This is a genomic window from Streptomyces bobili (assembly GCF_002154575.1).
GTDB classification, from domain to species: Bacteria; Actinomycetota; Actinomycetes; order Streptomycetales; family Streptomycetaceae; genus Streptomyces; species Streptomyces bobili.
On sequence record NZ_MUBA01000109.1, the window covers coordinates 1 to 52741 of the forward strand.

The 52741-nt window shown below is 71.2% G+C and carries 52 protein-coding genes and 2 riboswitches; of the genes, 36 read left to right on the forward strand and 16 right to left on the reverse strand.

The genetic code is table 11. The features are described from left to right. The first annotated feature begins 160 nt into the window (after positions 1-160). The 4 genes from ctaC to BZL64_RS09930 all read left to right on the forward strand — a co-directional run bounded on the left by ctaC (position 161) and on the right by BZL64_RS09930 (position 4638). Positions 161-1120 (forward strand): aa3-type cytochrome oxidase subunit II, encoded by a 960-nt coding sequence (gene ctaC / locus BZL64_RS09915; RefSeq protein WP_086768169.1) that lies wholly within the window; start codon positions 161-163, stop codon positions 1118-1120. Then, positions 1117-2853 carry an aa3-type cytochrome oxidase subunit I gene (gene ctaD / locus BZL64_RS09920; protein WP_086768171.1) on the forward strand — a complete coding sequence of 579 codons (1737 nt, stop codon included), beginning with the start codon at positions 1117-1119 and terminating at the stop codon, positions 2851-2853. The genes ctaC and ctaD overlap by 4 nt, the downstream gene beginning before the upstream one ends. Then, on the forward strand, positions 2850-3248 hold the full coding sequence (locus BZL64_RS09925; RefSeq protein ID WP_086768173.1) for a cytochrome c oxidase subunit 4: 399 nt from the start codon (positions 2850-2852) through the stop codon (positions 3246-3248). Before ctaD ends, BZL64_RS09925 begins: the two co-directional genes overlap by 4 nt. 130 nt (positions 3249-3378) lie before the next feature. Continuing rightward, positions 3379-4638 (forward strand): L,D-transpeptidase, encoded by a 1260-nt coding sequence (locus BZL64_RS09930; RefSeq protein WP_086768176.1) that lies wholly within the window; start codon positions 3379-3381, stop codon positions 4636-4638. 79 nt (positions 4639-4717) lie between these two features. Here the strand turns inward: BZL64_RS09930 and BZL64_RS09935 are convergent, their stop codons facing one another. Next, the gene (locus BZL64_RS09935; protein WP_086768178.1) at positions 4718-5119 is read right to left on the reverse strand and encodes a response regulator; all 402 of its coding nucleotides are present in this window, start codon (positions 5117-5119) and stop codon (positions 4718-4720) included. A 180-nt stretch (positions 5120-5299) separates the two neighbouring features. Here BZL64_RS09935 and ctaE point away from each other — a divergent pair, with 180 nt between their 5' ends. The 6 genes from ctaE (at position 5300) to BZL64_RS09965 (ending at position 12452) form a co-directional block, all read left to right on the forward strand. Then, on the forward strand, positions 5300-5920 hold the full coding sequence (gene ctaE / locus BZL64_RS09940; protein ID WP_073491889.1) for an aa3-type cytochrome oxidase subunit III: 621 nt from the start codon (positions 5300-5302) through the stop codon (positions 5918-5920). A gap of 65 nt (positions 5921-5985) precedes the next feature. Beyond that, the gene (qcrC, locus tag BZL64_RS09945; protein ID WP_086768180.1) at positions 5986-6798 is read left to right on the forward strand and encodes a cytochrome bc1 complex diheme cytochrome c subunit; all 813 of its coding nucleotides are present in this window, start codon (positions 5986-5988) and stop codon (positions 6796-6798) included. Then, positions 6795-7853 carry a cytochrome bc1 complex Rieske iron-sulfur subunit gene (gene qcrA, locus BZL64_RS09950; RefSeq protein ID WP_086768182.1) on the forward strand — a complete coding sequence of 353 codons (1059 nt, stop codon included), beginning with the start codon at positions 6795-6797 and terminating at the stop codon, positions 7851-7853. The genes qcrC and qcrA overlap by 4 nt, the downstream gene beginning before the upstream one ends. Continuing rightward, positions 7850-9472, forward strand: a complete 1623-nt coding sequence (gene qcrB, locus BZL64_RS09955) for a cytochrome bc1 complex cytochrome b subunit (protein ID WP_086768184.1) — start codon at positions 7850-7852, stop codon at positions 9470-9472. Before qcrA ends, qcrB begins: the two co-directional genes overlap by 4 nt. A 140-nt stretch (positions 9473-9612) precedes the next feature. Further along, the gene (trpD, locus tag BZL64_RS09960; RefSeq protein ID WP_086768186.1) at positions 9613-10677 is read left to right on the forward strand and encodes an anthranilate phosphoribosyltransferase; all 1065 of its coding nucleotides are present in this window, start codon (positions 9613-9615) and stop codon (positions 10675-10677) included. Between the two features lie 86 nt (positions 10678-10763). Continuing rightward, a riboswitch (SAM riboswitch) is annotated at positions 10764-10880 on the forward strand. A 210-nt stretch (positions 10881-11090) separates the two neighbouring features. Then, positions 11091-12452 (forward strand): aminotransferase class V-fold PLP-dependent enzyme, encoded by a 1362-nt coding sequence (locus tag BZL64_RS09965; RefSeq protein ID WP_086768188.1) that lies wholly within the window; start codon positions 11091-11093, stop codon positions 12450-12452. 36 nt (positions 12453-12488) lie between these two features. Here BZL64_RS09965 and BZL64_RS09970 read toward each other — a convergent pair whose 3' ends face one another. Together BZL64_RS09970 and BZL64_RS09975 are read right to left on the reverse strand one after the other, a co-directional pair. Further along, positions 12489-12770 (reverse strand): Lrp/AsnC family transcriptional regulator, encoded by a 282-nt coding sequence (locus tag BZL64_RS09970; RefSeq protein ID WP_086768190.1) that lies wholly within the window; start codon positions 12768-12770, stop codon positions 12489-12491. Further along, entirely contained in the window at positions 12767-13501 is a 735-nt protein-coding gene (locus tag BZL64_RS09975; RefSeq protein ID WP_086768192.1) for a rhomboid family intramembrane serine protease, read from the reverse strand. Before BZL64_RS09975 ends, BZL64_RS09970 begins: the two co-directional genes overlap by 4 nt. A 170-nt stretch (positions 13502-13671) precedes the next feature. Between BZL64_RS09975 and BZL64_RS09980 the strand changes: the two genes are divergently transcribed. The 5 genes from BZL64_RS09980 (at position 13672) to BZL64_RS10000 (ending at position 19037) form a co-directional block, all read left to right on the forward strand. Beyond that, entirely contained in the window at positions 13672-13911 is a 240-nt protein-coding gene (locus BZL64_RS09980; RefSeq protein ID WP_086768194.1) for a hypothetical protein, read from the forward strand. A 36-nt stretch (positions 13912-13947) separates the two neighbouring features. Further along, the gene (locus BZL64_RS09985; protein WP_086768196.1) at positions 13948-15294 is read left to right on the forward strand and encodes an NYN domain-containing protein; all 1347 of its coding nucleotides are present in this window, start codon (positions 13948-13950) and stop codon (positions 15292-15294) included. A 211-nt stretch (positions 15295-15505) separates the two neighbouring features. After that, positions 15506-16540 (forward strand): C40 family peptidase, encoded by a 1035-nt coding sequence (locus tag BZL64_RS09990; RefSeq protein WP_086768198.1) that lies wholly within the window; start codon positions 15506-15508, stop codon positions 16538-16540. A gap of 217 nt (positions 16541-16757) precedes the next feature. Further along, positions 16758-17774: a C40 family peptidase gene (locus BZL64_RS09995; RefSeq protein ID WP_086768200.1), complete on the forward strand. Its 1017-nt coding sequence runs from the start codon at positions 16758-16760 to the stop codon at positions 17772-17774. Between the two features lie 63 nt (positions 17775-17837). Then, complete coding sequence (locus BZL64_RS10000; RefSeq protein ID WP_086768201.1) at positions 17838-19037, forward strand: hypothetical protein; 1200 nt, start codon at positions 17838-17840, stop codon at positions 19035-19037. 16 nt (positions 19038-19053) lie between these two features. Here BZL64_RS10000 and BZL64_RS10005 read toward each other — a convergent pair whose 3' ends face one another. Further along, a complete protein-coding gene (locus BZL64_RS10005; RefSeq protein ID WP_086768203.1) occupies positions 19054-19578 on the reverse strand; it encodes a PadR family transcriptional regulator in 525 nt (174 codons plus the stop codon). 122 nt (positions 19579-19700) lie between these two features. Between BZL64_RS10005 and BZL64_RS10010 the strand changes: the two genes are divergently transcribed. Continuing rightward, a complete protein-coding gene (locus tag BZL64_RS10010; RefSeq protein WP_086768205.1) occupies positions 19701-21026 on the forward strand; it encodes an MATE family efflux transporter in 1326 nt (441 codons plus the stop codon). Here the strand turns inward: BZL64_RS10010 and BZL64_RS10015 are convergent. Beyond that, positions 20987-22240 (reverse strand): glycosyltransferase 87 family protein, encoded by a 1254-nt coding sequence (locus tag BZL64_RS10015; protein ID WP_086768262.1) that lies wholly within the window; start codon positions 22238-22240, stop codon positions 20987-20989. The two genes, BZL64_RS10010 and BZL64_RS10015, sit on opposite strands and share 40 nt — an antisense overlap. 144 nt (positions 22241-22384) lie before the next feature. Here BZL64_RS10015 and BZL64_RS10020 point away from each other — a divergent pair, with 144 nt between their 5' ends. After that, positions 22385-23527, forward strand: a complete 1143-nt coding sequence (locus BZL64_RS10020) for a glycosyltransferase family 4 protein (RefSeq protein ID WP_086768207.1) — start codon at positions 22385-22387, stop codon at positions 23525-23527. Positions 23528-23790: 263 nt separating this feature from the next. Continuing rightward, a complete protein-coding gene (locus BZL64_RS10025; RefSeq protein ID WP_483025096.1) occupies positions 23791-25428 on the forward strand; it encodes a GMC oxidoreductase in 1638 nt (545 codons plus the stop codon). 13 nt (positions 25429-25441) lie between these two features. On the opposite strand, the gene BZL64_RS10030 is transcribed toward BZL64_RS10025, so the two are convergent. Beyond that, the gene (locus tag BZL64_RS10030; RefSeq protein WP_086768210.1) at positions 25442-27238 is read right to left on the reverse strand and encodes an AMP-dependent synthetase/ligase; all 1797 of its coding nucleotides are present in this window, start codon (positions 27236-27238) and stop codon (positions 25442-25444) included. Positions 27239-27575: 337 nt separating this feature from the next. Here BZL64_RS10030 and BZL64_RS10035 point away from each other — a divergent pair, with 337 nt between their 5' ends. The 6 genes from BZL64_RS10035 (at position 27576) to BZL64_RS10060 (ending at position 32600) form a co-directional block, all read left to right on the forward strand. Further along, entirely contained in the window at positions 27576-28331 is a 756-nt protein-coding gene (locus tag BZL64_RS10035) for a metallophosphoesterase family protein (RefSeq protein WP_086768212.1), read from the forward strand. 118 nt (positions 28332-28449) lie between these two features. After that, positions 28450-28890: an SRPBCC family protein gene (locus BZL64_RS10040; protein WP_086768214.1), complete on the forward strand. Its 441-nt coding sequence runs from the start codon at positions 28450-28452 to the stop codon at positions 28888-28890. Positions 28891-28968: 78 nt separating this feature from the next. Next, complete coding sequence (locus BZL64_RS10045; RefSeq protein ID WP_086768216.1) at positions 28969-30129, forward strand: ArsA family ATPase; 1161 nt, start codon at positions 28969-28971, stop codon at positions 30127-30129. A 57-nt stretch (positions 30130-30186) separates the two neighbouring features. Then, positions 30187-30687 carry a DUF5304 domain-containing protein gene (locus BZL64_RS10050; protein ID WP_086768218.1) on the forward strand — a complete coding sequence of 167 codons (501 nt, stop codon included), beginning with the start codon at positions 30187-30189 and terminating at the stop codon, positions 30685-30687. 101 nt (positions 30688-30788) lie between these two features. Next, positions 30789-31742, forward strand: a complete 954-nt coding sequence (locus tag BZL64_RS10055) for an ROK family glucokinase (protein ID WP_086768220.1) — start codon at positions 30789-30791, stop codon at positions 31740-31742. A gap of 102 nt (positions 31743-31844) precedes the next feature. After that, positions 31845-32600 (forward strand): endonuclease/exonuclease/phosphatase family protein, encoded by a 756-nt coding sequence (locus tag BZL64_RS10060; protein ID WP_086768222.1) that lies wholly within the window; start codon positions 31845-31847, stop codon positions 32598-32600. A 53-nt stretch (positions 32601-32653) separates the two neighbouring features. Here BZL64_RS10060 and BZL64_RS10065 read toward each other — a convergent pair whose 3' ends face one another. Beyond that, positions 32654-33289, reverse strand: a complete 636-nt coding sequence (locus BZL64_RS10065; RefSeq protein WP_086768224.1) for a hypothetical protein — start codon at positions 33287-33289, stop codon at positions 32654-32656. Further along, entirely contained in the window at positions 33282-34061 is a 780-nt protein-coding gene (locus BZL64_RS10070; RefSeq protein ID WP_086768226.1) for an alpha/beta hydrolase, read from the reverse strand. The genes BZL64_RS10065 and BZL64_RS10070 overlap by 8 nt, the downstream gene beginning before the upstream one ends. A 202-nt stretch (positions 34062-34263) precedes the next feature. Here BZL64_RS10070 and BZL64_RS10075 point away from each other — a divergent pair, with 202 nt between their 5' ends. The 5 genes from BZL64_RS10075 (at position 34264) to BZL64_RS10095 (ending at position 39179) form a co-directional block, all read left to right on the forward strand. Beyond that, positions 34264-35034 carry a lysophospholipid acyltransferase family protein gene (locus tag BZL64_RS10075; protein WP_086768228.1) on the forward strand — a complete coding sequence of 257 codons (771 nt, stop codon included), beginning with the start codon at positions 34264-34266 and terminating at the stop codon, positions 35032-35034. A 34-nt stretch (positions 35035-35068) separates the two neighbouring features. Then, the gene (gene macS, locus BZL64_RS10080; RefSeq protein WP_279634596.1) at positions 35069-36292 is read left to right on the forward strand and encodes a MacS family sensor histidine kinase; all 1224 of its coding nucleotides are present in this window, start codon (positions 35069-35071) and stop codon (positions 36290-36292) included. Next, entirely contained in the window at positions 36289-36966 is a 678-nt protein-coding gene (locus BZL64_RS10085) for a response regulator (RefSeq protein WP_086768232.1), read from the forward strand. Before macS ends, BZL64_RS10085 begins: the two co-directional genes overlap by 4 nt. Before the next feature lie 105 nt (positions 36967-37071). Beyond that, positions 37072-38100 carry a 6-phosphofructokinase gene (locus BZL64_RS10090; RefSeq protein WP_086768234.1) on the forward strand — a complete coding sequence of 343 codons (1029 nt, stop codon included), beginning with the start codon at positions 37072-37074 and terminating at the stop codon, positions 38098-38100. A gap of 83 nt (positions 38101-38183) precedes the next feature. Next, on the forward strand, positions 38184-39179 hold the full coding sequence (locus BZL64_RS10095) for a 2-hydroxyacid dehydrogenase (RefSeq protein ID WP_086768236.1): 996 nt from the start codon (positions 38184-38186) through the stop codon (positions 39177-39179). On the opposite strand, the gene BZL64_RS10100 is transcribed toward BZL64_RS10095, so the two are convergent. Next, on the reverse strand, positions 39131-41020 hold the full coding sequence (locus BZL64_RS10100) for an anthranilate synthase family protein (RefSeq protein ID WP_086768238.1): 1890 nt from the start codon (positions 41018-41020) through the stop codon (positions 39131-39133). The genes BZL64_RS10095 and BZL64_RS10100 overlap by 49 nt on opposite strands. A 115-nt stretch (positions 41021-41135) precedes the next feature. Beyond that, a complete protein-coding gene (locus BZL64_RS42150) occupies positions 41136-41192 on the reverse strand; it encodes a trp operon leader peptide (protein WP_078912442.1) in 57 nt (18 codons plus the stop codon). Between the two features lie 96 nt (positions 41193-41288). Between BZL64_RS42150 and BZL64_RS10110 the strand changes: the two genes are divergently transcribed. Next, the gene (locus BZL64_RS10110) at positions 41289-42641 is read left to right on the forward strand and encodes a class II 3-deoxy-7-phosphoheptulonate synthase (protein WP_086768240.1); all 1353 of its coding nucleotides are present in this window, start codon (positions 41289-41291) and stop codon (positions 42639-42641) included. Positions 42642-42786: 145 nt separating this feature from the next. After that, on the forward strand, positions 42787-43011 hold the full coding sequence (locus BZL64_RS10115; RefSeq protein ID WP_086768242.1) for a (2Fe-2S)-binding protein: 225 nt from the start codon (positions 42787-42789) through the stop codon (positions 43009-43011). A gap of 52 nt (positions 43012-43063) precedes the next feature. Here BZL64_RS10115 and bfr read toward each other — a convergent pair whose 3' ends face one another. After that, complete coding sequence (gene bfr / locus BZL64_RS10120) at positions 43064-43543, reverse strand: bacterioferritin (RefSeq protein WP_086768244.1); 480 nt, start codon at positions 43541-43543, stop codon at positions 43064-43066. A gap of 174 nt (positions 43544-43717) precedes the next feature. On the opposite strand from bfr, the gene BZL64_RS10125 reads away from it, so the two are divergent. Next, positions 43718-44350 (forward strand): sulfite oxidase-like oxidoreductase, encoded by a 633-nt coding sequence (locus BZL64_RS10125; RefSeq protein WP_086768246.1) that lies wholly within the window; start codon positions 43718-43720, stop codon positions 44348-44350. A gap of 83 nt (positions 44351-44433) precedes the next feature. On the opposite strand, the gene BZL64_RS10130 is transcribed toward BZL64_RS10125, so the two are convergent. The 5 genes from BZL64_RS10130 to thiO form a co-directional block, all read right to left on the reverse strand. Then, entirely contained in the window at positions 44434-45312 is an 879-nt protein-coding gene (locus tag BZL64_RS10130; protein ID WP_086768248.1) for a deoxyribonuclease IV, read from the reverse strand. A gap of 34 nt (positions 45313-45346) precedes the next feature. After that, on the reverse strand, positions 45347-47296 hold the full coding sequence (pknB, locus tag BZL64_RS10135) for a Stk1 family PASTA domain-containing Ser/Thr kinase (protein WP_167396115.1): 1950 nt from the start codon (positions 47294-47296) through the stop codon (positions 45347-45349). 173 nt (positions 47297-47469) lie between these two features. Next, positions 47470-48264 (reverse strand): thiazole synthase, encoded by a 795-nt coding sequence (locus BZL64_RS10140; RefSeq protein ID WP_086768251.1) that lies wholly within the window; start codon positions 48262-48264, stop codon positions 47470-47472. 3 nt (positions 48265-48267) lie between these two features. Beyond that, positions 48268-48468: a sulfur carrier protein ThiS gene (thiS, locus tag BZL64_RS10145; protein ID WP_086768253.1), complete on the reverse strand. Its 201-nt coding sequence runs from the start codon at positions 48466-48468 to the stop codon at positions 48268-48270. Next, entirely contained in the window at positions 48465-49628 is a 1164-nt protein-coding gene (gene thiO, locus BZL64_RS10150; RefSeq protein ID WP_086768264.1) for a glycine oxidase ThiO, read from the reverse strand. Before thiO ends, thiS begins: the two co-directional genes overlap by 4 nt. Further along, positions 49626-49737: riboswitch (TPP riboswitch) on the reverse strand. It overlaps the preceding gene by 3 nt. 52 nt (positions 49738-49789) lie before the next feature. On the opposite strand from thiO, the gene BZL64_RS10155 reads away from it, so the two are divergent. The 4 genes from BZL64_RS10155 to thiE all read left to right on the forward strand — a co-directional run bounded on the left by BZL64_RS10155 (position 49790) and on the right by thiE (position 52721). Continuing rightward, positions 49790-50176 (forward strand): avidin-fold protein, encoded by a 387-nt coding sequence (locus BZL64_RS10155; RefSeq protein ID WP_086768255.1) that lies wholly within the window; start codon positions 49790-49792, stop codon positions 50174-50176. A 9-nt stretch (positions 50177-50185) separates the two neighbouring features. Then, positions 50186-51427, forward strand: coding sequence for an NAD(P)/FAD-dependent oxidoreductase (locus BZL64_RS10160; protein ID WP_425276031.1), 1242 nt, complete (start codon positions 50186-50188; stop codon positions 51425-51427). A gap of 110 nt (positions 51428-51537) precedes the next feature. Then, positions 51538-51903, forward strand: coding sequence for an Rv2175c family DNA-binding protein (locus tag BZL64_RS10165; protein ID WP_086768259.1), 366 nt, complete (start codon positions 51538-51540; stop codon positions 51901-51903). A 170-nt stretch (positions 51904-52073) separates the two neighbouring features. Next, positions 52074-52721, forward strand: a complete 648-nt coding sequence (gene thiE, locus BZL64_RS10170) for a thiamine phosphate synthase (protein WP_086768261.1) — start codon at positions 52074-52076, stop codon at positions 52719-52721. The last annotated feature ends 20 nt before the right edge of the window (positions 52722-52741 follow it).

Genomic DNA, 52741 nt, shown 5'->3' on the forward strand with positions numbered 1-52741 from the left:
CGTAGCGCCTTCCCGAGAGTCTTCCCCGCGCGACCCCAAAACGCGTCCAGTAGGGTTTGGTCCGCATAAACATCCAAACCCCTGCCCGACGCAGGGCGGCGACCTACCAGCGAGAAGGCCGCAGCCGACCGCGCGGGCGAGACTCTCGGGAAGGCGCTACGTGAGTCCCAACGGCTCCGACCGCTCGCCGCGGCGCCCGATGCGGCGGAAGCTGCTGCAGGCACTGACCGCGGGCCTGGTCCTTGCGACCGCAACCGGTTGCACATACGAGGACTTCCCCCGCCTTGGTATGCCCACCCCCACCACGGAAGAGGCTCCGCGGATCCTCTCCTTGTGGCAGGGCTCGTGGGCTGCCGCGCTGGCCACCGGCGTGCTGGTGTGGGGCCTGATCCTGTGGAGTGCTTTCTTCCACCGGCGCAGCCGCACCAAGGTCGAGGTACCTCCGCAGACCCGGTACAACATGCCCATCGAGGCCTTGTACACGGTGGTACCGATCATCATCGTCTCGGTCCTCTTCTACTTCACGGCCCGCGACGAATCGAAGCTGCTCAGCCTCGACAAGAAGCCCGACGTCACGGTCAACGTGGTCGGCTTCCAGTGGAGCTGGTGCTTCAACTACATCGAGGGCGTCGACGGTTCCACCGGTGACGCGAAGTCCGACAAGAACCTGGCCGCCATCCCGGACCGGTACAAGAAGGACTTCCCGGCCGACGCGGGCGGTGTCTACACCTGCGGCACTCCCGGTGAGGAGAACCCGCAGACCCACAACCCCGGTCCGACCCTCTGGCTCCCCGAGGGCAAGACGGTCCGCTTCGTCCTCACCTCGCGGGATGTCATCCACTCCTTCTGGGTGGTGCCGTTCCTGATGAAGCAGGACGTCATCCCGGGCCACACCAATGCCTTCCAGGTGACCCCCAACAAGCAGGGCACCTTCCTGGGCAAGTGCGCCGAGCTCTGCGGCGTCGACCACTCGCGGATGCTGTTCAACGTGAAGGTCGTCTCCCCCGAGCGTTACGAGCAGCACCTCAAGGACCTCGCGAAGAAGGGGCAGACCGGTTACGTTCCCGCGGGCATCGAGCAGACGGCCCACGAGAAGAACCGGGAGACGACAAACCTGTGAGCATCCTCAACGAACCCCAGGGTGCCGCCGCAGCAGGGTCCCACTATGAGGACGAGCTGCCGGTCCGGGCCCAGCGCCGCGGCGAACTCGTCGTCAAGTGGCTCACCACGACGGACCACAAGACGATCGGCACGATGTACCTCGTGACGTCGTTCGCGTTCTTCTGCATCGGTGGCGTGATGGCGCTCTTCATGCGCGCCGAGCTGGCCCGTCCGGGCCTGCAGATCATGTCGAACGAGCAGTTCAACCAGGCGTTCACGATGCACGGCACGATCATGCTGCTGATGTTCGCGACCCCGCTCTTCGCGGGCTTCGCGAACTGGATCATGCCGCTCCAGATCGGCGCGCCGGACGTCGCGTTCCCGCGGCTGAACATGTTCGCCTACTGGCTGTACCTGTTCGGCTCGCTCATCGCCGTCGGTGGCTTCCTCACCCCGGACGGCGCGGCCGACTTCGGCTGGTTCGCCTACTCCCCGCTGTCGGACGCGGTCCGCAGCCCGGGTATCGGCGCCGACATGTGGATCATGGGTCTGGCCTTCTCCGGCTTCGGCACCATCCTCGGCTCGGTCAACTTCATCACCACGATCATCTGCATGCGCGCACCGGGCATGACGATGTTCCGCATGCCGATCTTCGTGTGGAACGTGCTGCTGACCGCCGTCCTGGTCCTGCTGGCCTTCCCGGTCCTCGCGGCCGCGCTGTTCGCCCTGGAGGCGGACCGCAAGTTCGGCGCCCACATCTTCGACGCCTCCAACGGCGGCGCGTTGCTGTGGCAACACCTCTTCTGGTTCTTCGGCCATCCAGAGGTGTACATCATCGCCTTGCCCTTCTTCGGCATCATCAGCGAGATCATCCCGGTCTTCTCCCGCAAGCCGATGTTCGGCTACATGGGCCTGATCGCCGCGACGATCTCGATCGCCGGCCTGTCCGTGACGGTGTGGGCGCACCACATGTACGTCACCGGCGGTGTGCTGCTGCCGTTCTTCTCCTTCATGACGTTCCTCATCGCCGTCCCGACGGGCGTGAAGTTCTTCAACTGGATCGGAACGATGTGGAAGGGGTCACTGAGTTTCGAGACCCCGATGCTCTGGGCGACCGGCTTCCTGGTCACCTTCACCTTCGGTGGTCTGACCGGCGTCATCCTGGCCTCGCCGCCGATGGACTTCCACGTGTCGGACTCGTACTTCGTGGTGGCGCACTTCCACTACGTCGTCTTCGGCACCGTCGTCTTCGCGATGTTCGCCGGCTTCCACTTCTGGTGGCCGAAGATGACCGGCAAGATGCTCGACGAGCGCCTCGGCAAGATCACCTTCTGGACGCTGTTCGCCGGCTTCCACGGCACGTTCCTGGTCCAGCACTGGCTGGGTGCCGAGGGCATGCCGCGCCGCTACGCGGACTACCTGGCCGCCGACGGCTTCACCGCCCTGAACACGATCTCGACGATCAGCTCGTTCGTGCTCGGCCTGTCCGTCCTGCCGTTCTTCTACAACGTGTGGAAGACCGCCAAGTACGGCAAGCCGGTCGCCGTCGACGACCCGTGGGGCTACGGCCGCTCCCTGGAGTGGGCGACCTCCTGCCCGCCGCCGCGGCACAACTTCCTCACCCTGCCGCGGATCCGCAGTGAATCCCCGGCGTTCGACCTGCACCACCCCGAGATCGCAGCACTCGAGCAGCTGGAGCACGCCGGTTCCGGCGCCGGCGCCATCGCGGGCGGCAAGGAGGCCGGCAAGTGAAGATCCAGGGCACGATGTTCATCTGGCTCGCTGTCTTCCTGCTCGCCATGGCGACCGTCTATGGCGTGTGGTCGAAGGAGCCGGTCGGTACGACAGCGCTCTTCCTGTCCTTCGCCCTGGCCATCATGGTCGGCTTCTACCTGGGCTTCACCGCCCGGCGGGTCGACACCGGTGCCCAGGACAACAAGGAGGCGGATGTCGCGGACGACGCCGGCGAGCTGGGCTTCTTCAGCCCGCACAGCTGGCAGCCGCTCTCCCTGGCCGTCGGCGGTGCCCTCGCCTTCCTGGGGGTCGCGGTCGGCTGGTGGCTGCTCTACTTCTCCGCCCCGCTGATCCTCATCGGCCTGTGGGGCTGGGTCTTCGAGTACTACCGCGGTGAGAACCGCACCCAGTAGCACGCGACGCGCGCGGCAGAGCCCGGACACTCCGTCAGGAGCGTCCGGGCTCCTGCTTTTGCCGTAATCGGGTTCGCCCGTACGTGTCACCCAGCGCGCCACGATTGACGCGGCTGCCTAGCGTGAGGTCATGAGCCACGAACCCCGCCCCGGCACCGTCGTCAGCTGCACGCTGCTGGTGACCGCCCTGGTCGCGGGCGCAACCGCCTGCGGCTCGGACGGCAACCCGCTCTCCTCACGTCCGTACGACGCGACGGACCAGATCTCCTTCAACGTCCCCGGCGGCGACGCCAGGAAGGCCGACCCGGACAAGCCCCTGGAGGTCAGGGCCGAGGACGACGACGAACGGATCACCGACGTCACCGCCCTGGACGCCACAGGCCGCTACCTGGCGGGCGAACTCTCCGCCGACGGCAGCCGCTGGCACAGCACCGAACCGCTGGCCGCCGACGCCCACTACACGGTCCGGGTGAGCACCGAGGACGAGGACGGCGCCCCCGGTCGCCGGGTCCTCACCTTCGACACCGGCAAGCCCACCGCCAAGAAGCGGCTGACCGTCACCTTCGGCCCCGGCGCGGGCACCTACGGCGTCGGCCGGCCCGTCACCGCCGAACTCAGCCGGCCGGTCAAGGACCCCGCCCAACGGGCCGTCGTCGAACGCGCCCTGAAGGTCGACGCCAAGCCCGCCGTGCAGGGCGGCTGGCACTGGGTGGACGACAAGACGCTGCACTACCGCCCGAAGGACTACTGGCCCGCCCACGCCACCATCCGCGTCCACAGCAACCTGGACGGCATAAAGGTCGGCGACCGCATCTGGGGCGGGAAGTCGAAGGACGTCAGACTCACCATCGGTGACCGCGTCATCGCCGTCACCGACGCCTCCTCGCACTCCCTCACGCTGTACCGCAACGGCGAAGAGGTGAAGCAGATCCCCGTCACCACGGGCAAGCCCGGCTTCGAGACCCGCAACGGGGTCAAGGTGATCCTGGGCAAGGAGTACTTCGTACAGATGCGCGGCACCAGCGTCGGCATCGCCGAGGGCTCCTCGGAGTCGTACGACCTGCCCGTCTACTACGCCACCCGCGTCACCTGGAGCGGCGAGTACGTGCACGCCGCCCCCTGGTCCGTCGGCTCCCAGGGCTACGCCAACGTCAGCCACGGCTGCGTCGGCATGAGCACCTCGAACGCCGAGTGGTTCTTCGACAACGTCCGCGAGGGCGACATCGTCCAGGTCGTCAACAGCGACGGCGACACGATGGAGACCTTCGGCAACGGCTTCGGCGACTGGAACCTGGACTGGAGGAAGTGGCGCGAGGGCAGCGCCCTGACCGGCGGCAAGCAGAAGACCCAGGAGGAGGACCCCTCAAGGCTGCGACCGGCGGCCGTGTAGCGCCCCCGTGAGCGCGGGGAGCGGCGCACACGGTCCACGGAGGGCCCTCAGCCGCCGGAGAACCCCCGCACCCGGCCTCTCAGGTGCCGACCAGGTTCTTGCGCCGCAGAATCGCCGCCAGGGCCGCCGCGAACTCCACGGGGTCCACCGGCAGGGTCACCGCCGCCTCCGCCCGGCTCCACGTGGCCAGCCACGCGTCCTGCGGCCGCCCGATGAGCAGCAGCACCGGCGGGCAGCGGAACACCTCGTCCTTGATCTGCCGGCACAGCCCCATGCCGCCCATGGGCGCGGCCTCGCCGTCCAGCACGCACACGTCGATCCCGCCCTTGTCCAGCTCCGTCAGCACGGCGGCGGACGTCGCGCACTCCAGGAACTCGACCAGGGGCGCGTCCGGGGCCGGCCGCCGGCCGACGGCCAGCCGCACCTGCTCCCGGGTGTTGGCGTCGTCGCTGTAGACCAGCACCGTGGCGGTCGCCTGCATGGTTCCTCCGCGTCATTGGAGTGGAACTTCCGGGGTACCGATGGGGCGGATGCTACTCCCCCGAACACCCCGTCAACACCTGTTGGAACATGCCCGCGATGGGCCATACGGGCAGTACACGACGTATGAACACTCCGAACGGCACCCCCCGGAGTGAGGGCGGGATAAGCGACCGACATAATGTCGGTCGTGGCGACAGCAACGACAGTAGATACCGGGCACGCGCACCCGTCGGTCAACCGGCCGAACCTCACCAGCGTCGGAACCATCATCTGGCTGAGTTCCGAGCTGATGTTCTTCGCGGCCCTCTTCGCGATGTACTTCACCCTGCGATCGGTGACGGGTCCGGACTTCTGGTCCGAGAAGGCCCACGCGTTGAACCTTCCGTTCTCCGCGACGAACACCACGATCCTGGTGCTCTCCTCCCTCACCTGCCAGCTCGGCGTCTTCGCCGCCGAGCGCGGTGACGTGAAGAAGCTCAGGATGTGGTTCATCGTCACCTTCGTGATGGGTGCGATCTTCATCGGCGGTCAGGTGTACGAGTACACCGAGCTGGTCAAGAAGGACGGGCTCTCGCTCTCCTCCGACCCGTACGGCTCGGCGTTCTACCTGACCACCGGGTTCCACGGCCTGCACGTGACGGGTGGCCTCATCGCCTTCCTGTTCGTCCTCGGCCGCACCTACGCGGCGAAGAGGTTCACACACGAGCAGGCGACGGCGGCCATCGTCGTGTCCTACTACTGGCACTTCGTCGATGTCGTCTGGATCGGCCTCTTCGCCACGATCTACCTGATCAAGTAGCCGGGCCCGATCCCGCACCCATCCCGCACGCATCGACGCAGAAGATCCTGACACCGGGGTAATCCGTGAAAAAGCTCTCCGCACGACGACGCCATCCGATGGCGGCGCTCGTCGTCCTACTCCTCGCGCTGGCATGCACCGGGGGGCTGTACGCCGCGTTCGCACCCGCGAGCAAGGCGCAGGCAGACGAAACCGCCCAGTCCCTCGCCATCGACGAGGGCAAGAAGCTCTACGCCGTCGGCTGCGCCAGCTGCCACGGCACCGGCGGTCAGGGCGGTTCCGACGGTCCTAGCCTGGTCGGCGTGGGCGCCGCGGCCGTCGACTTCCAGGTCTCCACGGGCCGGATGCCGGCCGCGACCTCCCAGGGCGTCCAGGTACCGACGAAGAAGAACATCTACACGCAGGCCGAGATCGACCAGCTCGCCGCGTACATCGCCTCGTTCGGCGCAGGCCCGAACGTCCCCACCGAGGCCCAGTACGGCCCCGAGGGCGCGGACATCGCCAAGGGCGGTGACCTGTTCCGCACGAACTGCGCCCAGTGCCACAACTTCACCGGTAAGGGCGGCGCCCTCACCCGCGGCAAGTACGCGCCCTCGCTGGAGGACGTGGACCCCAAGCACATCTACGAGGCCATGCAAACCGGCCCGCAGAACATGCCCTCCTTCCCCGACACGACGCTGTCGGAGCAGAACAAGAAGGACATCATCGCGTACCTGGACGCGGTCAACAGCTCCGACTCCGAGAGCCCCGGCGGCCTTGAGCTGGGCGGCCTCGGGCCGGTCAGCGAGGGCCTCTTCGGCTGGATCTTCGGTCTCGGCGGGCTGATCGCCGTAGCCGTGTGGGTCGCCGCCCGGACCGCAAAGGCCAAGAAGTCATGAGTAGCCAAGACATTCCAGAAGAGAACCTGCCCGCTGAGCAGGATCACGCCCATGGAGCCGTAGGCGTCGCGGACGAGAAGAACCCGTTCGCCGACCCCGGGCTGCCGCCGCACGAGCACCGGATCCAGGACATCGACGAGCGGGCCGCCAAGCGGTCCGAGCGCGCGGTCGCCTTCATGTTCACGCTGTCGATGCTGGCCACCGTCGGCTTCATCGTCTCGTACGTGACGATCCCGCACGACAAGTCGGTCTTCATCTTCCCGCTCGGCCACATCAGCGCGCTGAACTTCGCGCTCGGTATGACGCTGGGCGCGGCCCTGTTCTGCATCGGCGCGGGCGCGGTCCACTGGGCCCGCACCCTGATGTCCGACGTGGAAATCGCCGACGAGCGTCACGCGATCGCGGCCGAGCCCGAGGTCAAGGCCAAGGTCATGGCCGACTTCCGGGACGGCGCCAAGGAGTCCGCGCTGGGCCGCCGCAAGCTGATCCGCAACACGATGTTCGGCGCGCTGGCCCTGTTCCCGCTCTCCAGCGTGATGCTGCTGCGCGACCTCGGTCCGCTGCCCGGCGACAAGCTGCGCCACACCCTGTGGGCCAAGGGCAAGCTGCTCGTGAACATGAACACCAACGAGCCGCTGCGTCCCTCGGACGTCGCCGTCGGTTCCCTCACCTTCGCCAAGCCCGAAGGCCTGGAGGAGCACGACCACGACTTCCAGACCGAGATCGCCAAGGCCGCCCTGATGATCGTCCGCATCCAGCCGGACAACATCAAGGACAAGCGCGAGCTCGAGTGGTCGCACCAGGGCATCGTGGCGTACTCGAAGATCTGCACCCACGTCGGCTGCCCGATCTCGCTGTACGAGCAGCAGACGCACCACGTGCTGTGCCCCTGCCACCAGTCCACCTTCGACCTGTCCGACGGTGCCCGAGTCATCTTCGGTCCCGCCGGTCACGCCCTGCCGCAGCTGCGCATCGGCGTGAACGACGAGGGCTACCTCGAGGCGCTCGGCGACTTCGAAGAGCCCGTCGGTCCTGCCTTCTGGGAGCGCGGATGAGTAACAAGGACGACCGCCGCAAGGCACCCGCGGGCGAGCGGGTCGCCGACTGGGCCGACGGCCGCCTGGGGATCTACTCCCTGGCCAAGGCCAACATGCGCAAGATCTTCCCGGACCACTGGTCCTTCATGCTCGGTGAGATCTGCCTCTACAGCTTCATCATCATCATCCTCACGGGTGTGTATCTGACGCTGTTCTTCCACCCGTCGATGAACGAGGTGGAGTACCACGGCAGCTACGTCCCGCTGCAGGGTCAGCTGATGTCCGAGGCCTTCAACTCGACCATGCACATCTCCTTCGATGTGCGCGGTGGTCTGCTCATCCGGCAGATCCACCACTGGGCCGCGGTCATCTTCCTCGCCGGCATGTTCGTGCACATGATGCGCGTCTTCTTCACGGGCGCCTTCCGCAAGCCGCGCGAGATCAACTGGCTGTTCGGCTTCCTGCTGTTCGTCCTGGGCATGTTCACCGGGTTCACCGGCTACTCGCTCCCCGACGACCTGCTCTCCGGCACCGGTGTCCGCTTCACGCAGGGCGCGATCCTGTCCGTGCCGATCGTCGGCACGTACATCTCGATGTTCCTGTTCGGCGGGGAGTTCCCGGGCGGCGACTTCGTCGCGCGGTTCTACTCGATCCACATCCTGCTGCTGCCGGGCATCATGCTCGGGCTCGTGGTCGGCCACCTGATCCTGGTCTTCTACCACAAGCACACCCAGTTCGCGGGTCCCGGACGCACCAACAAGAACGTCGTCGGCATGCCGCTGCTGCCGGTCTACATGGCCAAGGCCGGAGGCTTCTTCTTCCTGGTCTTCGGCGCCATCGCGGCCATCGCGGGCTTCGCGTCCATCAACCCGATCTGGGTGCTGGGCCCCTATCGTCCCGATCAGGTGTCCACCGGCGCCCAGCCCGACTGGTACATGGGCTTCGCCGAGGGTCTGATCCGCGCCATGCCGGGCTGGGAGATCAACTTCTGGGGCCACACGCTGGTCCTGGGCGTGTTCATCCCGCTGGTCCTGTTCGGTGTGTTCCTCGGCATGATCGCCATGTACCCGTTCATCGAGTCCTGGGTCACCGGCGACAAGCGCGAGCACCACATCCTGGACCGTCCGCGCAACGCCCCGACCCGTACGGCCTTCGGTGTCGCCTGGGTCACCGGCTACATGATCATGCTGATCGGTGGTGGCAATGACATCTTCGCCACCCACTTCCATCTGTCGATCAACGCGGTCACCTGGTTCGTCCGGATCGGCTTCTTCGCCGGACCGGTCATCGCCTTCGTGGTCACCAAGCGGATCTGCCTCGGCCTCCAGCGCCGCGACAAGGACAAGGTGCTGCACGGTCGTGAGACCGGCACCATCAAGCGTCTGCCGCACGGTGAGTTCATCGAGGTGCACGAGCCGCTCAGCCAGGAGGCGCTCTACACGCTCACCTCGCACGAGCAGTACACGCCGGCCGAGATCGGCCCGACGGTCGACGAGAACGGCGTCGAGCGCAAGGTGGGGCGCGGCGAGAAGGTCCGCGTCAAGCTGAGCAAGGCGTACTACGGCGAGGAGAACCAGATCCCCAAGCCGACCGTCGAGGAGTACAAGGAGATCACGAGCGGCCACGGCCACCACTGATCACTGCGTCGCCACGCAACCAGAGAAGGGCCCCGTCCGGTGTTCGGACGGGGCCCTTCGCCCTGTCCGCGGCTGGATAGGGTGGACCCGTAGAGACGCGCGTCCCGTGCAGCGGGACCACACTGACCCAGGAGCGGCTTATGAGCGCTGTGACCCCCGCCGGAGGCGACACCGCGGCGGACCGTTCCTGGCCCGAGGTGCTGAACGCCCTGCTGTACGGCCGTGACCAGAGCGCCGACGCCACGGCGTGGGCGATGGACCGGATCATGCGGGGCGAGGCCACCGACGCGCAGATCGCCGGGTTCGTGGTGGCGCTGCGCGCCAAGGGCGAGACCGTCGAGGAGATCAACGGGCTGGTCCGCGCGATGTACGAGCACGCCAACGTGATCGAGGTGCCCGGCGCGACGGTCGACATCGTCGGCACGGGCGGCGACGGCGCGAAGACGGTCAACATCTCCACGATGTCCTCGATCGTCGTCGCCGGCACCGGTGCGAAGGTCGTCAAGCACGGCAACCGGGCCGCGTCCTCCGCGTCCGGCGCCTCCGACGTCCTGGAGAAGCTGGGCGTCCGCCTCGACCTGACCCCGCAGCGGGTGGCCGAGGTCGCCGAGGAGGCCGGGATCACCTTCTGCTTCGCGATCAAGTTCCATCCGGCGCTGCGTCACGCGGGCGCCGCCCGTGGGCAGTTGGGCATCCGCACGGTCTTCAACGTCCTCGGTCCGCTGACCAACCCGGCCCGGGTGCGCGCCCAGGCGGTCGGGGTGGCGGACCCGCGCATGGCGCCGATCGTCGCGGGCGTCTTCGCCGAACGCGGCAACTCCTCGCTGGTGTTCCGCGGCGACGACGGCCTCGACGAGCTGACGACGACCTCCACCTCGCGGGTCTGGATCGTCCGCGACGGCAAGGTCACCGAGGAGTCCTTCGACCCGCGCGACGTCGGCCTGCGACTGGTCCCCGTCGAGGCCCTGCGGGGCGCCGACGCCGCCTACAACGCCGAGGTGGCGCGCAGGCTGCTGGACGGCGAGACGGGCCCGGTCAGGGATGCCGTACTGCTGAACTCGGCGGCGGCGCTGGTCGCTCTGGAGCCGACCGGGGCGCCGCTGGCCGAGCAACTCCTGTCCGGCATGGCCAGGGCCGCGGAGTCGCTCGACTCGGGGGCGGCGAAGCGGACGCTGGACCGCTGGGCGGCGGTCACCCACGCCTGAGCGTGCGTCGAGGGCGCGGTCCAGGCCGTCTCAGGGAATGGACCGCGCCTTGCGCGTCGATGATCGTATGGCAGGATGCTGTACCAGGTCATGAGCGACAGTCATGAGGCCCCGGCCGACTGTCCGGCAACCCTCCGTCCGTGGCGGGGTGCCCCGGGTGAGGACCAGGCCGCAGACAGCAAGGTCTACGGCAAGCGCGGACCCCTCGCACTCTCTTCCGAGTGAGCGCGGCCAGGGGTCCTGGTCGTCGAGGAGCCTTCCGTGAGCAAGCGAATGCGATAGGGCCGCAGAGCCCCGCTTCAGCGTCCCTCTGTCACCTTTCCCCACGCTCGAGCCGTAGTCGCTCGCGTGTCGCCGTGCCCTTCGGAGTCTTCCCCCGAACCCGCGGCCCTTGCCTCTCACGGGAGTTCGCCATGTCTGTCTCCACCGCCGCCGCCACCCAGACCATTTGCGCCCCGCTGCCCGTTCTGGGCCGTGATGTCACCGTCCCGCTCGTCACCGGTGGCGAAGTCGGCTACGCGGCCCTCGACTACGCCGCCAGCGCCCCCGCCCTCCAGCGCGTCTGGGACGACGTGGCGGCCTACGCCCCCTACTACGGCAGCGTCCACCGCGGCGCCGGCTACCTCTCCCAGCTCTCCACCGACCTCTTCGAGAACGCCCGCCGGACCGTCACCGAGTTCCTCGACTGCCGGGCCGACGACCAGCTGGTCTTCACCCGCTCCACCACCGACTCCCTCAACCTCCTCGCCGCCGCGCTCCCCGCCGACTGCCAGGTCTTCGTCTTCGAGACCGAGCACCACGCCTCGCTGCTGCCCTGGAAGGACGCCCGGGTCACCTACCTCGATGCCCCGCGCACCCCGCGGCAGGCCGTCGCCACCCTGGGGAGCGCGCTCGCCGGCCGTGACCCGCACGGCCCCGCCCTGGTCTGCGTCACCGGCGCCTCCAACGTCACCGGCGAGCTGTGGCCCGTACGCGAACTGGCCGCCGCGGCCCACGCCCACGGTGCCCGGATCGTCCTGGACGCCGCCCAGCTCGCCCCGCACCACCCGGTGTCCGTCCGGGACCTCGACGTCGACTGGGTCGCCTTCTCCGGCCACAAGCTGTACGCCCCCTTCGGCTCCGGCGTTCTGGCCGGCCGCGCCGACTGGCTGCGGGCGGCCGAGCCGTACCTCGCGGGCGGCGGCGCCAGCCGCAAGGTCACCCGGCGGCAGGACGGGGGAGTGGACGTGGAGTGGCACGAGAGCGCCGCCCGGCACGAGGCGGGCTCCCCGAACGTCATCGGCGCCTACTCCATCGCCTCCGCGTGCAAGGCGCTCGCCGAGGCGGGCTTCGACACCCTCGTGGCCCGCGAGCAGCACCTCGTCGAGAAGGTCCGCACGGGCCTCGCGGACGTCCCCGAGGTGCGGATCCTGTCCCTCTTCGGCGACGACGCCCCGCGCGTCGGCGTCATCTCCTTCGTCGTGGAGGGCTGGAACAGCTCGCACTTCGCCGCCGCGCTCTCCGCCGAGTACGGCATCGGCGTCCGCGACGGCCTGTTCTGCGCCCACCCCCTGGTCCGCACGCTCCTGGGCAGCGACCCCCAGAGTCAGGGCGAGTGCGGTGCTCCCGAGGCGGCCCCCGGCGAGAAGTCCCTCAACGCGATCCGCGTGAGCTTCGGCGCGGGCACCCCCGACGAGCACGTCGACCGCTTCGTGGCGGCCGTACGGGAACTGGTGACCGAGGGTGCGACGTGGACGTACCGGACCGAGGACGGCCGCTGCGTCCCGGCGGTGTAGTTCCGGTTCTGTGCGCCGGAGGCGGTGGTCAGGCGGTCAGGAGTCCAGGCCGATCGCGAACGCCGCCTCCAGGTCGTGCTGCGAGTACGTACGGAACGCCACGTGGGTGTCCGTCGCCTCCACGCCCGGGATCTTGCTGATCCGCCCCGGGATCATCTCGGCGAGATCCTCGTGCCGGCGCACCCGCACCATGGCGATCAGGTCGTAGGTGCCGGTCACGGAGAACACCTCGCTCACGGACTCCAGCGAGGCGATCGACTCGGCGATCTCGGGGATCCGGTCCACGCTGGTCTTGATGAGGACGATCGCGGTGATCACGGCTGGTTCTCTCCCTCGGGGGCCGGAGCTGGGCTGCTGCTCACTCTAGTGGGCCGGGTGAACCGGGCCCACGCGTAGACGAACCCCAGCCCGAAGCCCACGAGGTGCGCCAGGTAGGCCACGCCCGGACCGGACCCGGCCCGGCCCGCCGCCAGCCATTGCAGCGCCGCCCAGAAGGGCAGCACGACCCAGGCCGGGAAGCGCAGCGGCAGGAAGAAGAGGAACGGCAGCAGACTCGTGACGCGGGCCCGGGGAAACAGGTACAGGAACGCGCCGAGGACCGCCGAGATCGCGCCGGAGGCGCCGACCAGGGACTGCTCGGAGCCGGCGTTGACGGCGGCGTAGCCCAGCAGGGCCAGGGCGCCGCAGCCGAGGTAGAAGAGGGTGAACTCGACGCGGCCCATCCGGTGCTCGGTCATCGTGCCGAAGACGTACAGGAAGAGCATGTTGCCCAGCAGGTGCACCCAGCTGCCGTGGACGAACAGGGCGGTGAGGGGGGTGAGGGCGGCCCTCGGCCCGCCTTCGAACAGGTCTGCGGGGATCACGCCCCAGCGGCGGAAATAGGCGCGCTGCGCGAGTACCTGCTCCTCGCCGGTGCCGTACACCGGATCGAGGCCCGAGGCCGGGCCGATCACGAAGATCAGGCAGCACAGGGCCATCAGGAGGTACGTCACCGGGGCCGCGGGGTGGCGGACGGCCCGGCCCAGGGGCCCGCTCCAGTCGCTGATCATGGATACAGAGCATGGCGTAACGGGACGTACGGGGCAGGGCCGCCTCGCCGCCGTGGACGGACGGGCGGCGAGTACCCGCCAGGCCGTAGGGTTACGAGCCACATGCTCCGGGGGCCCTGTGCGCACCCCGGTCCCGGAAGACCGACACTAGAAGGAAGCGGACAGTCACGATGACGGTTCCCCTGCCGACCGCCACGACGCGGTGGCGCTGCACCCTCTGCGGCAACCTCACGCGGTTCGACGTGACGCGCTCGTCGAAGGTCGTCGAGTACGTCCACCTCGACCTCGCCGGAGAGGCGAACGTGGAGGAGCGCGAGGTGGTCAGTGAGACCATCGAGTCGGTGCGGTGCCGTTGGTGCAACGCCGTGGATCAGGTGGAACTGGTGGACAGGCCGGGCGCCGGCTCCTGAGGGAGCCGGTCCCGCACAGCTAGTGGGGTGTGACGGATGGTGGAGACCACGGGCGGGGGGCCGGGCGACGGCGCCGCCGAGGTGCTCGACCGTCCGCTGCCCGACGGCGTGCGCCGCCGGGTCGTGCAGATCGTCTCGGACGGCTTCGGAGGTCTGACCGTCGTCGAACTGCCCGCCCAGTTGCGGCAGTACGCCCGGTTCGCCCCGAACCGCCGGGCCAAATTCGCGGGCAACGCGATGGCGGCAGCCCTGGAGACCGATCCGCTGTTCCGCCAGCGCATCGCGGAGAAGTTCAGAGAGGCCCAGCCGGAACTGGCCGGTGTCCTCGACTCCGGCTCGCCGCCGCCCCCGGCCGCGGACCCGCTCGACGTGGCCGCCGCGGCCTATGTGCTGCGCCCCACCGGCTGGGTCAAGCTGGTCACCGCGGCCGGCGAGGAGGCCCAGCGGGCGGACGCCGAGCGGGCCGACGAGGAGAGCCGCGCGGAGCTGGAGCGGCTGCGCGAGCAGCTCGCCGAGGCCCGGGAGCTGACCCGGACCGAGACCGAGCGGCTGCGCACCGAACTGGACGCGGCCAAGCGGGAGGCCGAGTCGTTGCACCGAAAGCTGCGGTCGGCCCTCAGTGACGTCAAGCGCGGTGAGGCCGCGCTGCGCAAGCTCCGGGGCGAGTTGGACACCGTGCGGAGCGAGGGGCAGACGCAGGTGTCCGCGGCCGAGAGCGAGTCGCGGCGGCTGAAGACGCGGCTCGGCGAGGCCGAGGCCGCCCTGGAGGCCACCCGGCGGGCGGCCCGCGAGAACCGCAGCGTCGAGGACATGAGGGTACGGCTGCTGCTGGACACCCTGCTGGAATCGGCCCAAGGGCTGCGCAGGGAACTGGCGTTGCCGCCGGTGTCGGTGCGTCCCGCGGAGACCGTCGACGCGGTGGAGCCCGGCCGGATGACCCCCAAGGACATCGCGGCCCGCGCACTGTCGGAGAACGACCCCGCGATCCTGGACCAGTTGCTCGCCCTGCCGCAGGCGCATCTCGTCGTCGACGGCTACAACGTCACCAAGACCGGCTATCCGCAGATGCCGTTGGAGAAGCAGCGGCTGCGGCTGCTCGGCCAGCTGTCGGCGCTGGCCGCGCAGACCGGCGCCGAGGTCACCTGCGTCTTCGACGGGGCCGAGCTGGTGGCGCCGGTGCTGCTGGCGCCGCCGCGCGGGGTGCGGGTGCTGTTCTCCAAGCCGGGCATCACCGCCGACGAGCTGATCCGCCAGCTGGTGCGGGCCGAGCCGCCCGGCCGGCCGGTCATCGTCGCCTCGACCGACCGTGAGGTGGCCGACGGGGTGGCCAAGGCGGGGGCGCGTCCTGTCGCTTCTGCGGTGCTCCTGAAGCGACTGACCTGAAGGTCAACGTAAGGGGCCAATGCCCGAATTGGCGCAATCGTCACGCAACGTAGCGTCAATCGCGCGTCACTGCATGTGGGTTGTGTGTAAAGAATGCGGTCCGTCACCGACTTTTTCTGTGCCAGGATTTGAAGTGATCACAAGAAGGTCACTAGGGTCTGCCTTCGAACCTCCGCACGAGTGATCACTCACAAGAAGGAGCTCGCTCTCCGTGGCGTCCCACCGTCGACCCAAGCAGCCGAGTCGCACGCGCGTGACTGTGCTGACCACCGCGGCCGCTGCCGCTGTTGCCCTGAGCTCGCAGGCCGCCAACGCCGCCCCGAGCGAGAAGCCCAGCAAGGACGAGGTCAAGTCCAAGGTCGACAAGCTCTACGAAGAGGCGGAGCAGGCCACCGAGAAGTACAACGGGGCCAAGGAGAAGCAGGAGAAGCTCCAGAAGGAGGTCTCCACGATCCAGGACAACGTCGCCCGCGGCCAGGACGAGCTGAACGAGCTGCGTGACTCCATAGGCCTGGCGGCCGCGGCCCAGTACCGCACCGGCAGCATCGACTCCTCGCTCCAGCTGTTCCTGTCCTCGAACCCGGACGACTACCTGGACAAGGCGTCCACCGCCGACCAGTTGAGCGCCCAGCAGGTCGAGTCGCTGAAGAAGATCCAGGAGAAGCAGCGCGAGCTGGCCCAGGATCGCGCGGAGGCCTCGGGCAAGCTCAAGGACCTCGCCTCCACCCGCACCGAACTGGGCAACAAGAAGAAGGAAGTCCAGGCCAAGCTGGCCGAGGCGCAGAAGCTCCTGAACACGCTGACGGCGAAGGAGAAGGCCGACCTGGCCGCCGCCGACGCCCGCGCCAGCCGCGACGCCGGTGACCGCGTCGACCTCGGCAACACGGGCCCCGCCTCCGGCCGCGCGATGGCCGCCTTCCAGGCCGCCCAGAGCAAGATCGGCTCGCCCTACGTCTACGGCGCCAGCGGCCCGTCCTCCTTCGACTGCTCCGGCCTGACCTCCTGGGCGTTCGCCCAGGCCGGCGTCAGCATCCCGCGCATCTCGCAGGACCAGGCCAACGCCGGCACGAGGATCTACTCCCAGTCCGACCTCAAGGTCGGCGACCTGGTGATCTTCTACGGCGACCTGCACCACGTCGGCTTCTACGCGGGCAACGGCCAGGTGCTGCACGCCCCGCGCAGCGGCACGGTCGTGCGCTACGAGTCGATCAACAACATGCCGTTCCAGTTCGGCGTCCGGATCTGAGCATCCGCGACACCGTGACGCCCGAACGGGCGAATCACCATGACGTGAACTGACCCCACACCCCGCCCATGACCTGCGTCAGAGGCGGGGTGTCACGTTGTGTGGCCGCAGAGGTCTTTGGTGGGCCCCCCGTCGCGGGGTTACTGTCTGCCGCGTTTCCCCGCCACGTGTGCCGGGGGACGGTCTCTGTCCGCCAGTGGAAGGAGCGCGGCTTCCCGTGGGGTCCCATCGCCGCCTTGCACCGTCCGGGTTCGACCGGGGCGCCCTGTGCGTCCTGTCGGCCACGGCAGCAGCCCTCGGCGCCGTCGCCACCGCCGTACCGGCGGCCACGGCCGCCCCGCACGAGGACACCCGGACCGAGGTGGACCGGCTCTACGAGGCCGCCGAGAAGGCCACCGAGGCCTTCAACGAGGCCGGGGAGCGGGCCGGTACCCTGCGCCGGCTGGTCGGCGACTCCCAGGACCGGATCGCCCGCACCCAGGAACGCGTCAACGGCCTGCGCGAACAGCTCGGCTCGCTGGCCGGCGCCCAGTACCGCTCCGGTGGCCTCGACCCCTCCCTGGCGCTGCTGTTCTCCGACGACCCGGCCGACTACCTCGACAAGGCCTCCGTCCTCGACCGCATCACCACCCATCAGGCCGGTGAACTCAAGGACCTCCAGGGCGCCCTGCGCGAACTCGCCCAGGAGCGCACCGAGGCCACCCGCAGACTCGGCGACCTGGAGAAGAGCCGCGAGGCCGTCGAGAAGCACAAGCGGACCGTCGAGCAGAAGCTCGCCAGGGCGCGGCAGCTGCTGAACTCCCTGCCGTCCGCCGAACGCGCCGCCTACGAGCGGGCCTCCCGGTCCGGCCGTTCCGACCTGCCCGGTCCCGAGGGTGCCCCCGCGTCGGGCCGGGCCGGCGCCGCCCTGGCCGCCGCGCGCTCGGCGATCGGCAGGCCGTACGTCTGGGGCGCCAACGGCCCCACCGGCTTCGACTGTTCGGGCCTGATGCAGTGGTCGTACGCGCAGGCCGGGGTCGGCCTGCCGCGGACCTCGCAGGCCCAGGCGCACGCCGGGCGGCGGGTCCCGCTCTCCCAGGCGCGGCCCGGCGACATCGTCACCTACCGCTCCGACGCCAGCCATGTCGGCATGTACGCGGGCAACGGCCAGGTCATCCACGCCCCCTATCCGGGTGCGCCCGTGCGCTACGACCCGGTCGGGATGATGCCGGTGTCGTCGGTGACGAGGCCCTGAGCGGGGCGGGCGGCCGGCGCCTGCCGGGTTCCCCGCGGGGCGGCTCACCGTACGATCGGGGGGATGGCTGGTCGAGGGCGGGCGCGCGGATCCGGAGCCGTGGGGCTCGCGGTGCTGTTGCTCGTTCTGCTCGTGGGCTGCGGCGGGCGGCCCGCCACGGACACCGCCAGGGCCGAGGTGCAGCGGGTGCTGGACCGGCGGGCAGCCGCCGTCCTGGCCCATGACCGGGCCGCCTACGCCGCTACCGGGGACCCCGCCGCCTACACCAGGATGAGGGCCGTGCCGCTGGCCGCCTGGTCCTACCGGGTCACCGCCGTACGGTCCGGCGGGTCCGCCGCCGCCGTCGCGGCCGACGCGGAACTGAGCTACCGCATCGAGGGCCACGACAGGGCGCCGGTGACCGTGGCACGCACCCTGCGGCTGACCCGCGACGGGGCCGGGCGGTGGGCCGTGACCTCCGAGAAGCCCGCGCGGAAGGCCGGACAGCAGCTCTGGGACCAGGGCACGGTCACCGCCGTGCGGGGCACGCACAGTCTCGTCCTCGGCGTCGGCCAGTCCGGCACCCTCCTGCGGAGCTTCGCCGGGCTGGCCGACCGGGCCGTCCCCGCGGTCTCGCAGGCGTGGGGCACCGACTGGGCCCGGCAGGTCGTCGTCCTCGTACCGAAGTCGCTGGACGGCATGGCGGCCCTGCTCGGCTCGCCGGCCTCCTCCTACCGGGGGATCGCCGCGGTCACCACGGGGGAGACGGGTGGCGGGCCCGACGCGCCCGCGGACCGGGTCATCGTCAACCCGGACGCCTACGCGATGCTCGGCCCCGTCGGACAACAGGTGGTCCTCACCCACGAGACCACGCACGTCGCCACCCGTTCCGACACCAACGCGGCGACCCCGCTGTGGCTGTCGGAGGGGTACGCCGACTGGGTCGGGTACCGAGGTACCGGCCGCACCCCCGACGAGGCCGCGCCCGAGCTGCAGAAGGCCGTCCGCGAGGGCCGGATGCCGGGGGAGCTGCCGTCGGACCAGGACTTCGGCTTCGCCGGGGACGCGGCACGGCTGGCGCGGGCCTACGAGGGCGGCTGGACGGCCTGCCGGATGATCGCCGAGCGGTGGGGCGAGGAGAAGCTCGACGCGTTCTACCGGGCCGTGGGCGAGCACGGGAAGCGGCCGGGGGCGGTCGAGGAGGCGATGGAGAGCGTGCTGGGTACGGCCCTGGAGGACTTCACCGCCGGGTGGCAGCGGTACCTCCAGGAGGAGCTGGGCTGAGCGGCGCCCCGGCCTCTCATTTCTCCAGCGTCGCGATCGCCTCTTCCAGCCAGGCCCGTTCGGCCTCACCCGTGGCCCGCGCCACCCGCAGCACGCCCTGCCGGAACAGATCCCCGGCCTCCTCCGCCGTCACGGGTTCGCCCTCCCGGTAGAAGAGGCTCGACGGCGTCAGGAGGAAGTCCAGCCGGCGGCGCAGCACCGCCGCCTGCTCGTGCGGGTCGGGCAGGTGGCGCAGGAACGACAGGACGGTGTTGAAGCGGACCTGGTCGGTGATCTCGGTCGGCCGGGGGTGCCGCAGCCGTTCCAGCAGGTCCGCGCGGCCGGTCTCGGTCAGGGAGAGCACCCGGCGCGGGGCCGCGCTCGCGCCGTCCTCGGTGTGCTGGTCGAGCTTGCCGGCCGTCACCAGCCGGGTGATCGCCGGGTAGAGGGCGCCGTCGCTGACCGGGCGGACGTGGCCGCTGAGCGCCTTGATGCGCTCCTTCAGCTCGTACCCGTGCAGCGGCTGCTCGGCGAGGAAGCCGAGGATCGACAGTTCCAGCATCGGCGGCTCCTTCTTGCGGTCACCGGCGCCCTCATGCTACCTCTTGTCGAGCTACCTCGAAACGAGCTAGCTCGACAAGAGGTACCTGGATCCGCAGGGCCGACGACGGAAGGGAGATCCCCGTGCGAAGCCACCGCGAGCACCTCGTCGCCCTCGCCCGCCCGGTCTACTTCTCGCTCCTCGCCTCCGTCGCCGCCGGTCTGATCAACACCGTCTGGGTCTCCCGGCTCGGCGGACCCGCCGTCGCCGCCGTCGCGGTCGCCACCACCGCCGAGAACGTGCTGCTCGGCATCGCCCTGGTCTTCGCCTCCGGCACGACCGTGCTGGTCTCGCGCGCCCGCGGCGCACGCGACCCGTCGGCCGTGCGCGCGGCCGTACGGGGCGGCTGGGCGCTGTGCGCGGCGGTCACCCCCGTCGTCGCCGGGGGCGGCTTCCTGCTGCGCGAACCGCTGGCCCGGCTGGTCCTCGGCGGCGACGACGGACCCGCGCTCGGCCTCGCCGTCGCCTACTTCGCGATCTCCATGCCGGGGGTGGCCGTCTTCTTCGCGCAGAACCTCGTCGACGGCCTCCTCAAGGGCACCGGCGACACCCGCACCCCGATGCGCCTGGCCCTGCTCGCCAACGCCCTGATCCTCGCCCTCGACCCGCTCCTCATCCACCTGTACGGCGTCCCGGGCGCCGCCGCCTGCACGGTGCTGTGCCGGTGCGTCGCCCTCGGCCTGGGCCTTCTCGCGCTGCGCCGCAACGCCCTGCTGAAGTCGGCCGCCGAGGCGCCGGCCGTCGCGTCGACCGGGGCAGCCCTGCGGCGGACGCTGACGACCGGGCTGCCGATGTCCCTCGACTTCACCGTGCGCCAGGCCGGCGCGCTCGCCCTGGTCGCCGTCGTCGCCCGGCTCGGGGTGACGGCCGTGGCCGCGTACGCGATCGCCTACAAGGTCCTGTACGTCGCCACCATGGCCTTCTACGCCGTCCGGCAGGCCGCCTCCATCCACACGGCGCACACCCTGGGCGCGGGGCGGCCGGAGCAGCGGCGGGCGATCGGACGGCAGGCGGTGCTCCTCTCCGGGACCGTCGGGCTCGTGGCGGCCCTGCTGCTGGCCGGCGCGGCGCCCTGGATCATGGCCGGCTTCGGCGCCGGGCCCGCGGTGGCGGCCGAGGGTGTGCTGTTCCTGCGCTGCGCGGGCCCGTATCTGCTGCTGACGGCCGGGTTCATCGCGCTCGGCGGGGTCTTCGAGGGCGGTGGGGAAGCGCCGGTGCTCCTGCGGGTGACCGTGCTCGGCACGGCCGTCCAACTGCCGCTCGCGTACGCCCTGTCGGGGCTCGGGCTGCCGGGGGTGTGCCTGGCGCTCGCGCTCTCGATGGCCGTGCAGTGCGCGGTGGTGGGCCTGCTGCTGCGGCGGGCGGGACGTCAGGAGGAGACCGGCGTGCCCTTGGCGCGGGTGGGCTGACCGGGCCCGGTGGGCGGGGCGTCGGCGCGTGGCACCGTCGAGCGCCACAGCCGTACGGCCGCGGTGACCGTGGCCGTGGCGAGCAGGGTGTTGCGCAGGAACAGCAGGGCCAGACCGAGGGGATCGCTCGCGACGACGTGGCCGAACCAGACCGGGAACTCCAGCACCGTCACCAGGGACGCGGCCAGCACCAGGGCGGTCGGCGGTCCCATCCTGGTGTCCCGGAAGCAGAGGCAGACGGCGGCCAGGCCGACCAGCCACACCAGATACTGCGGGCTGATCACCCGACTGGTGACGGTGAACAGCAGGACGGCGGTGAAGGCGGCGTCCGCGAGCGTGTGCGGCGCGAACCGTCTCGCCCGCAGCCGCCACAGCAGCAGCCAGCCGAACGCGGCCACCGTCAGCCCGAGGGCCGCGTCGCTCACCACGCCCACGTGAGGGCCGACGAACTCCACCGAGCCGTAGCGGAGCAGCACCTCGCCGCTCCAGCCGAAGTGCCGGGCCACATGGAGGACCAGGGCGCCCAGTGACTCCACCTCGGTGCCGCGGTCGCGCTGGGCGGACAGGAAGGCGAAGGCGCCCGGCGCGGTCAGCGCGAACAGGGCGGACAGGGCGCCGGCGGTGACGGCCGCCGCCCCCCAGGCCCGCCGCCGCACGGCACCGGCCAGCAGCAGTACGGGCCACACCTTCAGCAGCGCCCCCAGACCGGCCAGCGCGCCCATGACGCGGGGGTGCCGGACGCCCGCGAGCAGCGCGGCCACCGCCACCGCGGTCACCATCAGGTCGTAGCGGGCGTACACCGTCGGGCCCAGCAGCGGGACGCCCGCCACCCAGACCAGGGCGCCGCGCGGGGAGCGGCCCGCGCGCAGCAGCAGTTCGAGGACGGTGAGGTCGGCGAGGAGGGCCAGGACGAAGAAGGCCGACGCGTAGTCCAGGAAGGGCAGCAGGCCGGGGGAGAGGATCGCGAGGGCGGCTGCGGGCGGGTACTGCCAGGTGACGTCGTCCACCGGGAAGGTGCCGGTGCTCAGCACGTCGTACCAGCCCCGGTAGATCACCGACACGTCCGTGGTGACGTCCGGGCCGGGGAAGACGTACACCTTGAACACGCAGAGCAGCAGCGCGAGCCGGGTCACGGCCCAGGCACCCAGCAGGCCTGCCGGCCCCGTCGGCCCTGTCGGTCCCGTCAGGTGGGTCGGGGAGCGTCTGTCGTCCATGAACTCCATTTCTGCCCCTGTTCACACCCATTCGTTCAGATTGGTCAGAGTATGCGGATCATATGATCCCCCGCCCGGCTGAGCGCGGGCCGTGCGGCACGGCCGGGCGCGGCTGTGAGAGGGGTTTGGATAGGGTCGGCGGCGATGCACAAGACCCTGATCGTGACGAACGACTTCCCGCCCCGCCCCGGCGGCATCCAGGCGTTCCTGCACAACATGGCGCTGCGCCTCGACCCCGAGCGCGTCGTCGTCTACGCCTCCACCTGGAAGCGCGGCCGGGAGGGCGTCGAGGCGACGGCCGCCTTCGACGCCGAGCAGCCCTTCACCGTCGTACGGGACTCCACGACCATGCTGCTGCCGACGCCCGGCGCGACCCGGCGGGCCGTCGGTCTGCTGCGCGAGCACGGGTGCACGTCCGTGTGGTTCGGGGCCGCCGCGCCGCTCGGGCTGATGGCGCCCGCGCTCAGGAAGGCCGGCGCCCGCCGGCTGGTGGCCACCACGCACGGCCACGAGGCCGGCTGGGCCCAGTTGCCGGCCGCCCGGCAACTGCTGGGGCGGATCGGTGAGGCCACCGACACGATCACCTACCTCGGTGAGTACACGCGCTCGCGGATCGCCACCGCGCTGAGCCCCGAGGCCGCCGCCCGCATGGTGCAACTGCCGCCGGGCGTCGACGAGAAGACCTTCCACCCCAACTCCGGCGGCGACGAGGTCCGCGCCCGTCTCGGGCTCACCGACCGGCCGGTGGTGGTGTGCGTCTCGCGGCTCGTCCCGCGCAAGGGTCAGGACACGCTGATCCGGGCCATGCCCCGCATCCTCGCCGCCGAGCCGGAGGCCGTGCTGCTCGTCGTCGGCGGCGGCCCCTACGAGAAGGACCTGCGCCGCCTGGCCCACGAGAGGGGGGTCGCCGCCTCCGTACGCTTCACCGGCTCCGTCCCCTGGTCGGAGCTGCCCGCCCACTACGGCGCCGGGGACGTCTTCGCCATGCCGTGCCGCACCCGCCGGGGCGGACTCGACGTCGAGGGCCTCGGCATCGTCTACCTGGAGGCCTCCGCGACCGGCCTGCCCGTCGTCGCCGGCGACTCCGGCGGCGCCCCCGACGCGGTGCTGGACGGCGAGACCGGCTGGGTGGTGCGAGGCACCTCCCCCGAGGACACGGCCGACCGTGTCACCGCCCTCCTCGCCGACCCCGAACTCCGCCGCCGCATGGGCGAACGGGGCCGCCGGTGGGTGGAGGAACGGTGGCGCTGGGACCTGCTGGCGGAGGGCCTGAAGACGCTGCTCTAGGGCCTGTCGTTTGGATCATGCCGGCGTCGCGGGGTCTGGCACGCACATCTGCGGCGTTGTCGTCCGTCGCGATGGCTCCGCCATCACTCCCTCCTCCGCCTTGCAGCTGCACGCACCAGACCCCGCTCGGGTCAGCCGGGGACGAACCGTCGGTCACGGTCGGCCTGATCCAAACGACAGACCCTGGCCCCGCACTCGCGGACGGCGTCCCAATGCCCTCGCGGCCACTAGGCGGAACCGAATAATCCGCCCATGCTGCCCACATGACACCAAACCTGATACATCGTCACCTGACGAGACGTCAAGTCCTCGGCATGGCAGCCCTGCAGACGGCGGCCACCCTCGGCTTCACCCGCGTAGGCCTCGACTCCGCCCGAGCCGCCGAGCCCGACGCGGTCGACAACGCCCCGGCGATCGTCGTCGGCTCCGGCTACGGCGCCGCCGTGGCCGCCCTGCGCCTCGGCCAGGCCGGCATCCGCACCCTCGTCCTGGAGATGGGCCGCCTCTGGAACACCCCCGGCTCCGACGGCAAGGTGTTCTGCTCCACCAGCGCCCCCGACCAGCGGTCCATGTGGTTCCGCACCCGCACCGAGGCCCCGCTGGCCAGCTTCCTCTGGCTGGACGTCGTCAACCGGGACATCAGCCGCTACCCCGGCGTCCTGGACCGCGTGCACTTCGCCGACATGTCCGTCTTCGTGGGCCGCGGGGTCGGCGGCGGTTCCCTCGTCAACGGCGGGATGGCGGTCACCCCGCTCCGGTCCTACTTCGCCGAGCAGTTCCCGACCGTCGACGCCGCCGAGATGTACGGCACGTACTTCCCGCGGGCCCGTGCGATGCTCGGCGTCAACAACGTGGACCCCGCCTGGTTCGAGGCGACGGACTGGTACCGGTTCACCCGCGTCTCCCGCAAGCACGCGCAGAACGCGGGCCTGCGGACCACCTTCGTGCCCAGCGTCTACGACTTCGGGTACATGCAGCGCGAGGCGGCCGGCACGGCGGCGAAGTCGGCGCTCGCCGGCGAGGTCATCTACGGCAACAACCAGGGCAAGCGCAGCCTCGACAAGACGTACCTCTCCTCCGCGCTGGGCACCGGCAACGTCACCATCCACACCCTGGAGAAGGTCCGCGCGATCAGCAGGGCCGCCGACGGCACGTACGTCCTGACCGCCGACCGCATCGACGTCACCGGGAACGTCGTCGAGACCAAGCAGTACGGCTGCACGTACCTGTTCCTCGGCGGCGGCAGCCTCGGCACCAGCGAACTCCTCGTCCGGGCCCGGGAGACGGGCACCCTGCCCGCGCTGGACGCGCGCGTGGGGGCCGGCTGGGGCACCAACGGCAACGTGATGCTCGGGCGGGCCAACCACCTGTGGGACACCGTCGGCGCCAACCAGTCGACCATGCCGGTCATGGGCATCGACGACTGGGCGAACACCGCCAACCCCGTCTTCGCGGAGATCGCCCCGCTGCCGACGGGCCTTGAGCACTGGGTCAGCCTGTATCTCGCGATCACCAAGAACCCGCAGCGGGCGGCGTTCACGTACGACCGGGCGGCGGGGACGGTGAAGCTCGGCTGGAGCGCCGCGCAGAGCGCCGTGTCCGTCGGCATGGCGAAGAAGCTGTTCGACCGGATCAACGCGGCGAACGCGACGATGTACCGCTACGACCTGTTCGGCGGGTCCAACAAGGTCTTCGCCGACGACTTCACCTACCACCCGCTGGGCGGCTGCGTGCTGGGACAGGCGACCGACGACCACGGCCGGGTGAAGGGCTATCCACGGCTGTACGTGACCGACGGCTCGCTCGTGCCCGGGTCGATCGGGGTGAACCCGTTCGTCACCATCACCGCGCTCGCCGAACGCACGATGGCGCGGGTCCTCGCCGAGGACACCGCGCCATGAGGCAACGCGCGGACTACTTCGCGTAGATCGCTTCGATCTCGGCCGAGTAGTCCTTCGCCACGACGTTGCGCTTGAGCTTCAGCGACGGGGTGAGGTGGCCCGAGTCCTCCGTGAACTGGGAGGGAAGAATGCGGAACTTCCGCACCGATTCCGCCTTCGAGACCGCGGCGTTGCCGTCGTCGATCGCCGACTGGATCTCGGACAGCAGGTCGGCGTCCTCGATCAGCGACGCCGCGGTGGAGTCCGCCGGCTTGCCGTGGTCGGCGGCCCAACGGCCCAGGAACTCCTGGTCGATGGTGACCAGCGCGCCGACGAACGGCCGCCCGTCGCCCACGACCATGCACTCCGCGACCAGCGCGTGCGCCCGGATGCGGTCCTCGATCACGGCCGGGGCGACGTTCTTGCCGCCCGCGGTGACGATGATCTCCTTCTTGCGGCCGGTGATCCGCAGGTAGCCGTCCTCGTCGAGGGTGCCGATGTCGCCGGTGTGGAACCAGCCGTCGGCCAGCGCCTCCGCGGTCGCGGCGGGGTTGTTCCAGTACTCCTTGAACAGGTGCTCGCCGTGCAGCAGCACCTCACCGTCGTCCGCGATGCGCACGACCGAGCCCGGCAGCGGCTGGCCGACCGTGCCGATCTTCTGCCGGTCCCACGGGTTGAACGCGGTCGCCGCACAGGACTCCGTCAGGCCGTAGCCCTCCAGGACGGTGAAGCCGATGCCGCGGAAGAAGTGCCCGAGGCGCTCGCCCAGCGGGGCGCCGCCGGAGATGGCGAACTCGCCCTTGCCGCCGAGCACCGCGCGCAGCTTGCCGTAGACCAGCTTGTCGAAGACCTTGTGCTTGATCCGTACGCCGATCGACGGGCCCGACGGGGAGTCCAGCGCCTTGCTGTACGCGATCGCCGCGTCCGCCGCCTTGTCGAAGATCGCGCCCTTGCCGTCCGCCTGGGCCTTGGCCCGCGCCGCGTTGTAGACCTTCTCGAACACGCGCGGCACGCCGAGGATCAGCGTCGGCCGGAAGGACGCCAGCTCGTCGGTGAGGTTCTTGATGTCCGGGACCATGCCCAGCTTGATCGGCGCCATCATCGGGGCGATCTGCACCAGGCGGCCGAAGACGTGCGCGAGGGGGAGGAACAGCAGCACGCTGCACTCGCCCGTGCGGAACAGCGGGCGCAGCCGTTCCACCACGTTGCCGCACTCGGCGAAGAAGCTGCGGTGGGTGAGCACACAGCCCTTGGGGCGGCCGGTCGTGCCGGAGGTGTAGACGATGGTGGCCGGGTCGTCGGCCTTGGCGAGCGAGCTGCGCTCCTCCACGGCCGCGTCGGAGACGTCCGTGCCGAGCCGCCGCAGCTCCTCGACGCCGCCGCCCTCGATCTGCCACACGTGCTTCAGCGCCGGGAGGGTGTCGCGCACCGACTCGACGGCGGCGGTGTGGTTGTCCAGCTCGACGACGCAGGCGGTCGCGCCCGAGTCGGAGAGGATCCACCGCACCTGCTCGGCCGAGCTGGTCTCGTAGATCGGCACGGTGACCGCGCCCGCGCTCCAGATCGCGAAGTCGAGCAGCGTCCACTCGTAGCGGGTGCGGGACATCAGGCCGACCCGGTCGCCGGGCTGGACGCCGGAGGCGATGAGGCCCTTGGCCGCCGCGTGCACCTCGGCGAGGAAGGCCGCGGCGCTCACGTCCTGCCAGACACCGTCGACCTTGCGGGCGATGACGGCGACGTCGGGATGCTGCGCGGCGTTTCTGCGGACGATGTCGGTCAGATTGCCGTCCGCGGGGACCTCGTACAAAGCCGGAAGGCTGAACTCGCGCAAGACTGCTGCTCCTCATAGGGCGCCGGCGCCACGACGTTGTGTGCTGCGACGGTGCGGTCCAAGGCTCGGGCAAGTGCTCGCGCATCGGTTGTTGAAATGCTGAGCACGACTGGACTGCCCGGACGTTACCCGCCGGTATGCCTTCTTCGACAGGGGGTCCCGGCGAGATGTTCGCTGCGTCACACAGATGGGTGTTGCAGTCCGTACGGTAGTCCACCCATTAACTGACTGGCCAGTAACCGCTATCTTCGCCGCCACTGTTCACGTATGCCGCACACGCCTACCCTTGATCGCCATGGCCTCCACACCGTCGGGAAACCCCGGAACACGTATCCACGTGGTCAGCGACGTGCACGGCAACGCGCGCGATCTGGCCCTGGCCGGAGACGGCGCGGACGCGCTGATCTGCCTGGGCGACCTCGTCCTCTTCCTCGACTACGCCGACCACTCGCGCGGCATCTTCCCCGACCTGTTCGGCGTGGAGAACGCGGACCTCATCGTCGAGCTGCGCACGGCCCGCCGCTTCGCCGAGGCGCGCGAGCTGGGCGCCCGGCTGTGGAGCGGCGTCGGCGTGGACCGGGCCGCGGTGATCGAACAGGCGGTGCGCAAGCAGTACGCCGAGATGTTCGCCGCGTTCCCGACCCCGACGTACGCCACCTACGGCAATGTCGATATGCCGACCCTGTGGCCGGAGTTCGCCGGACCCGGCACCACCGTGCTCGACGGCGAGCGGGTCGAGATCGGCGGGTGGGTCTTCGGCTTCGTGGGCGGCGGCCTGCGCACCCCGATGCGTACCCCCTACGAGATCAGCGACGAGGAGTACGCCGCGAAGATCGAGGCCGTCGGCGAGGTCGACGTCCTGTGCACCCACATCCCGCCCGAGGTGCCCGAACTCGTCTACGACACCGTCGCGCGCCGCTTCGAGCGCGGCAGCCGTGCCCTCCTGGACGCCATCCGCCGCACCCGCCCCCGCTACTCCCTCTTCGGCCACGTCCACCAGCCGCTCGTACGGCGGATGCGGATCGGATCCACCGAATGCGTCAACGTCGGCCACTTCGCCGGCAGCGGAAAGCCATGGGCCCTGGAGTGGTGAACACCGGCGGTGAAGGCGGCTGGTCGGGCGCGCGGTAGCCTTCACGCTGCACACACGTGCGCACGCTCGCGCACGGGGGATCTCTCCCTACCGGCCCGCATCTGGAGGAGCCACCGCCATGGCGGAATACACCAGCTCGAGCATCACGATCGAGGCGGCACCGGCCGACGTCATGGCGGTCATCGCCGACTTCGCCCGCTACCCGGACTGGACCGGTGAGGTCAAGGAGGCGGAGGTGCTCGCGACCGACGCCACCGGACGGGCCGAGCAGGTGCGGCTGGTCATGGACGCGGGCGCGATCAAGGACGACCAGACACTCGCGTACACCTGGACCGGCGAGAACGAGGTCTCCTGGACGCTGGTCAAGTCCCAGATGCTGCGCTCGCTGGACGGCACCTACCTCCTGAAGCCGGCCGGGGCGGGCGCGACCGAGGTCACCTACCAGCTCACCGTGGACGTCAAGATCCCCATGCTGGGCATGATCAAGCGCAAGGCGGAGAAGGTCATCATCGACCGCGCGCTGGCGGGCCTGAAGAAGCGGGTCGAGTCGGGGAAGTAGCCCCACCCCCCGACCGGCGGCGGCCGGCGCCCACCGGTCGACCGGGCGCAACCCCGGCTTCCGTTACCGTTCACCCTCATGCGCACCCTCCTGATCACCGGACCGGGCGGCAGCGGCCGTACGACCGTCGCCGCGGCCACCGCACTGGGCGCGGCCCGCGAGGGCGTGAAGACCCTCGTGCTCAGCGCCGACCGCACCGACACCCTGGGAGCGGCGCTCGGCGTGGCGACGGGCGCGGTGCCGGTGAAGGCGGGCCCGGACCTCACCGCCTGGCGTCCCGACGCCACCGCCGGCTTCCGGGACGACCTCACCGCCTTCCAGGACCGCGCCTCCACCGTCCTGGACCTGCTCGGCGCCTCCCGGCTCGACCCGGAGGAGGTCACCCCGCTGCCCGGCGCGGAGGAACTGACCCTGTTGCGCGCCCTGCGCGACGCCGCCCTCGCCGAGACCCACGAACTCCTCGTCGTCGACCTGCCGTCCGCCCCGCAGGCCCTCGCCCTGCTCGCGCTCCCGGAGGAACTGCGGCGCTACCTGCGCCGGCTGCTGCCCCCCGAGCGCCAGGCCGCCCGAGCCCTGCGCCCCGTGCTCGGCCGCCTGGCCGGCGTCCCCATGCCCGCCGAGTGGCTGTACGAGACGACCGCCCGCTGGGACCTGGAACTGGCCGCCGTCGAGGCCGTCCTCGCCGACCGCGGGACCGCCGTACGGCTGGTCGCCGAGCCGGGTCCGGCCGGGGCCGACGCCGTCCGGGACGCCCGCCTCGGCCTGGCCCTGCGCGGCCTGCCCGTCGAGTCGCTCCTCGCCAACCGGGTGCTGCCCGAGGAGAGCGGCGGCGACTGGCTCGCCGGGCTCCACACCCAGCAGCAGAAGATCCTCGGGGAGTGGGCCGACGCGGGCACCGTCGCGCACCTCGGCCGTGACCCCCGCGGCGCCGACGACCTCGCCGCGCTCGCCGTGCCGGGTGTCGACCCGGCGCTCACCCCCGTCGAGTGGCCCGTCGAGGACCGGACAGCGGCGGACGGCGTCCTGGTGTGGCACCTGCCGCTGCCCGGCGCCCTGCGCGACGAGCTGGACCTCGTCCGCCGCGGCGACGAACTCGTCGTCACCGCCGGGCCGTTCCGCCGGATCGTCCCGCTGCCCTCCGCCCTGCGCCGCTGCACCGTGCGGGGCGCCGCCCTGCGCGACGGCGAGCTGCGCGTGCGGTTCGCGCCGGATCCCGCGCTGTGGCCGCGGACCCGCTGAAGCTCCCTGCGCCGTTCGGGTAACGTCGTAGGGACGAAACGTAGTCAGGAGCCCGTCATGAGCGAAGAGCTTCCCCCGTCGGACAGCGGTGAGCACCGAACCGTCGACGAGGTACCTCGCGCCCCCGACGCCGACGCCTGGTCCACCGCCTGCGCCGAGGACCTGGCGGCGGAGAAGGCCCGCCGGCGCGCGGAGCACGGCGTGCCCCAGGGATCGGCCGCCGAGGAACTGCGCAGGCTTCTCGACACGGTCGCCGACAAGCTCTCCGGCCTCCAGTCCCCCTTGCTCGGAGCGGTCGCCGGACCCGCCGCCCAGCAGGTCGTGCGCCAGGTCGTCCAGCAGGCCAAGGCCGCCGTCGAACCGGTCATCGAGCGCAATCCGGACGTCTTCGACCACCTGGCCGCCGCGGGCGGCGAGCTGCTCGCCGCCTACCGCTCCGCCGTCCAGCAGCAGGAGCAGCGCTGGACGGCCCGCACCGCCGATCCCCGCAAGGACCCGGCCGACCCCCGCGACGACGACGAGGGCACCGGCCCCGGCCAGCGCATCGACCTCGACTGACGGTTCGCGCCCCGCGTCCCCGCCCGGCGCTCGCGCGGTGGGGGCCCCGCGCGCTCGGGTACGGTTGGCCGTAGCGGGGCTCGACCGAAACTGAGGGATTCATGGGACTCACCATCGGCGTCGACATCGGCGGCACGAAGATCGCGGCCGGCGTGGTCGACGAGGAAGGCAACATCCTCTCGACCTTCAAGGTGCCGACCCCGGGTACGCCCGAGGGCATCGTGGACGCCATCGCCTCCGCGGTGGAGGGAGCGCGCGCCGGGCACGAGATCGTCGGCGTGGGCATCGGTGCCGCCGGTTACGTCAACCGCCAGCGCTCGACGGTCTACTTCGCGCCCAACATCGACTGGCGCAACGAGCCGCTCAAGGAGAAGGTCGAGGCCCGCGTCGGCCTGCCGGTCGTCGTGGAGAACGACGCGAACGCCGCCGCCTGGGGCGAGTACAAGTTCGGCGGCGGCAAGGGCCACCGCAACGTCATCTGCATCACGCTCGGCACCGGCCTCGGCGGCGGCATCATCATCGGCAACAAGCTGCGCCGCGGGCACTTCGGCGTGGCAGCCGAGTTCGGCCACATCCGCATGGTCCCGGACGGGCTGCTGTGCGGCTGCGGCTCCCAGGGCTGCTGGGAGCAGTACGCCTCCGGCCGCGCCCTCGTGCGGTACGCCAAGCAGCGCGCCAACGCCACCCCGGAGAACGCCGCGGTCCTGCTCGGTCTGGGCGACGGCAGCCCCGACGGCATCGAGGGCAAGCACATCTCGATGGCCGCCCGCCAGGGAGACCCGGTCGCCGTCGACTCCTACCGCGAGCTGGCCCGCTGGGCCGGTGCCGGCCTCGCCGACCTGGCCTCCCTCTTCGACCCGTCCGCCTTCATCGTCGGCGGCGGTCTCTCCGACGAGGGCGAGCTGGTCCTCGACCCGATCCGCAAGTCGTACAAGCGGTGGCTGGTCGGCGGCAACTGGCGCCCGGTGGCCGACGTGATCGCCGCCCAGCTGGGCAACAAGGCGGGCCTGGTGGGCGCGGCCGACCTGGCCCGCGAGCCCGACCCGATCATGTGACGGCCGTTCTCTGACACAGGTTCCGGTTCCCCGCACCACCCGTGCGGTGCGGGGGACCACAACCTCTGCCCGTGCCGGGTGATCAGCCCGTATCGTGACGGTATGGTGACGTCCCCGCCGCTCCCCGAGCCCCGTACGGAACCCGACGGCTCCGCCGTGATCCGCGTCCTCAGCTACAACATCCGGTCGATGCGCGACGACACCGACGCCCTCGCCCGAGTGATCACCGCGTGCGCCCCCGACCTGGTCCTGATCCAGGAAGCCCCCCGCTTCTTCCGCTGGCGCAAGAAGCTCGCCCGGCTCGCGGCCGCTTCCGGGCAGGTCATCCTCACCGGCGGTGGTACGGCCGCGGGCCCCGCCGTCCTCTGCTCGCTGCGGGCGACCGTCGAGCGCACCGAGGACGTGCTCCTGCCCCTCACCCCCGGACAGCACCGACGGGGCTTCGCCACCGCCGTCGTCCGGTTCGGGGGCGCTCGCCTCGGTGTCCTCAGCTGTCATCTGAGCCTGGACGCGGCCGAGCGGTACGAGCAGGGCGGGATGCTCCTCGACCGGCTGGCCGGGATGGGCGTCGAGCACGCGGTCGCGGGCGGTGACCTCAACGAGCGGCCCGGCGGACGCACCTTCACCCTGCTGACCGCCGCACTCCAGGACTGCCGGACGACGGCACCCTGGGGCGGCGAGAACACCTTCCCGCCCGCCCGTCCGGACCGCCGCATCGACGCGATCCTCGCGACCAAGGGCGTGGAGGTACTGGGCTGCGGGGTCCCGGCCGCTCTCCCCGGCATCACCGAGACGGACATGAGGGCGGCCACGGACCACCTGCCCTTCCTGGCCGCCCTGCGGGTACCCACGGCCTGAGCCCCGCCCCGACCACCGGACGGAGGCCGGGGCCGAGCACCTGGCCCGCTCCCTCAGACCACCGCGCCCCGCCCCGGATCCTGGTCGTCCTCGTCGTCCGGCTTCATGCGCATCACCAGCGTGGCGAAGCCGCCGAGGAAGCCGCCGACGCAGATCGTCGTCAGCCACCAGGTCATGTCCCAGCCGAGCAGGATCGCCAGCAGGAGCAGGATCGGGCCGCCGATCACCCCGAGCCAGGCGAACCTGGCGGTGGTGTCGGCGTCGGGCAGCGGCGGCGGCTCGGGCGGCACGAAGTGGCCCTCGTCCTCCGCGTCGGAGTCGGTCTCGACGTCGGTCTCGGCGGGCTCGGCCGGCGAGTAGTCGCGCGGACCGACTCCGGGGGCGAAGGAGACCGAGCTGCCCAGCGGTTTGGCCGGCTTCTTCTCCTCACCGGGCTCGTCCGCGGCGCCCGCACCCGAGGCGGCGCCGGACACCGGGTCGTCGTCGTTGGTCTCCACTTCGAGGAGCGCCAGATCCTCGACCGACTTGAACGGCTTGGCGCCCGGCGGGTCCACGGGCTCGTCGCCGTACCCCTCGACGATCGCCGCCCAGGCGGCCTCCTCGTCGAAGGGCACGCTCTGCTCCGGCTCGTGGTCGCGGCCGTCCTCGCGGTCCTCACGGTCCTCGCGGTCGGAGTCGTGCTCAGCCACCTGCGGTCGTCCCTTCCTTGCCGACACTGGGTGCGAGCCGGCCGATGAACGCGAGAGTCTCCTCGAAGATCCGGTCCGCGTCGTGGTCCAACGTCGCCACGTGGTAGCTCTGTTCCAGCAGTACCTCGGTCACGTCCGTCGACGACACCCGGCTCAGGATCCTGGCCGCGTCGGCGGCCGGCACCACATGATCCCGCACACTGCGCAGGAGCAGCAGCGGCTGGGTGACCTGAGGCAGCTGCCCGTCGACGAGGCGCAGGAAGGTCCGCAGGGAGTGCGCCGAATGCAGCGGCACCCGGTCGTACCCCGTCTCCCGGACCCCCTCCTTGGCGATGTCGCCGACGACCCCCTTCGCCGTGCGCACGAGATGACGGGCCACCGGGAGCGCGGGCGCGGACAGGCCGTGCACCTTGTTCGCCGGGTTGACGACCACGACGCCCTCGACGGCGTCACCGTGCCGCGCGGCGAGCCGCAGGGCCAGGGCGCCGCCCATCGAGAGCCCGGCGACGAACACCCGCGCACACCGCTCCCGCAGGGCGCGCAGCTCGCGGTCCACTTCCGCGTACCAGTCGGGCCAGCCGGTGAGCGCCAGGTCCTGCCAGCGCGTGCCGTGTCCCGGCAGCAGGGGCAGCGAGACGGTCAGGCCGTGCCCGGCCAGGTACCGGGCCCAGGGGCGCAGCGACTGGGGGGAGCCGGTGAAGCCGTGACAGAGGAGGATCCCGACCTCCCCGCCGTCATGGCGGTACGGCTCGGCTCCAGGAAGGACCGGCACCTTCGGTCTCCTGTCTTCGTCATTTCCCGGGTCATCGCCCGAGAGGAGGCTTTTTGACGGGGATGGGTCGGTGGGAGGGGCGTGAGGTTCACCGTACGCGACCGCACTGACACCGACCAGGGTCGTCGGGGCCTTTGGCCACGACTCCGGGTTAAGGTCTGAGCGACACTTATCAGGAGGCACTCGGTTGTTGTACGGCGCGATGAAGGTTTCCGTCGGGGGGCCGCTGAAGATGATCTTCAGGCCCTGGGTGGAGGGCCTGGAGAACGTTCCCGCCGAGGGCCCCGCGATCCTGGCGAGCAACCACCTCTCCTTCTCGGACTCGTTCTTCCTCCCCGCGGTCCTCGACCGCAAGGTCACGTTCATCGCGAAGGCCGAGTACTTCACCACGCCCGGTGTGAAGGGCCGGCTGACGGCCGCCTTCTTCAAGGGCGTCGGCCAGCTTCCGGTGGATCGTTCCGGCGCCCGCGGCGCGGGCGAGGCGGCCATCAGGAGCGGCATGGACGTGTTGGAGCGCGGTGAGCTGTTCGGGATCTACCCGGAGGGCACCCGCTCGCCCGACGGCCGGCTGTACCGCGGCAAACCGGGCGGCCTCGCGCGCGTGGCGCTCGCCACCGGCGCCCCGGTGATCCCCGTCGCGATGATCGACACGGAGAAGATCCAGCCGCCCGGCCAGGTGATGCCGAAGATCATGCGCCCCGGCATCCGCATCGGCAGGCCGCTGGACTTCAGCCGCTACCACGGCATGGAACACGACCGTTTCGTGCTCCGCGCGGTGACCGACGAGGTCATGTACGAGATCATGAAGCTCTCCGGCCAGGAGTACGTCGACATCTACGCGACGGCAGCCAAGCGGCAGATCGCGGACGCGGCGAAGGCCGACAAGGAAGCGGAGAAGGCCGCGAGGGCGGCCCTCGCGCAGGCCGAGAAGGACCAGGCGAAGAAGGAGAAGTCCGAGAGGACGGAGCCTTAGGGACCGCGGTCCGGGGCTCAGGGGGGCGGGGGAAGTGCCGAAGCGCGAGAGAGTCATGAGGATGTCGGTGGAGCTGCCGCTGTGGCGTGCGCTCACCGCCTACCGGGTGCTGACCATGCTGTACGCGGTCGGCCTGTTCGTCACCACCGACGACGCCTACGACCGGCCGGGCATCGCCGTCGCCTACCTCGCCGTCCTGTGTGTCTGGACGCTCGCCACCCTGCCCCGCGTGCAGAACGCGACGGCGTGCACCAAGCGCTTCCTCACGGCCGACCTCCTCATCGCGCTCGCCGGGATCCTGCTGACCCCGCTGGTCGTCAGCGAGCAGCACATCCAGGAGAGCGGCCCCACCCTGCCGTCGATATGGACGGCGGGCTCCGTCCTGGCGTTCGCCATCAAGGGCGGCTGGCGCTGGGCCGTGTTCGCCTCCACGCCGGTCGCCGTCGCCAACCTGATCGAGCGCGGTCACCCGGCCCGCGACACCGTCCACAACGTGATCCTCGTCTGGGTCGCCTCCATCGCCATCGGCTACGTCGTCGAGGTCGCCCGCGCCTCCGAGCGCACCCTCGCCCGCGCCCTGGAGATCGAGGCCGCGACCCGTGAACGGGAGCGGCTGGCCCGGGACATCCACGACAGCGTGCTCCAGGTGCTGGCGATGGTGCAGCGGCGGGGCGCGGTCATCGGCGGTGAGGCGGCCGAGCTGGGCCGGATGGCCGGCGAGCAGGAGGTCGCGCTGCGCACCCTGGTCTCCCGCGGCCTCGTCCCGGTCTCCCGGGTGTCGCGGGACACCGCCGAGGGGGCCGTCGTCCTCGCGGTGGACGAAGGGGACGAGGAGGACGGGCCGGTCGACCTGCGCACCCTGCTCGCGCCCTTCGCCGCGGCCCGGGTCAACCTCGCCGAGCCCGGCGCCCCGGTGCTGCTGGCCCCGGCCGCCGCCCGGGAACTGGCCGCCGCCGTCGGAGCGGCGCTGGACAATGTGCGCGAGCACGCGGGGGAGTCGGCGCGGGCATGGATCCTGGTCGAGGACGAGTCCGACGCGGTGATCGTGACCGTACGGGACGACGGTCCTGGCATCGCGGCGGGGCGGCTGGCGCAGGCCGAGGGGGAGGGGCGGCTCGGGGTCGCCCAGTCCATCCGGGGCCGCCTGCGTGATCTCGGCGGCGGGGCCGAGCTGGTGTCGACTCCCGGACAGGGCACCGAGGTCGAACTGACGGTACCGAAACAGCAGGTCGAGCGGGGGAAGGCAGGGACAGGATGAGCAGCGAACAGGGTCCGGTCAGGGTGATGGTGGTCGACGACCACCCCATGTGGCGCGAGGCTGTCGCCCGTGACCTCGCGGAGGCCGGCTTCGAGGTGGTCGCCACCGCGGGCGACGGCGAGCAGGCCGTGCGCCGTGCCAGGGCCACCTCGCCCGATGTGATCGTCCTGGATCTCAACCTGCCCGCGAAGCCGGGCGTCCAGGTCTGCAAGGAGGTCGTCGCCGCCGACCCGGCGCTGCGCGTCCTGGTGCTGTCCGCGAGCGGCGAGCACGCCGACGTACTGGAGGCGGTGAAGTCCGGTGCGACCGGCTATCTGCTGAAGTCGGCGTCCACGGAGGAGCTGTTGGACGCGGTGCGCCGTACGGCCGTCGGTGATCCGGTGTTCACGCCGGGGCTGGCCGGGCTGGTGCTCGGCGAGTACCGGCGGCTGGCCTCCGACCCCGGTCCGGCCGCGAACCCCGACGAGCCGAACGCGCCCCGGCTGACGGACCGCGAGACCGAGGTGCTGCGCCTGGTCGCCAAGGGTCTGAGCTACAAACAGATCGCCGAACGCCTCGTCATCTCGCACCGCACGGTCCAGAACCACGTGCAGAACACCCTCGGCAAGCTCCAGCTGCACAACCGGGTGGAGCTGGTGAGGTACGCGATAGAGCGCGGCCTCGACGACGAGTAACACCCCGCCGATTCACCGGAATTGCGCCCGCCGGGGCATATCTGTGTGACCTGGATCACCCTTACCGTGGCTTTCGTCAGGCAACCGCGGCGAAGGGACACTTCCATGCGCGTCGGAGTACTGACCGGGGGCGGCGACTGCCCCGGCCTCAACGCCGTCATCCGGGCCGTCGTCCGCAAGGGCGTCCAGGAGTACGGCCATGAGTTCGTCGGCTACCGCGACGGCTGGCGCGGCCCTCTCGAAGGGCGGTCGGCCCCCCTGGACATCCCGGCCGTGCGCGGCATCCTGCCCCGCGGCGGCACGATCATCGGCTCGTCCCGGACCAACCCCCTGAAGGTGGAGAACGGCATCCGCCGGATCAAGGACACCCTGGCCCGGCAGGAGGTCGAGGCGCTGATCGTGATCGGCGGCGAGGACACCCTCGGGGTGGCCGCCCGCCTGTCAGACGAGCACGCGGTGCCCTGTGTCGGCGTGCCGAAGACGATCGACAACGACCTGTCCGCCACCGACTACACCTTCGGCTTCGACACCGCCGTGGGCATAGCCACCGAGGCCATCGACCGCCTGCACACCACCGCCGAGTCCCACATGCGCGTCCTGGTGGTCGAGGTGATGGGCCGTCACGCCGGCTGGATAGCCCTCCACTCGGGCCTGGCCGGCGGCGCCAACGTCATCCTCATCCCCGAACAGCGCTTCGACGTCGACCAGGTGTGCGCCTGGGTGACCTCCCGCTTCCGTGCCTCGTACGCGCCGATCGTGGTGACGGCCGAGGGTGCCATGCCCAGGGACGGCGACCTGGTCCTCAAGGACGGCACCCTCGACGCCTTCGGACACGTCCGGCTCTCCGGCGTCGGCGAATGGCTGGCCAAGGAGATCGAGAAGCGGACCGGCAACGAGGCCCGCACCACTGTCCTCGGCCATGTGCAGCGCGGCGGCACCCCCAGCGCCTTCGACCGCTGGCTCGCCACCCGCTTCGGCCTGCACGCCGTCGACGCCGTCCACGAACGCGACTTCGGCACCATGGTCGCCCTGCGCGGCACGGACATCGTCCGCGTCCCGATCGCCGAGGCGACGGCCCGGCTCAAGACGGTGGACCCCAGGCTGTACGAGGAGGCCGGGGTGTTCTTCGGCTGAACCGCCGGGGCGCGGGCCGTATATTCGGCATATCCGGCGGAGTCGATTCCGCCCATGGTCGTACGCATCGGGAGCCGGCTGTCATGGAGATCCTCGCCTTCGGTGTCCAGGCCGACGAGAAGCCCCTGATCGAGCGGGCCTTCCCCGCGCCCCACGAGGTCCGCTGCCTGGACGTCTTCCTCAACGAGGACACCGCCCCCATCGCCGCCGGTCACGAGGTGATCTCCACCAGCGTCAACGCCGACCTCGGCGCGCCCGTCCTGGAAGCCCTCGCGGCCGGCGGCACCCGGATGATCGCCCAGCGCTCCACCGGCTTCAACAACATCGACCTGGACGTCGCCGAACGCCTCGGCATGACCGTCGCCCGGGTCTCGTACTACTCGCCCCACTCCGTCGCCGAGTTCGCCTGGACCCTCGCCATGGCCGTCAACCGGCGGGTGGTCCGGGCCTCCACCCGCACCCGCGACTTCGACTTCCGCCTCGACGGACTGATGGGCCGCGACCTGCACGGCCGTACCGTCGGCGTCCTCGGCACCGGCAAGATCGGCGAAGCCTTCACCCGTATCGCGCACGGCTTCGGCATGACACTGCTCGGCTGGGACATCGCGGAGAACCCCGCCTGCATGGAACTCGGCATGACGTACGTGCCCAAGGACCGGCTCCTCGCCGACTCCGACCTCGTCTCCCTGCACCTGCCGCTGATGCCGGAGACCCGCCACCTCATCGACGCCGCCGCCCTCAAGGCCATGAAGGACGACGCGATCCTGGTCAACTCCAGCCGCGGCGGCCTCATCGACACCGCGGCCCTCGTCGCCGAACTGCGCGAGGGCCGCTTCACGGGCGTCGGACTGGACGTCTACGAGGCGGAGGCGGGCCTGTTCTTCCTCGACAAGTCGCTGGAGGCCATCTCCGACGACACCCTGGCCCGCCTGGTCACCTTCCCCAACGTCCTGGTCACCTCCCACCAGGCCTACTACACCGAGGACGCCGTCGGCCAGATCGTCGAGGCCACGGTGCGCAACGTCCTGGACTACAGCGCCGGCCGCCGCTCGGAGAACGTGCTCGTGCCCCGCAGCTGACCCATCAGCTCCGCCACGATCGCCGTCCCGTCCAGCGTGAGCACCGACTCCGGATGGAACTGCACCCCGGCGAACCCGGGACCGCGCAGCGCGTGCACCTCCCCGTTCTCCGCCCGGCTCACCTCCACCCCGTGCGCGGTCAGCTCCTGCCGGGCGTCGTCGTCGCACCGCGCCACGAAGCTGTTGTAGAACCCCACGGTCACCTCCCGCCCGAACAGCTCCACCCGCGTCTGCGCCCCCTGGTAGGGCACTTCCTTCCGTACGATCTCCAGCCCCAGCTCCGCCGCGATCAGCTCGTGCCCGAGGCACACGCCCAGCACCCCGTGCCGGTGCTCGCGGACCACCCGCGCGGTCAGTTCCCGCAGGAACCGCATCTTCGGATCGGCCAGGTCGGACGGGTCGCCCGGACCGGGGCCCAGCACCACCGGGCCCTCGTGCGCGAGCACGGCCGCCCGCAGCCCCGGCTCGTCGTAGCGCCGGACGGTGACGTCCAGCCCGGACGAGCGCAGGACGTGCGCGAGCATCGCCGTGAAGGTGTCCTCCCCGTCCACCACCAGGGCGTGCCCGGTCAGTTCCCGGGACCGCTCCTGCATCCGCAGCCAGAACGGCGCCAGCGAGGCCCGGCGCCCGTCCAGCGCCGCCCGCACGCGAGGATCGTCGGCCAGCCGGGCCCGCGTCTCCTGTGCCCTCGGCCTGCCCGGCCGTACCCCCAGGGCCGCCAGCACGCCCGCCGCCTTCGCGTGCGTCTCGGCGACCTCGCCCGCCGGATCCGAACCGCGCACCAGCGTCGCCCCGACCGGCACCCGCAGCCGGCCGGCCCCGTCGATGTCGGCGGTGCGGATGAGGATGGGGGAGTCCAGGGTCTGGGCCCCGCCGGAGTCCCGCCCGATGAGAGCCAGCGCGGCCCCGTAGTAGCCGCGCCCGCCGACCTCGTGCCGCTCGATGACCCGGCAGGCGTTCTGCACCGGCGAACCCGTGACCGTCGCCGCGAACATCGTCTCCTTCAGCACCTCCCGCACGTCCATCGTGGACTTCCCGCGCAACTCGTACTCGGTGTGCGCGAGATGGGCCATCTCCTTGAGCCGCGGCCCGACCACGACCCCGCCCATGTCGCCGACGGTGCACATCATCTTCAGCTCCTCGTCGACGACCATCGACAGCTCCTCGATCTCTTTGGCGTCGGCGAGGAAGTCCAGCAGATGCTCCGGAGTCGGCCCCTCGGCGGGATAGCGGTACGTCCCGCTGATCGGGTTCATCACGACCGTGCCGCCCGACATCCGCACATGCACCTCGGGGCTGGCCCCCACCAGCGTGCGGTCCCCGGTGTGCACGACGAACGTCCAGTACGCGCCCCGCTCACCCTCCAGCAGCCGCCGGAACAGGGCCAGGGCGTCGCCCCGGCCGAACCCCGGGATCGCGCCCTCGTACGTCCGCCGGATGACGAAGTTGGCCCCCTCGCCCCGCCCGATCTCCTCCCGCAGCACCCGTGCGACGATCTCCGCGTACTCCTCGTCGCCGACGTCGAAGCCGCCGCCCTCCACCCGCACCTCGTGGGCGGGGAGCTGCTCCAGCGCCTCGGCGAGCGGGATCTCGTACCGCTCCTCGGGGATCAGGACGGACAGCGGTGTGCCGTCGTCGCGGACGTCGAAGCCGCGCTCCCGGATCTGACGGAACGGCACGAGCGCGAGACCCTCGTCGGGCAGGTCGATGAGCCGCTCGCGGACGGCGACCGGGCCGAGGAGCAGCTCCACGGTGGCGCCCTCCTCGGTGGCGCCGCCCGGAGTGCGGCGGCGGAGCAGGGCGAACGGGCGGGGATCGGCCAGGAGGTCGAGCAGATGCATGGGTCCGTGTCCTTATCGGTGTTCTCGGCGGAGAGATTCGACAGGGACGGCCGGCCCGGAAAACACGGAAGGCCGCCCCTCGGGGCGGCCTTCGCGAAGTCTTGCGTACGCGCAGTCAGTGGGCCGCCGGATGAGCGGTCCACCACCAGTTCTGGGTCGAAAGCGCGAACATGCGACGCACCCTACCTCACGCGCACCTGAGCACCGGGGCGTCTCACCTGTCGGGCCGCACGAAAATCACTCGACACGACCCCGTAATGTGGGATCCGTGACGGTGAACGCGAAGACCAGTGCCAGCGCTGGCAACACCTGGCGAGACCTGCCCGCGGCGCAGCAGCCCGAGTACCCCGACACCGAGGCTCTGCGCGCAGTGATCGCGGAGCTCGAGTCCTATCCGCCGCTCGTCTTCGCGGGCGAGTGCGATCAGCTGCGCGCCCGGCTGGCGGCCGTCGCCAAGGGAGAGGCGTTCCTCCTCCAGGGCGGCGACTGTGCCGAGGCCTTCGACGCGGTGTCGGCCGACCAGATCCGCAACAAGCTCAAGACCCTCCTCCAGATGGGCGCCGTCCTCACCTACGCGGGCTCCGTGCCGGTCGTGAAGGTGGGCCGGATCGCGGGCCAGTACTCCAAGCCGCGCTCCAAGAACACCGAGACCCGCGACGGCGTGACCCTGCCGACGTACCGCGGTGACTCGGTCAACGGCTTCGCGTTCGACGAGGCCGCCCGTATCCCGGACCCCGAGCGCCTGAAGCGGATGTACCACGCGTCCGCCTCCACGCTGAACCTGGTCCGCGCCTTCACCACCGGCGGCTACGCCGACCTGCGCCAGGTCCACGCCTGGAACCAGGACTTCGTGAGGTCGTCCCCGTCCGGCCAGCGCTACGAGCAGCTGGCCCGCGAGATCGACCAGGCGCTCAACTTCATGCACGCCTGCGGGGCCGACCCGGAGGAGTTCAAGACGGTCGAGTTCTACGCCTCCCACGAGGCGCTGCTCCTCGACTACGAGTCGGCTCTCACCCGCGTCGACTCCCGCACCGGCCGCCTGTACGACGTCTCCGCGCACATGGTGTGGATCGGCGAGCGCACCCGGCAGCTGGACCACGCGCACATCGAGTTCGCCTCGAAAATCCGCAACCCGATCGGCATCAAGCTCGGCCCGACGACCACGGCCGAGGACGCGCTCCAGTACATCGAGCGCCTCGACCCCGACCGGGAGCCGGGCCGGCTGACCTTCATCGTCCGCATGGGCGCCGACAAGGTCCGCGACAAGCTGCCCGAGCTGGTCGAGAAGGTCACCGCCTCGGGCGCGACCGTCGCCTGGATCACCGACCCGATGCACGGCAACACCTTCGAGGCGGCCTCCGGTCACAAGACCCGCCGCTTCGACGACGTGCTCGACGAGGTCAAGGGCTTCTTCGAGGTCCACAAGGCCCTCGGCACCCACCCGGGCGGCATCCACGTCGAGCTGACCGGCGACGACGTCACCGAGTGCGTGGGCGGCGGCGACGAGATCTTCGTCGACGACCTCCACCAGCGCTACGAGACCGCCTGCGACCCGCGGCTCAACCGCAGCCAGTCGCTCGACCTGGCGTTCCTCGTCGCGGAGATGTACCGGGACCAGTAGCGGGCCAGCAGCCGGTTCGGCTGTTACACCTGAGTGCAGTGGGGCGCGGATCACATACGATCCGCGCCCCACGCCACTTTTGCGGTCCCTGAGCGCCGGGTAAGGTTAGGTTAGCCTTATCGATCTCGGCGGGAGGTGAATCCGCGTGTACGTCTGCAGCTGCTTCCAGGTGACTGAAGCGCAGGTCCAGCAGCACGCGGACGACGGCGCCTGCACGCCTCGCCAGATAGCCTCCGCCTGCAAGGCCGGCACCGACTGCGGCTCGTGCGTCCGCCGTATCCAGGCCATCCTCGGCCGGGGCGCCTGCCCGCGCCGGGACCTCGCCGACCAGGGACAGCCGGTTCTCGCCGCGCTCGACGAAGCGGCCTGAGCCCCGGGGGGCCGGTCCCGGCTCGTCCCGCTGCGTGTTCCGGCTCCGGGACTCAGCTCTCCGGCTGCTCGATCAGCTGCGCGAGGTACAGCGCCTCGCCGAGCTTCTCCACCAGGTCCAGCTGGGTGTCGAGGTAGTCGATGTGGTGCTCCTCGTCCTCGAGGATCGACTCGAAGATGTTCGCGGACGTGATGTCGCCCTTCTCGCGCATCACCTTGATCCCGCGCTTGAGGCGGTCGATCGCCTCGACCTCGACCTGCCGGTCGGCCTCGAACATCTCCTTGACCGTCTGGCCCACGCGCACGTGGAACAGCCGCTGGTAGTTCGGCAGACCGTCCAGGAACAGGATCCGGTCGGTCAGGACCTCCGCGTGCTTCATCTCGTCGAACGACTCGTGCCGCGTGTACTTCGCGAGCTTCGTCCAGCCGAAGTTCTCCTGCATCTTCGCGTGCAGGAAGTACTGGTTGATAGCGGTCAGCTCACCGGTCAGCTGCTCATTGAGGAACTCGAGGACCTCGGGGTCGCCCTGCATCGCAGAGGCTCCTTCCACACGGGAAAATCGGGGGAGTGCGCCGCATGATTTCACCGGTGCCGAAGATCGTCCAGTAAGTGCGTACTTAGTAAGTTAGTCCATGCTTAGTGGCACTTGCCCGATTGTGGACATGCCTGGTCATTCGCACCGGCCGGGGTCTGTCAGGATGGAGACATGGGTCATCCGGTGGAGCGAGAATCAGGAGAAGCAGCAGCGTCCGAGCTTCCGCCGGGGCAGCGCCTTCAGCGGGGCTGGCCCGTCACACACTACGGCCCGGTGCCCAAGTTCCGGCCGGAACGCTGGGAGTTCAGGGTCTTCGGGGCCACGGCCGACGGTGACAAGCGGTGCTGGAACCACGAGGAGTTCACGGCCCTGCCGTACGCCACCGTGCTCGCCGATCTGCACTGTGTGACGAAGTTCAGCATGCTGGGCGCCGAGTGGGGCGGTGTCCCGGCCCGGACCATCCTGGAGGCCGTGCCGCCCGCGGCCGATGTCACCCATGTGATGGTGTGGGCGGAGTACGGCTTCAGCTCCAACCTGCGGCTGTCCGACTTCGCCGCCGAGCACACCCTCTTCGCCACCCACAAGGACGGCGAACTGCTCACCGCCGAACACGGCTTCCCGGTCCGCCTGGTCGTGCCCCACCTCTATGCCTGGAAGGGCCCCAAGTGGGTCCGCGGCGTCGAGTACATGACGGCCGACCGCCGCGGCTTCTGGGAGGAGCGCGGCTACCACAACGTCGGCGACCCGTGGAAAGAGCAGCGTTACTCGTACCAGGAGCAGCCGGGGGAGGGCCCGGAGCTGTGACGCTCGGTGGTGGTACGTCCTGGGGCCGGCCACGGCGGTGAGCGCCTGAGCGGACCGGGGGCCGACCCGCACGCTCCCCGGCGTCAGCCGTCCCGGAGCTTCTTCAGTCGTTCCACGTCCGCCGCGTGCCCCTCTTTCCCGCCGGGCGTCTCGATGATCAGCGGCACCCCCGCGGTCGCCGGATGCGTCATCAGCGCGCGGAACGGATCCTCGCCGATGTGACCGGCGCCGATGTTCTCGTGCCGGTCCTTGTGGGCGCCCACCACGTCCTTGGAGTCGTTGGCGTGGATCAGCTTCAGCCGGCCGGCGCCGACCGTGTCCACCAGCAGATCGAGCGTCTGGTGCATGCCCGCCGGACCGGTCAGGTCGTGCCCGGCCGCGAAGATGTGGCAGGTGTCCAGACAGACGCCGAGCTTGGGATGGGCGTCGAGCGCCTCGAAGTACGGCCCGAAGTCCCAGGTCCGCGAACAGAGCGAGGCGCCCTGCCCGGCCGTGGACTCCAGCAGCAGGAACGGGTCGTCGTCGTGGGTCAGCTCCTCCAGCAGCGGCAGCAGGTACTCCCGGACCTGCTTCAACGCCACCGACCGTTCCCGCCCGCCCGTCGCGCTCCCGGTATGCACCACCACGCCCAGCGCGCCGATCTCCCGCCCGCGGCGCAGCGAGTGCCGCAGCGACTCCACCGACCTCTCCGCCGTCGCCTCGGTGTGCGAGCCGAAGTTGATCAGATACGGCGCGTGCACGTACGCCGGGATCGACTCCGCCGCGCAGGCCTCCCGGAACGCCGCGTCCTGTGCCGGGTTGCCCGCCGGGGTGGCCCAGCCGCGCGGGTTGGCGACGAAGACCTGGACCGTCTCGGCCTTGAGGTCATGGGCGTAGGAAAGTCCCACGGAGTGCAGACCGCCGGCCACGGGGACATGGCCGCCGACCGGGTTGCGGGAGGGGAAGGGGGGCTGAGAACTCACCCGTTCAGGGTGTCATGCTCCCGGCGCCACCCGGTCACCGGATGGTGATCGTGACCTTCGATCCCTTGGGGGCGGTCTCGCCGCCGTCCACCGACTGGCTCTTGACGGTGTCGCCGAACAGACCCAGCAGGCCGCGGTCCTCCTCGACCTCGAAGCCGGCCTCTTCCAGCTCGGCCCTGGCGTCGTCGACGCTCGCGCCCACCACGTCCGGGACCTCGACCATCTCGGGTCCCTTGGACAGGGTCAGCGTCACCGTGTCGCCGTCGGCGACCTGCTTGTCCTCGCCCGGCGACTGGGCGGCGACCTGGCCCTTGTCGAACTCCGAGTTGATCTCCGAGGTGGAGACCTCCACCACCAGGCCGGCCTCCTCCAGCTCGGCCCGTGCGTCGTCCAGGTCCTGACCGGTGACGTCCGGGACGTCGATCGGGACGCCCTTGCTGACGACGAGGGACACGGCCGAGCCCGCGCGCCGCTCCGTGCCGGCGTCCGGGCTGCTGCTGATCACGAAGCCCTTGAGAACATCCTCGCTGAACGCCTCGGTGACCAGGCCCGGCTCCAGGCCGTCCGTCTTCAGCAGCTTCTTGGCCTTGTCGAGCCGTGAGCCCTTCACGTCCGGCACCTTCACGGTCTCGGGGCCGTCGGAGACGGTCAGGGTCACCGAGTCGTTGCCACGGATACGGGCGCCAGGCTCCGGGTCCGTGCTGATGACGGTTCCGCGCTTCACCGTGTCGCTGTACGCGTGCTTCACCTCGCCCACGTCCAGCCCGGCCGCGTCCAGCCGTTCCCTGGCCTGCGCCTCGGTCTGCGTGAGGACCGCCGGGACCTTGGTGAACTGGCCCGAGTTGATGTACCAGACGCCCGCGCCGACGCCGAACACGAGCAGGACGGCGGCGATGATCGCGAGCACTTCGCGCCGGGGCCGCGCGAAGCGGCGCCGGGGCGGCAGCGGGGGCTCCGAGGCGAACCGGGAGGTCCGGTTGGCCGGGTCCCCGGAGCCGGCGGGATCGTCGTCGGCCTCGTCCTCGTTGACGGGCAGGAGGCGCGGGACCGTGAGGGAGCGCGGGATCACGCTGGTGCGGTCGTCGGCGATGTCACGGTCGGCGGACAGCGCCTGCGGGGGCAGCGCGTCCAGCTGTGCCTCGTCGAGCGCGCCGCGCGCCTCGCGAACCTGTGCCAGCAGGGCCACGGCGTCCGCCGGGCGGACCTGCGGGGTGCGGGCGGTGGCTGAGGCGACCAGCTCGTCCAGCTGGAACGCCATGCCGGGGACGGCGGCGGAGGGCGGGGGCACGTCCTCGTGGAGGTGCTTGTAGAGCACCACGGCCGGGGTGTCGCCGTCGTGCGGCTTGTCGCCGGTGAGCATCTCGTAGAGCACGACCCCGCACGCGTACACGTCCACGCGGGCGTCGGAGGTGCCCTGCTCCATCTGCTCGGGGGCGAGGTAGGCGACGGTGCCGAGGACGGTTCCGGTGGTGCTGGTGACGGTGTCCACGGACCGGACGAGGCCGAAGTCGGCGACCTTGACCCGGCCGTCGTCCCCTATCAGCACGTTCTCCGGCTTCATGTCCCGGTGCACGAAACCGGCGCGGTGCGCGGCGCCGAGGGCGGCGAGGACCGGCTCCAGGATGTCCAGCGCGGCCCGCGGCTGGAGCGCGCCGCGCTCCCGCAGCACGTCGCGCAGGGTGCAGCCGGCCACGTACTCCATCGCGAGGTAGACGTACGCGCCGTCGGCCCCCTGATCGAACACCTGAACGACGTTGGGGTGTGCCAGCCGGGCGACGGACTTGGCCTCGCGGATGAAGCGCTCGACGAAGGAGGCGTCGGCCGCGAGGGCCGGGTGCATCACCTTGAGCGCGAGAACGCGGTCGAGGCGGGTGTCCACGGCCCGGTAGACCGTGGCCATCCCGCCGACCGCGATCCGCGCCTCCACGCGATAACGCCCGTCGAGCACCTGCCCGACCAGAGGGTCCTGAAGGGTCGTGTCCACGCAGGCGAGTGTACGAGCCCGCACCGACACCCCTCACCGCTCGCACCGGTATCGCAGCGGGACTGAAGCGCACCTGTGACGAGCCACACATGGGGGCGGCCGGGTCGGAGCCGAGACAGCCGCCGACGGCGCTCGGCCCTCGGCCGAGTGCCACGGGGGGTGCGGGGACAGCGTCAGAACGCCGGGCGTTCCGGGTCGAGAGCGGCGCGGCCGTCCGCGGGGGACGACGCCTGCGCGAAGTGGCGGCGGGGGATCCGGCCCGCGAGCAGGGCCAGCCGGCCCGCCTCCACGGCCCCCCGCATCGCCCGAGCCATGAGCACGGGCTCCTGAGCCCGCGTCACCGCCGACGCCAGCATCACCCCGGCGCACCCCAGCTCCATCGCCAGCGCGACATCCGAGGCCGTACCGGCCCCCGCGTCGAGAATCACCGGCACCCGCGCCTGCTCGACGATCAGCTGGAAGTTGTGGGGGTTGCGGATACCCAGCCCGGATCCGATCGGAGAGCCGAGCGGCATCACCGCCGCACACCCGACGTCCTCCAGCTTCCGTGCCAGCACCGGATCGTCGTTCGTGTAGGGCAGCACCGTGAACCCGTCGTCGACCAGTGTCTCCGCCGCGTCCAGCAGCTCGATCGGATCGGGCAGCAGCGTCCGCTCGTCGGCGATGACCTCCAGCTTGACCAGATCGGTGCCCAGCGCCTCGCGGGCCAGCCGGGCCGTCAGCACCGCCTCCCCGGCCGTGAAGCACCCCGCCGTGTTGGGCAGCACCCGGATGCCGAGCCGTTCGAGCACCGACAGCACGGACCCGTGCACCGAGGGGTCGACCCGCCGCATCGCGACGGTGGTCAGCTCGGTCCCGGACGCGACCAGCGCCCGCTCCAGCGTCTCCAGGCTGGGCGCACCGCCGGTACCCATGATCAGGCGGGACGAGTACGTCGTACCGCCGAGGACGAAGGGATCGTCGGCCATGGCTCAGCCTCCCTGGACCGCGGTGAGGACTTCCACGCGGTCTCCGTCGGAGAGGGCGGTGGCGGACCATCGCGCGCGCGGGACGACAGTTTCGTTGAGGGCGGCGGCCACCCCGGAGGGCGCCGGCGCCAGGGACCGTACGACGCTGTCGAGGGCCGTGCCGGGAGCGACCTCACGCCGCTCGCCGTTGACGGAGATGTTCATGCGGGCTGCTCCGAGAGTGCGGCGGTGTGGAAGCGCCTGGGCGTGAAGGGGCGGGCCTCGTCGGGGAGTTGGCCGGTGGCCAGCGCGTGGGCCAGGACGTCCCCGGTGACCGGTGTCAGCAGCACGCCGTTGCGGTAGTGCCCGGTCGCCAGGAGCAGGCCGTCCAGGCCGGTGGGCCCGAGCAGGGGCGCGTTGTCCGGTGAGGCGGGGCGCAGGCCCGCGCGCGTCTCGGTGAGCGGCAGTTCGGTGATCCCGGGGACCAGCTCGTGGGCGTCGCGCAGCAGCTCGTAGACGCCCCCGGCCGTCACCGTGGTGTCCCAGCCCAGTTCCTCGCTCGTGGCCCCGACGACCAGCTCGCCGTTCTCGCGCGGCACCAGGTAGACGTGGCTGCCGCGCACCACGGCCCGCACGGTCCGCGTCAGGAACGGCGCGTACCGCCGGGGCACGGTCAGCCGCAGCACCTGCCCCTTCACCGGCCGCACCGGGGGCAGCACCTCCGGCGGGACGCCGGCGAGCCGCCCGCTGAGGCTGCCCGCCGCGAGCACCACCTGCCCGGCCGCGAGGCGCGTACCCGCGCGCGTGAGGGCCCCGCCCGCGCGCCCGGCCGACACGGTCAGCCGCTCCGCCCAGTCGCGGTGGAAGGTCACGCCCGCCCGCTCGCACGCGGCCACCAGCGCCGCCGCCAGCCGTCGGGGATCGATCTGGTGGTCGCCGTCCACCCGCAGCCCGCCGCGCACCCCGGGCGCGAGCATCGGCTCCAGGCGGCGGCACTCCCGCCCGGACAGCCACTCCGACGCGAGCCCCGACTGCCGTTGCAGGGCGTGCAGTTCCCGCATGTGGGCGCGGTCGTCGGCGTCCAGCGCGACGGCGAGGGTGCCGGAGCGGCGGTAGCCGAGGCCGTGGCCCGTGAGTTCGGTGAGTTCGGCCACGAAGTCCGGGTAGCGGCGGGCCGATTCCAGGTTCAGGCCGAGCAGTGTCTGCTCGCCGTAGTGCAGTTCGGTGACGGCGGCCAGCATCCCGGCCGCCACCTGCGCGGCCCCGCCGCCCGGTTCGGGGTCGACCACGGCCGTGGCGAACCCGCGCTGCGCGGCCCGCCACGCGGTGACGAGCCCGATGATGCCGCCCCCGACGACGAGGACGTCCGACGTATGTGAGGACATGGGCGTCCAGCCCCTCCCTTCGCCGGCATGACCCGGATCAGGTTCGTACGGTCGGAGGCCGCCAGCCTCCCTCTCAGCCCGGTGCGTCCGGGCTCCCGCGAGTGCTCTACGTTGGCCACCCTAGCCCCCCGTCGTCCGCCGTTGTAAGGGAGCCTCCTCTCGTGGCCCGTTCGCTCGACGGCCTGGTCCTGGCCCCGGTGGCCGACCAGGCCCCAGGTCAGGTCGGTACCCGCACCCGCTTCACGTACCGCGAGCGGGACGGCGTGATCTGGGCCGACTATGCGGGCGGCGACGTCGTACGCGGGCACCTGGTGGGTGTCCGGGAGGGGGACCGGCTGGACTTCCGGTACGTCCAGCTGGGGCACGACGGGACGACGTCGTCCGGGCACTGCGTGTCGGCGGTCGTCGAGCTGCCCGACGGGCGGCTGCGCCTCGACGAGACCTGGGAGTGGGAGTCGCGGCCGGGCAGCGGCACCAGCGTGGTGGAGCAGGTCACGGAGCACGGTCGTGGAACGGGACGGCTGACTGACGATCCGTCAGTTGTCTAAGGTGATCAGGTGAGCGAACAGAGGCGGGAAGAAGACAGGCCGGCGCAGCGGCGGGTGGTCGTCGTCGGCGCGGGCATGGCCGGCGTGCAGACCGCGGTCGCCCTGCGCGAACAGGGCTTCGACGGGACGGTGACCCTCATCGGCGCCGAACCCCACCAGCCCTACGACCGGCCCCCGCTGTCCAAGGCCGTCCTCCTGGGCACGGCCGAGCACTCCGCCTTCGACGTCGACTTCGAGAGCCTGGGCGTCGAACTCCGCCTCGGCACCGAGGCCCTCGGCGTGCGCCCCGCCGACCATGAACTGGACACCGGCTCCGGGCCCGTCCCGTACGACGTCCTCGTGCTCGCCACCGGCGCCGAACCGATCCGGCTGCCCGGCGCCGAGGGCGTCCCCGGCGTCCATCTGCTGCGCACCCTGGACGACGCCGAACGGCTGCGCCCGGTCCTCGCCCGTCGGCACGCCGTCGTGGTCGTCGGCGCCGGCTGGATCGGCGCCGAGTTCGCCACCGCCGCGCGCGAGGCCGGCTGCGCGGTCACCGTCGTGGAGGCCGCGGACCGGCCGCTGGCCGGCGCCCTGCCCGCCGAGGTCACCGCCCCGATGACCGCCTGGTACGCCGACAGCGGCACCGAACTGCGCACCCACGCGCGCGTGGAGCGCGTCGAGCCCGGCGCGGTCCTGCTCGACGACGGGTCCCGGCTGCCGGCCGACGCCGTCGTGGTCGGCATCGGCGCCCGCCCCGCCACGGCCTGGCTGACCGGCTCGGGCGTCGAGCTGGGCCCGCACGGCGAGGTCGTGGCCGACGCGAGCCTGTGCACGTCCGTGCCCGACGTGTACGCGGTCGGCGACTGCGCATCCTTCCCCTCCGGGCGGTACGGCGAACGCCTCCTCGTCCACCACTGGGACAACGCCCTCCAGGGCCCGCGCACGGTCGCCGCCAACATCCTCGGCTCGGCCACCGGCGAGGCCCCCGCGGTCTACGACCCGGTGCCGTACTTCTGGTCGGAGCAGTTCGGCCGCTTCGTCCAGTACGCCGGCCACCACACCGGTGCCGACACCACCCTGTGGCGCGGCGACCCCGCCGGACCGGCCTGGACGGTCTGCTGGCTGCGCGGTGACCGCCTGGTCGCCCTGCTGGCGGTGGGCCGCCCCCGCGACCTCGCGCAGGGCCGCCGGCTGATCGAGTCGGGCCCGCCGATGAACCCCGAGCTGCTCGCGGACCCGGCGACGCCACTCAAGACGGCGACGGCGTAGGCGACGGGCCGGCGGGCGGCTCCACCCGGCGAGAAGGGCTCGCGGGCGGCTCCACCCGGCAAGAGGAGGCTCGGCTACCGGCTGTCGGTCCGGGATGGCAGTCTTGAGGGGTGACCGAGATTGACGCAAAGACCGATGCTCTCGTACCTGCCTGGCTCACCCTGCCCGACATCGCGGAGATGCTCGACATCGACGTGGTGCGTGCGCGGCAGCTGGTCAAGGACGGCCAGCTCATCGCCGTACGCCGTGGTGAGAACAGGGCGCTGCACGTCCCCGCCGCCTTCATCGACGAGGACAAGGTGGTCAAGGGCCTGGTAGGGACCCTGACCCTGCTGCGGGACGACGGCTATTCGGACGAAGAGATGCTGGAATGGCTGTTCACCCCGGACCCGTCCCTGCCCGGGACGCCGGCGCAGGCCCTGGCGGAGAACCGCGGCACGGAGGTGAAGCGTCGCGCCCAGGCGCTCGCCGTCTGAGCCGGACATCCGCTCCGTAGAGCCCACAGCGCCCGGCAGAGGCCGCTTCCAGAGCCTCGCCGGCCCGAACACGACGATCAGGTGTGCGGCCGTGGCCGCCCGTCGCGACCGCACACCGCCGCACCGGGGGAGGCCCCGGCGCGCCACCGACCGCCCCGGGGGACCCACGCATGCCCGACACCGCCCGCTCCCAGCTCGCCGACGCCCGCCTCTATCTCTGCACGGACGCCCGCAGGCGCCAGGGCGACCTCCCGGAGTTCCTGGACGCGGTCCTCGCGAGCGGCGTCGACATCGTGCAGCTCCGGGACAAGGGCATGGAGGCGGCGGAGGAGCTGGAGCACCTGGAGGTGTTCGCCGACGCCTGCGCCCGCCACGGCAGACTGCTCGCCGTCAACGACCGGGCGGACATCGCCCATGCCGCCGACGCGGCCGTCCTCCACCTCGGCCAGGGCGACCTGCCCGTGCCCGCGGCCCGTGCCCTCCTCGGCGACGGCGTCCTGATCGGCCGCTCGACGCACAGCGAGGCGGAGGCGGACGCCGCGGCCGTCCAGGAGGGCGTCGACTACTTCTGCACCGGCCCGTGCTGGCCCACCCCCACCAAGCCCGGCCGCCCGGCCCCCGGCCTCGGCCTGGTCCGGCACACGGCGGCGACGGGCACCGAGCGCCCCTGGTTCGCGATCGGCGGCATCGACCTCGGCAACCTCGACGAGGTGCTCGAGGCGGGCGCCCGCCGGGTCGTGGTCGTCCGGGCGATCACGGAGGCCGACGATCCGGGCGCCGCGGCGGCGGCGTTCGCCGAGCGGCTGCGCGCGATCTGAGCCTGCCGCCGCCGGGCGGG

Bases quoted from the DNA above. Each gene is read 5' to 3' on its own strand.
- BZL64_RS09985 (WP_086768196.1), top strand. From the start codon at position 13,948: ATGGTGGAGACCACGGGCGGGGGGCCGGGCGACGGCGCCGCCGAGGTG.
- BZL64_RS10055 (WP_086768220.1), top strand. From the start codon at position 30,789: ATGGGACTCACCATCGGCGTCGACATCGGCGGCACGAAGATCGCGGCC.
- BZL64_RS10015 (WP_086768262.1), bottom strand. From the start codon at position 22,240: ATGGACGACAGACGCTCCCCGACCCACCTGACGGGACCGACAGGGCCG.
- BZL64_RS09980 (WP_086768194.1), top strand. From the start codon at position 13,672: ATGACGGTTCCCCTGCCGACCGCCACGACGCGGTGGCGCTGCACCCTC.
- BZL64_RS10040 (WP_086768214.1), top strand. From the start codon at position 28,450: ATGGCGGAATACACCAGCTCGAGCATCACGATCGAGGCGGCACCGGCC.
- qcrB (WP_086768184.1), top strand. From the start codon at position 7,850: ATGAGTAACAAGGACGACCGCCGCAAGGCACCCGCGGGCGAGCGGGTC.
- qcrA (WP_086768182.1), top strand. From the start codon at position 6,795: ATGAGTAGCCAAGACATTCCAGAAGAGAACCTGCCCGCTGAGCAGGAT.
- BZL64_RS10095 (WP_086768236.1), top strand. From the start codon at position 38,184: ATGGAGATCCTCGCCTTCGGTGTCCAGGCCGACGAGAAGCCCCTGATC.
- BZL64_RS10140 (WP_086768251.1), bottom strand. From the start codon at position 48,264: ATGGCCGACGATCCCTTCGTCCTCGGCGGTACGACGTACTCGTCCCGC.
- BZL64_RS10050 (WP_086768218.1), top strand. From the start codon at position 30,187: ATGAGCGAAGAGCTTCCCCCGTCGGACAGCGGTGAGCACCGAACCGTC.
- BZL64_RS10045 (WP_086768216.1), top strand. From the start codon at position 28,969: ATGCGCACCCTCCTGATCACCGGACCGGGCGGCAGCGGCCGTACGACC.
- BZL64_RS10060 (WP_086768222.1), top strand. From the start codon at position 31,845: ATGGTGACGTCCCCGCCGCTCCCCGAGCCCCGTACGGAACCCGACGGC.
- thiS (WP_086768253.1), bottom strand. From the start codon at position 48,468: ATGAACATCTCCGTCAACGGCGAGCGGCGTGAGGTCGCTCCCGGCACG.
- BZL64_RS09930 (WP_086768176.1), top strand. From the start codon at position 3,379: ATGAGCCACGAACCCCGCCCCGGCACCGTCGTCAGCTGCACGCTGCTG.
- ctaE (WP_073491889.1), top strand. From the start codon at position 5,300: ATGTCGGTCGTGGCGACAGCAACGACAGTAGATACCGGGCACGCGCAC.
- BZL64_RS10125 (WP_086768246.1), top strand. From the start codon at position 43,718: ATGGGTCATCCGGTGGAGCGAGAATCAGGAGAAGCAGCAGCGTCCGAG.
- BZL64_RS10085 (WP_086768232.1), top strand. From the start codon at position 36,289: ATGAGCAGCGAACAGGGTCCGGTCAGGGTGATGGTGGTCGACGACCAC.
- BZL64_RS09965 (WP_086768188.1), top strand. From the start codon at position 11,091: ATGTCTGTCTCCACCGCCGCCGCCACCCAGACCATTTGCGCCCCGCTG.
- BZL64_RS10025 (WP_483025096.1), top strand. From the start codon at position 23,791: ATGACACCAAACCTGATACATCGTCACCTGACGAGACGTCAAGTCCTC.
- bfr (WP_086768244.1), bottom strand. From the start codon at position 43,543: ATGCAGGGCGACCCCGAGGTCCTCGAGTTCCTCAATGAGCAGCTGACC.
- BZL64_RS10000 (WP_086768201.1), top strand. From the start codon at position 17,838: ATGGCTGGTCGAGGGCGGGCGCGCGGATCCGGAGCCGTGGGGCTCGCG.
- trpD (WP_086768186.1), top strand. From the start codon at position 9,613: ATGAGCGCTGTGACCCCCGCCGGAGGCGACACCGCGGCGGACCGTTCC.
- BZL64_RS09935 (WP_086768178.1), bottom strand. From the start codon at position 5,119: ATGCAGGCGACCGCCACGGTGCTGGTCTACAGCGACGACGCCAACACC.
- BZL64_RS10090 (WP_086768234.1), top strand. From the start codon at position 37,072: ATGCGCGTCGGAGTACTGACCGGGGGCGGCGACTGCCCCGGCCTCAAC.
- thiE (WP_086768261.1), top strand. From the start codon at position 52,074: ATGCCCGACACCGCCCGCTCCCAGCTCGCCGACGCCCGCCTCTATCTC.
- BZL64_RS10075 (WP_086768228.1), top strand. From the start codon at position 34,264: ATGAAGGTTTCCGTCGGGGGGCCGCTGAAGATGATCTTCAGGCCCTGG.
- BZL64_RS09975 (WP_086768192.1), bottom strand. From the start codon at position 13,501: ATGATCAGCGACTGGAGCGGGCCCCTGGGCCGGGCCGTCCGCCACCCC.
- BZL64_RS10100 (WP_086768238.1), bottom strand. From the start codon at position 41,020: ATGCATCTGCTCGACCTCCTGGCCGATCCCCGCCCGTTCGCCCTGCTC.
- thiO (WP_086768264.1), bottom strand. From the start codon at position 49,628: ATGTCCTCACATACGTCGGACGTCCTCGTCGTCGGGGGCGGCATCATC.
- BZL64_RS10020 (WP_086768207.1), top strand. From the start codon at position 22,385: ATGCACAAGACCCTGATCGTGACGAACGACTTCCCGCCCCGCCCCGGC.
- BZL64_RS10005 (WP_086768203.1), bottom strand. From the start codon at position 19,578: ATGCTGGAACTGTCGATCCTCGGCTTCCTCGCCGAGCAGCCGCTGCAC.